The sequence below is a fragment of the bacterium genome, from assembly GCA_029210965.1.
In the GTDB taxonomy this organism is placed as follows: Bacteria; BMS3Abin14; BMS3Abin14; order BMS3Abin14; family BMS3Abin14; genus JALHUC01.
The window spans coordinates 1-57061 of record JARGFZ010000016.1 but is presented as its reverse complement, the minus strand read 5'-3'; the positions used below and the strand labels follow the sequence as shown (position 1 = coordinate 57061).

Annotated in this window: 62 protein-coding genes (1 of these 62 cut by a window edge); 49 read left to right on the top strand and 13 right to left on the bottom strand. The window is 53.8% G+C overall.

Annotation, left to right across the window (positions count from 1 at the left end; genetic code table 11):
- The 19 genes from bamA to P1S59_08155 all read left to right on the top strand — a co-directional run.
- Nucleotides 1–1948: the 3' portion of an outer membrane protein assembly factor BamA gene (gene bamA / locus P1S59_08245; protein MDF1526241.1), read on the top strand. The gene continues 308 nt to the left of window position 1, outside the view; 1948 of the gene's 2256 nt are visible here — the last part of the coding sequence; the start codon falls outside the window, past its left edge; its stop codon occupies nt 1946–1948.
- Nucleotides 1949–2080: 132 nt separating this feature from the next.
- Nucleotides 2081–2623: an OmpH family outer membrane protein gene (locus tag P1S59_08240; GenBank protein ID MDF1526240.1), complete on the top strand. Its 543-nt coding sequence runs from the start codon at nt 2081–2083 to the stop codon at nt 2621–2623.
- Nucleotides 2620–3666: a UDP-3-O-(3-hydroxymyristoyl)glucosamine N-acyltransferase gene (gene lpxD / locus P1S59_08235; GenBank protein MDF1526239.1), complete on the top strand. Its 1047-nt coding sequence runs from the start codon at nt 2620–2622 to the stop codon at nt 3664–3666. Before P1S59_08240 ends, lpxD begins: the two co-directional genes overlap by 4 nt.
- Nucleotides 3666–4130: a 3-hydroxyacyl-ACP dehydratase FabZ gene (fabZ, locus tag P1S59_08230; protein ID MDF1526238.1), complete on the top strand. Its 465-nt coding sequence runs from the start codon at nt 3666–3668 to the stop codon at nt 4128–4130. Before lpxD ends, fabZ begins: the two co-directional genes overlap by 1 nt.
- A complete protein-coding gene (gene lpxA / locus P1S59_08225) occupies nt 4131–4922 on the top strand; it encodes an acyl-ACP--UDP-N-acetylglucosamine O-acyltransferase (GenBank protein ID MDF1526237.1) in 792 nt (263 codons plus the stop codon). It abuts the gene before it with no gap.
- Complete coding sequence (lpxI, locus tag P1S59_08220; protein MDF1526236.1) at nt 4919–5770, top strand: UDP-2,3-diacylglucosamine diphosphatase LpxI; 852 nt, start codon at nt 4919–4921, stop codon at nt 5768–5770. The genes lpxA and lpxI overlap by 4 nt, the downstream gene beginning before the upstream one ends.
- The gene (lpxB, locus tag P1S59_08215) at nt 5755–6894 is read left to right on the top strand and encodes a lipid-A-disaccharide synthase (GenBank protein ID MDF1526235.1); all 1140 of its coding nucleotides are present in this window, start codon (nt 5755–5757) and stop codon (nt 6892–6894) included. Before lpxI ends, lpxB begins: the two co-directional genes overlap by 16 nt.
- A complete protein-coding gene (gene msbA / locus P1S59_08210; GenBank protein MDF1526234.1) occupies nt 6891–8654 on the top strand; it encodes a lipid A export permease/ATP-binding protein MsbA in 1764 nt (587 codons plus the stop codon). The genes lpxB and msbA overlap by 4 nt, the downstream gene beginning before the upstream one ends.
- Nucleotides 8629–9339, top strand: a complete 711-nt coding sequence (locus P1S59_08205) for a lysophospholipid acyltransferase family protein (GenBank protein MDF1526233.1) — start codon at nt 8629–8631, stop codon at nt 9337–9339. Before msbA ends, P1S59_08205 begins: the two co-directional genes overlap by 26 nt.
- Entirely contained in the window at nt 9311–10024 is a 714-nt protein-coding gene (locus P1S59_08200) for a lysophospholipid acyltransferase family protein (protein ID MDF1526232.1), read from the top strand. Before P1S59_08205 ends, P1S59_08200 begins: the two co-directional genes overlap by 29 nt.
- A gap of 181 nt (nt 10025–10205) precedes the next feature.
- Nucleotides 10206–10373 (top strand): Trm112 family protein, encoded by a 168-nt coding sequence (locus P1S59_08195; protein ID MDF1526231.1) that lies wholly within the window; start codon nt 10206–10208, stop codon nt 10371–10373.
- Between the two features lie 5 nt (nt 10374–10378).
- Nucleotides 10379–11443, top strand: a complete 1065-nt coding sequence (gene lpxK / locus P1S59_08190; GenBank protein ID MDF1526230.1) for a tetraacyldisaccharide 4'-kinase — start codon at nt 10379–10381, stop codon at nt 11441–11443.
- A 1-nt stretch (nt 11444) separates the two neighbouring features.
- Nucleotides 11445–12326: a lysophospholipid acyltransferase family protein gene (locus P1S59_08185; GenBank protein MDF1526229.1), complete on the top strand. Its 882-nt coding sequence runs from the start codon at nt 11445–11447 to the stop codon at nt 12324–12326.
- A 149-nt stretch (nt 12327–12475) separates the two neighbouring features.
- Entirely contained in the window at nt 12476–13039 is a 564-nt protein-coding gene (locus P1S59_08180; GenBank protein ID MDF1526228.1) for an HAD family hydrolase, read from the top strand.
- A 26-nt stretch (nt 13040–13065) separates the two neighbouring features.
- Complete coding sequence (locus P1S59_08175) at nt 13066–13884, top strand: DUF3108 domain-containing protein (GenBank protein ID MDF1526227.1); 819 nt, start codon at nt 13066–13068, stop codon at nt 13882–13884.
- 4 nt (nt 13885–13888) lie between these two features.
- Nucleotides 13889–15166, top strand: a complete 1278-nt coding sequence (locus P1S59_08170; GenBank protein MDF1526226.1) for a 3-deoxy-D-manno-octulosonic acid transferase — start codon at nt 13889–13891, stop codon at nt 15164–15166.
- 7 nt (nt 15167–15173) lie between these two features.
- Entirely contained in the window at nt 15174–16574 is a 1401-nt protein-coding gene (locus tag P1S59_08165; protein ID MDF1526225.1) for a glycosyltransferase family 39 protein, read from the top strand.
- On the top strand, nt 16553–16744 hold the full coding sequence (locus P1S59_08160; GenBank protein ID MDF1526224.1) for a hypothetical protein: 192 nt from the start codon (nt 16553–16555) through the stop codon (nt 16742–16744). Before P1S59_08165 ends, P1S59_08160 begins: the two co-directional genes overlap by 22 nt.
- A complete protein-coding gene (locus P1S59_08155; protein MDF1526223.1) occupies nt 16734–18002 on the top strand; it encodes an O-antigen ligase family protein in 1269 nt (422 codons plus the stop codon). The genes P1S59_08160 and P1S59_08155 overlap by 11 nt, the downstream gene beginning before the upstream one ends.
- Nucleotides 18003–18061: 59 nt before the next feature.
- On the opposite strand, the gene P1S59_08150 is transcribed toward P1S59_08155, so the two are convergent.
- Nucleotides 18062–19174, bottom strand: a complete 1113-nt coding sequence (locus P1S59_08150; protein MDF1526222.1) for a glycosyltransferase — start codon at nt 19172–19174, stop codon at nt 18062–18064.
- A 179-nt stretch (nt 19175–19353) separates the two neighbouring features.
- Here P1S59_08150 and P1S59_08145 point away from each other — a divergent pair, with 179 nt between their 5' ends.
- The 4 genes from P1S59_08145 to P1S59_08130 are packed head-to-tail and all read left to right on the top strand — an operon-like array spanning nt 19354 to nt 21665.
- Entirely contained in the window at nt 19354–20043 is a 690-nt protein-coding gene (locus tag P1S59_08145) for an SGNH/GDSL hydrolase family protein (GenBank protein MDF1526221.1), read from the top strand.
- The gene (locus P1S59_08140; protein ID MDF1526220.1) at nt 19950–20483 is read left to right on the top strand and encodes an SGNH/GDSL hydrolase family protein; all 534 of its coding nucleotides are present in this window, start codon (nt 19950–19952) and stop codon (nt 20481–20483) included. The genes P1S59_08145 and P1S59_08140 overlap by 94 nt, the downstream gene beginning before the upstream one ends.
- Nucleotides 20484–20527: 44 nt before the next feature.
- Nucleotides 20528–21403 (top strand): SGNH/GDSL hydrolase family protein, encoded by an 876-nt coding sequence (locus P1S59_08135; protein MDF1526219.1) that lies wholly within the window; start codon nt 20528–20530, stop codon nt 21401–21403.
- Nucleotides 21381–21665 carry a hypothetical protein gene (locus tag P1S59_08130; protein ID MDF1526218.1) on the top strand — a complete coding sequence of 95 codons (285 nt, stop codon included), beginning with the start codon at nt 21381–21383 and terminating at the stop codon, nt 21663–21665. The genes P1S59_08135 and P1S59_08130 overlap by 23 nt, the downstream gene beginning before the upstream one ends.
- Before the next feature lie 160 nt (nt 21666–21825).
- Here P1S59_08130 and P1S59_08125 read toward each other — a convergent pair whose 3' ends face one another.
- The 3 genes from P1S59_08125 to P1S59_08115 are packed head-to-tail and all read right to left on the bottom strand — an operon-like array spanning nt 21826 to nt 23848.
- Nucleotides 21826–21978 (bottom strand): DUF5989 family protein, encoded by a 153-nt coding sequence (locus P1S59_08125; protein MDF1526217.1) that lies wholly within the window; start codon nt 21976–21978, stop codon nt 21826–21828.
- Entirely contained in the window at nt 21978–22430 is a 453-nt protein-coding gene (locus P1S59_08120; GenBank protein ID MDF1526216.1) for an SxtJ family membrane protein, read from the bottom strand. Before P1S59_08120 ends, P1S59_08125 begins: the two co-directional genes overlap by 1 nt.
- Nucleotides 22385–23848, bottom strand: a complete 1464-nt coding sequence (locus P1S59_08115) for a carbamoyltransferase C-terminal domain-containing protein (protein ID MDF1526215.1) — start codon at nt 23846–23848, stop codon at nt 22385–22387. Before P1S59_08115 ends, P1S59_08120 begins: the two co-directional genes overlap by 46 nt.
- Between P1S59_08115 and P1S59_08110 the strand changes: the two genes are divergently transcribed.
- The 3 genes from P1S59_08110 to P1S59_08100 all read left to right on the top strand — a co-directional run bounded on the left by P1S59_08110 (nt 23819) and on the right by P1S59_08100 (nt 26230).
- The gene (locus P1S59_08110) at nt 23819–24406 is read left to right on the top strand and encodes a hypothetical protein (GenBank protein MDF1526214.1); all 588 of its coding nucleotides are present in this window, start codon (nt 23819–23821) and stop codon (nt 24404–24406) included. The genes P1S59_08115 and P1S59_08110 overlap by 30 nt on opposite strands.
- Before the next feature lie 225 nt (nt 24407–24631).
- Entirely contained in the window at nt 24632–25501 is an 870-nt protein-coding gene (locus P1S59_08105; protein MDF1526213.1) for a DUF6492 family protein, read from the top strand.
- A 78-nt stretch (nt 25502–25579) separates the two neighbouring features.
- Nucleotides 25580–26230 (top strand): class I SAM-dependent methyltransferase, encoded by a 651-nt coding sequence (locus P1S59_08100; protein ID MDF1526212.1) that lies wholly within the window; start codon nt 25580–25582, stop codon nt 26228–26230.
- 105 nt (nt 26231–26335) lie between these two features.
- Here the strand turns inward: P1S59_08100 and P1S59_08095 are convergent, their stop codons facing one another.
- The 6 genes from P1S59_08095 to P1S59_08070 form a co-directional block, all read right to left on the bottom strand.
- Nucleotides 26336–27451 (bottom strand): glycosyltransferase, encoded by a 1116-nt coding sequence (locus P1S59_08095; protein MDF1526211.1) that lies wholly within the window; start codon nt 27449–27451, stop codon nt 26336–26338.
- 47 nt (nt 27452–27498) lie between these two features.
- Entirely contained in the window at nt 27499–29316 is a 1818-nt protein-coding gene (asnB, locus tag P1S59_08090) for an asparagine synthase (glutamine-hydrolyzing) (GenBank protein MDF1526210.1), read from the bottom strand.
- 111 nt (nt 29317–29427) lie between these two features.
- A complete protein-coding gene (locus P1S59_08085) occupies nt 29428–30135 on the bottom strand; it encodes a sulfotransferase family 2 domain-containing protein (protein MDF1526209.1) in 708 nt (235 codons plus the stop codon).
- A gap of 73 nt (nt 30136–30208) precedes the next feature.
- Nucleotides 30209–31393 carry a glycosyltransferase gene (locus tag P1S59_08080; protein MDF1526208.1) on the bottom strand — a complete coding sequence of 395 codons (1185 nt, stop codon included), beginning with the start codon at nt 31391–31393 and terminating at the stop codon, nt 30209–30211.
- The gene (locus P1S59_08075) at nt 31383–32495 is read right to left on the bottom strand and encodes a glycosyltransferase (GenBank protein ID MDF1526207.1); all 1113 of its coding nucleotides are present in this window, start codon (nt 32493–32495) and stop codon (nt 31383–31385) included. Before P1S59_08075 ends, P1S59_08080 begins: the two co-directional genes overlap by 11 nt.
- 141 nt (nt 32496–32636) lie before the next feature.
- Entirely contained in the window at nt 32637–33287 is a 651-nt protein-coding gene (locus P1S59_08070) for a sulfotransferase family 2 domain-containing protein (protein ID MDF1526206.1), read from the bottom strand.
- Between the two features lie 233 nt (nt 33288–33520).
- On the opposite strand from P1S59_08070, the gene P1S59_08065 reads away from it, so the two are divergent.
- Nucleotides 33521–34081 (top strand): methyltransferase domain-containing protein, encoded by a 561-nt coding sequence (locus P1S59_08065; protein MDF1526205.1) that lies wholly within the window; start codon nt 33521–33523, stop codon nt 34079–34081.
- Between the two features lie 58 nt (nt 34082–34139).
- On the opposite strand, the gene P1S59_08060 is transcribed toward P1S59_08065, so the two are convergent.
- Genes P1S59_08060 through P1S59_08050 form a run of 3 tightly spaced genes read right to left on the bottom strand, consistent with a single transcriptional unit; the run spans nt 34140 to nt 37365 of the window.
- A complete protein-coding gene (locus P1S59_08060) occupies nt 34140–35255 on the bottom strand; it encodes a glycosyltransferase (GenBank protein ID MDF1526204.1) in 1116 nt (371 codons plus the stop codon).
- On the bottom strand, nt 35252–36292 hold the full coding sequence (gene waaF / locus P1S59_08055) for a lipopolysaccharide heptosyltransferase II (protein ID MDF1526203.1): 1041 nt from the start codon (nt 36290–36292) through the stop codon (nt 35252–35254). The genes P1S59_08060 and waaF overlap by 4 nt, the downstream gene beginning before the upstream one ends.
- Nucleotides 36289–37365: a glycosyltransferase family 4 protein gene (locus P1S59_08050; protein ID MDF1526202.1), complete on the bottom strand. Its 1077-nt coding sequence runs from the start codon at nt 37363–37365 to the stop codon at nt 36289–36291. Before P1S59_08050 ends, waaF begins: the two co-directional genes overlap by 4 nt.
- 476 nt (nt 37366–37841) lie before the next feature.
- On the opposite strand from P1S59_08050, the gene P1S59_08045 reads away from it, so the two are divergent.
- The 22 genes from P1S59_08045 to ahcY all read left to right on the top strand — a co-directional run bounded on the left by P1S59_08045 (nt 37842) and on the right by ahcY (nt 56702).
- Complete coding sequence (locus P1S59_08045) at nt 37842–38387, top strand: isoprenylcysteine carboxylmethyltransferase family protein (protein MDF1526201.1); 546 nt, start codon at nt 37842–37844, stop codon at nt 38385–38387.
- Nucleotides 38388–38426: 39 nt separating this feature from the next.
- Nucleotides 38427–39428, top strand: a complete 1002-nt coding sequence (gene rfaE1 / locus P1S59_08040) for a D-glycero-beta-D-manno-heptose-7-phosphate kinase (protein MDF1526200.1) — start codon at nt 38427–38429, stop codon at nt 39426–39428.
- Between the two features lie 8 nt (nt 39429–39436).
- Complete coding sequence (kdsB, locus tag P1S59_08035) at nt 39437–40213, top strand: 3-deoxy-manno-octulosonate cytidylyltransferase (protein MDF1526199.1); 777 nt, start codon at nt 39437–39439, stop codon at nt 40211–40213.
- Nucleotides 40210–41817 carry a CTP synthase gene (locus P1S59_08030; protein MDF1526198.1) on the top strand — a complete coding sequence of 536 codons (1608 nt, stop codon included), beginning with the start codon at nt 40210–40212 and terminating at the stop codon, nt 41815–41817. Before kdsB ends, P1S59_08030 begins: the two co-directional genes overlap by 4 nt.
- A gap of 243 nt (nt 41818–42060) precedes the next feature.
- Entirely contained in the window at nt 42061–42879 is an 819-nt protein-coding gene (gene kdsA / locus P1S59_08025; GenBank protein MDF1526197.1) for a 3-deoxy-8-phosphooctulonate synthase, read from the top strand.
- Nucleotides 42879–43859: a KpsF/GutQ family sugar-phosphate isomerase gene (locus P1S59_08020; protein MDF1526196.1), complete on the top strand. Its 981-nt coding sequence runs from the start codon at nt 42879–42881 to the stop codon at nt 43857–43859. The genes kdsA and P1S59_08020 overlap by 1 nt, the downstream gene beginning before the upstream one ends.
- Nucleotides 43860–44135: 276 nt before the next feature.
- A complete protein-coding gene (locus tag P1S59_08015) occupies nt 44136–44672 on the top strand; it encodes an HAD hydrolase family protein (protein ID MDF1526195.1) in 537 nt (178 codons plus the stop codon).
- Between the two features lie 400 nt (nt 44673–45072).
- Complete coding sequence (gene lptC, locus P1S59_08010) at nt 45073–45597, top strand: LPS export ABC transporter periplasmic protein LptC (GenBank protein ID MDF1526194.1); 525 nt, start codon at nt 45073–45075, stop codon at nt 45595–45597.
- Nucleotides 45594–46061 carry an LptA/OstA family protein gene (locus tag P1S59_08005; protein MDF1526193.1) on the top strand — a complete coding sequence of 156 codons (468 nt, stop codon included), beginning with the start codon at nt 45594–45596 and terminating at the stop codon, nt 46059–46061. The genes lptC and P1S59_08005 overlap by 4 nt, the downstream gene beginning before the upstream one ends.
- Nucleotides 46062–46066: 5 nt before the next feature.
- Entirely contained in the window at nt 46067–46792 is a 726-nt protein-coding gene (gene lptB / locus P1S59_08000; protein MDF1526192.1) for an LPS export ABC transporter ATP-binding protein, read from the top strand.
- A gap of 112 nt (nt 46793–46904) precedes the next feature.
- Nucleotides 46905–48353, top strand: coding sequence for an RNA polymerase factor sigma-54 (gene rpoN, locus P1S59_07995; protein MDF1526191.1), 1449 nt, complete (start codon nt 46905–46907; stop codon nt 48351–48353).
- A 276-nt stretch (nt 48354–48629) separates the two neighbouring features.
- Nucleotides 48630–49175: a ribosome-associated translation inhibitor RaiA gene (gene raiA, locus P1S59_07990; GenBank protein MDF1526190.1), complete on the top strand. Its 546-nt coding sequence runs from the start codon at nt 48630–48632 to the stop codon at nt 49173–49175.
- Between the two features lie 14 nt (nt 49176–49189).
- On the top strand, nt 49190–49651 hold the full coding sequence (locus tag P1S59_07985; protein ID MDF1526189.1) for a PTS sugar transporter subunit IIA: 462 nt from the start codon (nt 49190–49192) through the stop codon (nt 49649–49651).
- A gap of 16 nt (nt 49652–49667) precedes the next feature.
- Nucleotides 49668–50639, top strand: a complete 972-nt coding sequence (gene hprK / locus P1S59_07980; GenBank protein ID MDF1526188.1) for an HPr(Ser) kinase/phosphatase — start codon at nt 49668–49670, stop codon at nt 50637–50639.
- A complete protein-coding gene (rapZ, locus tag P1S59_07975) occupies nt 50636–51505 on the top strand; it encodes an RNase adapter RapZ (protein MDF1526187.1) in 870 nt (289 codons plus the stop codon). Before hprK ends, rapZ begins: the two co-directional genes overlap by 4 nt.
- 5 nt (nt 51506–51510) lie before the next feature.
- Nucleotides 51511–51921 (top strand): hypothetical protein, encoded by a 411-nt coding sequence (locus tag P1S59_07970; protein ID MDF1526186.1) that lies wholly within the window; start codon nt 51511–51513, stop codon nt 51919–51921.
- A gap of 3 nt (nt 51922–51924) precedes the next feature.
- The gene (locus P1S59_07965; GenBank protein MDF1526185.1) at nt 51925–52413 is read left to right on the top strand and encodes a PTS sugar transporter subunit IIB; all 489 of its coding nucleotides are present in this window, start codon (nt 51925–51927) and stop codon (nt 52411–52413) included.
- Nucleotides 52410–53108, top strand: a complete 699-nt coding sequence (locus tag P1S59_07960) for a PTS sugar transporter subunit IIC (GenBank protein MDF1526184.1) — start codon at nt 52410–52412, stop codon at nt 53106–53108. Before P1S59_07965 ends, P1S59_07960 begins: the two co-directional genes overlap by 4 nt.
- Nucleotides 53042–53833, top strand: a complete 792-nt coding sequence (locus P1S59_07955; protein MDF1526183.1) for a PTS system mannose/fructose/sorbose family transporter subunit IID — start codon at nt 53042–53044, stop codon at nt 53831–53833. Before P1S59_07960 ends, P1S59_07955 begins: the two co-directional genes overlap by 67 nt.
- On the top strand, nt 53821–54090 hold the full coding sequence (locus P1S59_07950) for an HPr family phosphocarrier protein (GenBank protein ID MDF1526182.1): 270 nt from the start codon (nt 53821–53823) through the stop codon (nt 54088–54090). The genes P1S59_07955 and P1S59_07950 overlap by 13 nt, the downstream gene beginning before the upstream one ends.
- A gap of 199 nt (nt 54091–54289) precedes the next feature.
- Nucleotides 54290–55438, top strand: coding sequence for a methionine adenosyltransferase (gene metK, locus P1S59_07945; protein MDF1526181.1), 1149 nt, complete (start codon nt 54290–54292; stop codon nt 55436–55438).
- 7 nt (nt 55439–55445) lie between these two features.
- Nucleotides 55446–56702, top strand: a complete 1257-nt coding sequence (gene ahcY, locus P1S59_07940) for an adenosylhomocysteinase (GenBank protein MDF1526180.1) — start codon at nt 55446–55448, stop codon at nt 56700–56702.
- Nucleotides 56703–57061 lie beyond the last annotated feature (359 nt).

Here is a 57061-nt window from a genome sequence, read left to right as displayed (position 1 = left end):
CCGCCGGATCGAATTTATCGGGAGGAAATCGGTGGAGGATATCGAACTGAAGAAGGTCCTCAAGGTAAAGGCTTTTTCCTTTGCGGACCCCGGTAAACTGCCCGCTGAGATCAAGGCTCTCGAAGGTGTATACAGTGCGGCCGGGTACCACGGCACAGGTATAACTTCCGACATTCAGGAAACCGAAAAGGGTGTCGTGATCACTTATACTGTAAAAGAGTCTGAAAAGTTCCTGATCCGCGAAGTAGACATCATAGGCAACAGAAATATTGAAGATAGCAAGCTCCAGAAGGTAATGATGACCAAAGAGACCGGTCCGCTGTCTTTTATTTCATCATCAGGAGGTTACGATGCAAAGGCTGCGGCCGACGATCTGCAGAGAATCCAGTACCTCTACATGGAGGATGGGTTCCTGGATATCAAGGTCCAGGAGCCTGAGGTGGAGCTGCATCCGGATGGTGAGGGGTTGTACGTCTCCCTCAAGGTGGATGAGGGATCACAATACACCCTTGGAGAGATCCGCTATTCCGGGGACTGGGAGGAACTTCCGGATCATATAAGGAGAGAGCCGAGCGTCAATATTGGCGATATCTTTGTCAGAAGCAAGGTCATGAACGACCTTCGAATGTATGAGGACAGCTACCGCGATAAGGGGTATGCCTGGTGCCGCATCGAGCCTCTTTTCAATAAGGATCAGGACAAGAAGGAGGTTGCCCTTAACCTGGTGCTCACAAAGGGTCCTCCCGTGCATATCCGGTGGATACACGTATCCGGAAACAGCAAAACCAGGGATTATGTCGTCAGGCGGGAAATGCGTCTCATGGAAGGGGATCTTTTCGATCAGAAGAAACTTGATGATTCAAAGCGCTTTATCAGGAGAATGGGTTTCTTCTCCACGGTGGATGTAAGAACCGTCAAGGTTGGAGACAACATTGCGGATATCCACGTCAAAGTTGAAGAGGGAGCGGCCGGTTCCCTTTCAGCCGGGGCATCCTTTTCGAGTCAGTCAGGCCTCGTTGGAACTCTGCAACTTTCCCTTGGGAACTTTTCGGGGAGGGGGCAGAAACTGAACCTGAACCTCGAGGCGGGTAGTGAAACCTCCACTTACAGCATCAGTTTCACTGAACCGAGGCTGTTTTCCGGGCCTTTTTCTTTCGGGATGGACCTGTTCAACAAAAGCAATGTTTATTCCGAATACACACAGGACAGTGACGGCGCCAGCGTGAGGCTGGGTTACATGCTCAGCGATTCATCGAGCCTGTCAGGCCGTTATCGCTATGTGAACTTCGATGTGTACGACATTGATTTAAATGCCAGTGATCTTATCAAGGAACAGGAAGGGGTCTCCGCCACATCGTCAATACGTCTCGGATATAATTATGATACGCGGGATTTCCCCCGGGATCCCAGAGAGGGAGTTACCCTTCTCCTTTCGTCGGAATTAGCGGGCGGTGTGCTTGGTGGGACCAACGATTTCGTTCGTTATCAGGTCGAAGGCAGCTTTTTTACACCTCTCGCCGGGGATCTGGTCGGGCTTGTCCATCTGGAGTTAGGTGTCGTCTCACCCTTTGGAGGAGATGAAGTCCCGGTTACCGAAAGATATTTCATGGGTGGGCTTTACACTCTCCGGGGTTTTGAATACAGAAAGGTCGGGCCCCTTGCGGATGGTGAGCCTGTTGGAGGGACCAAATCTTTCCTGATGAACCTTGAGGCAACTTATCCCCTGATACGTGATGCCAACATCAAAGGTGTGCTTTTCCTTGATGGTGGAAACGTATGGGCTGAGGATGAGGATGTCAAGGCAGTAGACCTCAGGTATGGCGCAGGTTTCGGATTCCGGTGGGCAGCGCCCATCGGTCTCCTCAGACTGGAATGGGGCTTCAACCTCGATCCGAAACCCGATGAGTTGCAACCGGGATGGGAGTTTTCCATCGGGACGATGTTTTAGAAACTGGAATGGGGAATAAGGAAGAGGGAATAGTGTAGATTAAAAGGTGAACAGTGAATGGTGAATAGTAATGTCAGTGTGATCATCCGCTGGCCGCAAGTCACCAATCATAAAAGATTTAGGAGGATCAAAATGACATTCAAACACTTAGCACTAATAATTGCTGTGGCCGGGATCTCGCTGACCTTGTTTACCGGAAACATTATGGCTGCGTCCATGCTCAAGATCGCGGTGGTGGATCTGCAGGGCGCACTCAACTCAACTTCTGAAGGGCTTGCAGCTAAAGAGACCCTGAAGAAAAAGCACATGGCGAAACAGGAACAGGTTGATAAAATGAAAGCGGAACTCGATACCATGGAGGAAAAGATAAAAAGTCCAGTCCTCAGCCAGGAGGCCCAGACAGAGCTGAAGGAAAAATACCGCGTGACCAAGGCTCAGCTTATCGAATACGTGACCCTGGCCAAAGAGGAAGAGGAAAGAGAAAATCAACAGCTTTCTTCAAGGATACTTGAAGGTCTCATCAAGATCGCCCGTGAGATCGCCGAGGCAGAGAATTTTACCATCGTTCTTGAAAAAAGCGGAAGCGCAGTGGTCTATTTCGAGGACAATATGGATATCACGGATAGAGTCGTGAAACTCTACAATGAGCGTTATATGGCGGGAGAAGGGCAGTGAAAAAGATCACCCTGGCCGAGTTGGCTGGGAAACTCGGCGGAGATCTGGTTGGTGATCCTGACGTCATCGTGTCGAGCGTAGCACCCCTGACCACAGCAGGTCCGGATCAGATCTCGTTTCTTTCGGACGCAAAATATCTGTCTTCAATGCAGAACACTTCGGCCGGTGGAGTCATCGTGTCCAGGGAGACCGAGGTCAGCGGGTTAAACCTCATCCGTGTTGAAAATCCCTATCTGGGGTTCGCCATGGCGATGGAACTGTTTTACTTGAGGCCCTACGAGGCTGCGGGCATCAGCAGTGTTTCATTTATCCATGAAAAAGCCAGTATAGGTAAAGAGCCCAGTATCCACCCTTACGCGGTGATCTGCCAGGACGCCAGGATCGGGGACAGGGTCACACTGATGTCGGGAGCCTATGTAGGCCCTGGAGCTACGATCGGTGACGATACCACGATCCACCCCAACGTTGTCCTGGAAGGCGGTGTCTGTGTCGGCAGCAAGGTGATCATCCATGCAGGTACAGTCGTGGGCAGCGATGGTTTCGGATTCGCAGCGGTCGGTGAGCGCCACAGAAAGATCCTGCATACGGGGATCGTAAGGATCGAGGACGAGGTGGAGATCGGCGCGGGGTGTACCATCGACAGGGCAGTTTTTGGTGAAACGGTGATCGGTCACGGGAGTAAACTGGATAACCTGGTCCATATTGCCCATAATGCCCGTACAGGGACCAATTGTCTGCTCACCGGGCAGACGGGATTAGCCGGCAGTGTTGTGCTCGGGGACAATGTCATCATGGCAGGGCAATCCGGAGTGAGTGGACACCTGAAAATCGGCAGCGGCACCATCATCATGGCCAGGACTGGAGTTACCAGGGATGCTCCCCCGGGAGCCCGTCTTGCCGGTTTCCCTGCCACTGATGACAAAACATGGAGAAGATCATCAGCCGTTTTTAACAGGCTCGATGAAATGAGAAAAAGACTTGCCAGGCTGGAGAGAGAAATGTCGAAAATCAGCGGAGTGAATGAAGAGGAGGAAGACAGCTAATGGACATTGCCCATATAATGAAGATCCTGCCGCACAGGTATCCTTTTCTGCTCGTGGACAGGATACTGGAACTGGTTCCCCGGGAGAAGATCGTGGGCTTAAAGAACGTCACAATAAACGAGCATTTCTTCCAGGGGCACTTCCCCGGGCACCCTGTAATGCCGGGAGTGCTCATTCTGGAATCTATGGCTCAAGTGGCTGGGATCCTGGCTTTTTCTGGCGAAGGAACCGTTGAAGAAATCGAGAACAATATGAAAGACAAGGTTATCTACTTCATGTCTATCGACAAGGTGAAATTCAGACGACCGGTCGTTCCCGGGGATCAGCTGCGCCAGGAGATCGTACAGACCAGGCACAGGGGGACGATCGCCAGCTTCGAAGGTAAGGCTTATGTTGGAGAAGACCTTGTTGCCGAGGCCCAGATGAAGGCTATCCTGGTGGACAGGGAAACCGAAAGGGATTAGATGCCGGCCCTCAAAGAAACAAGGATCGATACCCATGCGGTTGTGAGCGACGGAGCTGAGCTTGATGCCGGAGTCGTGGTAGGACCTTTTTCAATCATTGGAAAGGGTGTTCGCATCGGAGCTGATACGGTCATCGGACCCCACGTCGTTCTTGAAGGCAGGACCACCATCGGTTCGGGAAACCGGATATTCCAGTTCGCGTCAGTAGGGGCGATGCCGCAGGACCTCAAATACGCGGGTGAAGACAGCGAACTCGTCATCGGGGACCGGAATCAGATCCGGGAGTGTGCCACCATCCACCGTGGAACCGAGGGTGGCGGCATGGTGACAAGCATCGGGGATGATGGTCTTTTCATGGCCTATTCTCATGTGGCTCACGACTGCCGCATCGGTAACAGAGTCATCCTCGGTAACGCTTCGACTTTGGCCGGCCACGTGATCATCGAGGATGGGGCCATTCTTAGCGGCCTGACAGGTGTACACCAGTTTTGCAGGTTAGGCCAGTTGTCCTATATTGGTGCCGCCTCAGTAGTGGTCAAGGACGTTCCCCCATTTACGACCGTTCAGGGCGACAGGGCAAGGCTGGTGGGCCTGAACCTCGAGGGACTCAGAAGAAAGGGGCTTTCTGACAATGAGATCTCCAATTTAAAAAAGGCATACAGAGTCCTGTTCAGAAGCGGATTGGTCCTGGGCGAAGCTGTGGCAAAAGTCCGGACGGAAATCTCTCAGGATCCTGCTGTCGAGCTTCTCATTGAATTCGTGCTGGCATCTGAAAGGGGCGTTACGAGATGATCTCGGCAGGGGATCGGATCGGTGTTATTGCCGGTTCAGGCCACCTTCCCCTTCACATAGCACAATACCTGTCAGGGGCTGGTAATAATGTATATGTGGCCGGTTTGAAACGCGCAGCTGACCCGGCCCTCGACTGTCCGGAGTGGGAAACCGGGTGGTACAATTCATACGAGCTCCAGGAGCTACTGGACGGCCTGGGACAGGCCAGAGTTGCGAAAGTTGTTCTCGCCGGGAGGGTCGGCCACGAGGAGATCTTCAGCACCGGAAAATTTGACGGCCTTCTGGCAGCTTTCCTGGGCAACCTTAAGGACCATTGTCCCTCAACGATCCTGGGGGGTCTGGTCGATCTTCTTTCAGGGAACGGTTTTGAAGTTCTTCCCCTCACTGAAGTGGCGCCCGATCTTCTCCCGGAAGCTGGATGGTTAGCCGGACCGCCTGTGCAGCTCCGGCAGGTTCCGGATATCGAAGCCGGGTGGCGGATTGCCAGGGCCATTGCGAACCTCGATATTGGCCAGACGGCCATCATAAAGGGGGGGGCTGTGGTGGCGGTAGAGGCTATGGAAGGAACGGACAGGGCTATCAAAAGAGCTGGAATGATCTCGGGTGGTGGGGTAACCGTAGTTAAACTTGCAGCCGGAGATCATGACCTCAGATACGATATACCTACTGTCGGATCGGAAACCGTTGCGCGCCTGGCTGAAGCGGGCGGGAACCTTCTTGTTGTAGAGGCTGGGCGATGTTTCCTCCTCGATCTCGGTAGGATCTCCGCCATGTGCGAAGAAAAGGGTATAACCCTTCTTGCGGGCACTGAAACCGGGGATGGGGGAGTCAATTGGCCCGAAGCCTGATGATCGTAGCGGGGGAAGTGTCAGGCGACATGTACGGCGGTCGACTGGCAAAGGCGCTTCAGGCATTGGAACCCGGAATTAAGCTGGCCGGCATTGGCGGTGATAGGATGGCCGAGGCAGGCGTTGACCTGCAGGTTCACATCAGTGATCTCTCGGTCATGGGGATCTGGGAAGTCGTGCGCGACATGGGCCGACTGAGGAAGATCCTCGACGAGGCCAAAGAGTCCATGCGCAAGTCCAGACCGGATGGGCTTGTTCTGATTGATTTTTACAGGTTTAATATCGAGCTTGCCAAAGAGGCTAAACGCCTCGGCATCCCGGTGGTTTACTACGTGGCTCCCAAACTGTGGGTGTGGGGCAAAGGTCGCATTAAGTACCTGAGAAAATATGTGGATCATATCCTTGCCATTTTTCCCTTCGAGGAAGAGTTCTTTCGTTCTCTGGGGATGCCGGTGTCATATGTGGGGAACCCTCTTGCTGAGATCCTGGGAGATTCGACTGCAGAAGCCCCTTTGTTGAAAAAGATTGAGGGGGAAACGGTGGTCAGCCTGCTGCCGGGAAGCAGGACCTCAGAGGTCCGACAACTGCTTCCTCATTTTCTCAAAGCTGCTCAACTGATATCCCGCGAACTTGAAGGAAAAGTTAGATTTTACCTTCCTTTGCCTCAGACCATCTCAATTACATTTGTCGAGAGTATGCTCGCCCAGGCCAGTATCGAGGTTACGGTAATAGCTGGCCGGTCCAGAGAGGTTCTTCGTATCTCTGACATTTCCCTTGTTTCTTCGGGTACGGCCACCCTGGAGGCTTTCCTCCTCGGAATTCCTCAGGTCGTAGCTTACCGGACTTCCTGGCTGACCTATTTTCTTGGCAAACGGATAGTCAAGATCGATCGTTTCAGCCTCCCGAACATTCTTGCTGGAAGAGATGTGGTTGAGGAGCTGCTCCAGGAGGAAGTAATTCCCGAAAGGCTTGCCAGAGCAGGTTTGAGGATTTTAGAAGAGGGGCCCGCCAGGGCAGAGTATCTGCGTGCGGGACGAGAAGTGCTGGGAACCCTTCAGGGCGATCAGGCTTCCCGGCTGGCGGCTCAAAAAACCCTGGAAATCGTTTCAGGGGCAATGAAATGAGCCACTCCTTTTGGATGTATCTCAGGCTTCTTCGCTATGCCCGCCCCTATAAAGGCAAGCTGGTCATCTCGACCCTCGCTATGATCGGCGTGGCTGCCATGACGGCGCTGTCTGCGCTGATCATCAAGAACGTTCTTGACGACGTATTCATAGCTGGCGATCGCCAGCTGCTTCTTCTAATCCCCGTGGTCATAATTGCCATCTACATACTCAAGGGCATATTCCGGTATGTCCGGACCTATGTAATGAGCTGGGCAGGACTCCGTATGGTCCAGGACATCAGGAACGAACTCTACGAACATATGCACCGCATGTCCCTGTCATTTTTCACTGAAACACCTACCGGAGTGCTCATGTCCCGCGTCACTTACGATGTGAACATGATGCAGAATGCTGTCACTGAGGCCTTTGTGGGTGCCTTTAGGGACGTCTTCACAATCCTGGGCCTGGCGATTGTCGTTTTCTACCGTAACGCTCAACTGGGTATGATCGCTCTTGTGGGGTTCCCACTGGCTTTCTATCCTCTTGTTCGCTTTGGCAGGAAAATGAAAAAGGCCAGCAGGCGCAGCCAGGAGCAGGTGGGGAGCCTGAACAAACTCATGCAGGAGAAGATCTCCGGGGCAGGGCTGATCAAGGCCTCCGGAACCGAAGCCGTAGAGCTTGACGAGTTCAAGCATCAGAACGAGAAGCTGGTGAAGTCCTTCCTGAAAATAGAAAGGGTGAAAGCTCTTTCTAACCCGGTGATGGAGTTTATCGGAGCACTGTCGGTATCTTTCATCATCTGGATCGGAGGGCTTACGGTAATTAACGGGAAAATGACGGTGGGTGAGTTCTTTTCCTTTCTTGCTGCAATCATGATGCTTTATGAACCGGTTAAGCACATAACCTCGGTTAACAACATCATTCAGCAGGGACTGGCCGCGGCCGAGCGTGTCTTCGAGATCCTGGACATTTCCCCCGGGATCGACGATGCTCCGGACGCCGTGGACATACCGCGCAGCTCCGGTCACATAACCTTCAAAGGTGTCAGCTTCCGCTATGGGGATGAGTACGTTTTAAAAGATATCGATCTGGATATCCCCTCGGGAACAAAGCTGGCTATAGTCGGGACCAGCGGAGGCGGCAAGACAACCCTTGTGAACCTGATTCCCCGGTTTTACGATGTGACGGAGGGGAAGATCACCGTTGATGGATATGATATCAAACAGGTGACCCAGAAAAGCCTCAGAGAGCAGATCTCCATCGTTTCCCAGGAAGTTGTCCTGTTTAACGACACAATTGGCAGCAACATCTGCTACGGCATGACCGATGTTTCGGAGGCAGATCTGGAAGAGGCTTTAAAAACAGCCTATGCCCTGGATTTTGTAAAATCACTATCCGAAGGGTACAACACGATCATTGGCGAACGCGGCGCCCGTCTTTCGGGCGGGCAGCGGCAGAGAATCTCCATAGCGCGGGCCCTTCTGAAAAACTCCCCGATCCTAATCCTGGACGAAGCGACCAGCGCTCTGGACACCGAATCAGAGCATCTGGTACAAAAAGCCCTCGAAAATCTGGTAAAGGGGAGAACGACCCTGACCATTGCTCACCGTATCTCCACGGTGAAGGATGCCGACCGTATCATCGTTATCTCCCAGGGCCGGATCGTTGAATCTGGGCACCACGAGGAGCTTATCGATCTGGGTGGTGAATACTCCCGACTTTATTCCCTTCTGGTGGAGGAGAACCCTTCCGATGACCCCGAGGCCAAAGAGGACTAGTTCCTTCCGGGAATGGAGGAGGAAGCAGGCATACAATCTTCTGCCGCTGCTTTCTTATCTGGCGAGTGCTCTTGTCAAGGGGCTCGGGGCTACCCTTAAAACCCGGTTTACAGGGCATCTTCCGGTTCTGGACATGGTGGAATCAGGTGAACCCTTCATCCTTGTATTTTTTCACGGCCGGTTGTTCATCCTGATCTACTACCTCCGGAACTGGCCGATCGTTGTTATGCTCAGTATCAGCTACCTGGGTGAGCTCCAGACACGCATTTTACACAACTTCGGGTATACCACCATCAGAGGTTCCAGGAGCCGGGGGGGGCCAAGAGCTCTGGCGCAAATAGTCAGTGTGGTACGAAATGGCAAGATAGGGGTCTTTGCCGTGGACGGTCCCAGAGGACCCTACAGGGAAGTGAAACCGGGTGCTGTTTTTGTGGCTAAAAAGCTGGGTGTCCCTATCGTTCCGGTGACCACTTCCGCATGGCCTTCGGTGACCCTGGGGTGGGTGTGGGATCGTTTCTTTCTTCCCATGCCCTTTGGCCGCACTAATGTGCATCTGGGTGAGCCGATACTCCTTGACGCAGACCTTTCGGAGGAGTCCGTCAGTTCGGACTGCCAGCGGATCGAAGAGGTACTGTCTAAGCTGGAGATTGAAGCGGATGTTCTTACCGGCCGGATCAGAAAATAGTATCGGCAGTGCCGGACGGCTGATCCCGCTACTCGCAAGGGTTTTGATCAGGTCCGTGACATGGACTGTCCGCATACGCTGCGAGGGGGCGCAGATCCTGGATGAACTTGAATTGTCAGGTCGGACCTGTGTTGTGGCCTTCTTTCACGGAAGACAGTTCCTTCCCACAGGTTTTCTCGCGGGGCGGAAGATGGGGATAATGTCCAGCCTGAGCAGGGATGGTGAGCTGCAGACTCGCGTAATGACAGGTCTGGGATATGCTGTTGTGAGGGGCTCGGCATCCAGGAGCGGGGCACGGGGCCTTATCGGATTGAAAAAACTTATGGAAAAGGGGTATCACGCAACCTTTGCTGTGGACGGGCCCAGAGGGCCCATCCATGAGGTAAAACCGGGAGCTATCTATTTGGCCAAGAAAACCGGTGCCCCCGTTATCGGGATGGCAGCATCCGCGAGGCCTGCCCACATCTTTTCCCGCGCCTGGGATCTTTACCTGCTCCCGTGGCCCTTCAGCAAGGGGGCTGTGATCTTCAGTGATCCAATTTATTTTGATGATGACATGAGTGAAGAAGCAATGGCCCGGGACAGCCGCTTCCTGAAAAAAGAGTTGTTGAGGCTGCAGGAGAGGGCTGATGGGATAACGGGGTTGAAGAGCAGGAGCCAGGAGCCAGGAGCCAGAAGCCAGTAGATTGTTTCCTGTTAACATCGTCATATCGAAAATATAAAATAGATGTTCTCTGACTACTGAATTATTGAGGATGCCGTTTGAGGATTGATGTTTGTGGTTTGAAGTTGAAGCTCTCAGCTGCTTTGAATAAAACCTCAAACTTCAAACACCAAACGCCAAACTGATTTCCGGAGGAAATCCTATGCCTATCGATCAGGAACTGCTGGACATTCTGGCCTGCCCCAAATGTAAAGGGGAGGTAAAACTGGAGAACGAGGGGAGTTCACTCGTCTGCCACACCTGCCGACTCAAATACAGAATAGAGGATGATATACCTGTGATGCTCATCGATGAGGCAGAAAAGATCTGAATGTGATGCGCAGCCGTTTTGAGGCGGTTCTTTCCGATCCGCCGGTCTATTTACTGCCGTTTCTGATTCCCCTGTCCGCGATCTACAGGGGGATCTCATCGTTTCACCGCTATCTTTACAGGTCAAGTGTTCTAACCTGCCACCGTTTGCCGAGGCCCGTGGTAAGTGTGGGTAACCTGACCATCGGGGGAGGCGGTAAAACGCCCTTGACAATGTGGCTTGCCGAAAATTTGATGGCTTCAGGCGTTAAAGTCGCTGTTCTAACCAGGGGATACGGGCGGATCCATGGTGGTCTCCGGATCGTGGAGGAAAGAGACACCTGGGAAGATGTCGGGGACGAACCTGTTCTCATGGCGTCTAAAATAAGGGGAGCTACGGTAGTTGTGTCCAGGGATCGATTTGCCGCAGGCAGGAAGGTGCTTGAAACCAGGGATGTGGATCTGTTTCTTCTCGATGACGGTTTCCAGCACTTTGCCCTGGATCGCGATCTTGATATCGTGGTTGTAGACGGGCACAGGCGGTTTGGTAACGGTAGACTGCTGCCTGCAGGAATCCTCAGGGAACCGGTGTCGAGGCTCAACGACGCGGACCTTGTTGTCGTGACCAAGGCAAAGCAGGCGGATCCGGAGTTCGAGGGGTTTCTCAACCGTCACAGCAAGGCATCGGTATTCTGGGCAGATTATCGGCCATTGGGCCTGTCACTGGTGAGCCCTGGCGAGCCCACCGTCACAGGGGACCGGCCAGATGGGCTTTTTGTGGCTTTTTGTGGTATCGCGGGACCTGAAGGTTTTAGAGAGACCCTGACAAGAGCCGGTATTGAGGTTGTGGAACTTTTGACATTTCCGGATCATCACCCGTACAGCGCTTCTGACATCAACATGATCCAGGAAACCGCTCTTCGAAAGGAAGCTGTCGGACTTGTGACCACTGAAAAGGACGCAGCTCGGTGGAACCACCCAAACCTTTCCCTGCCCCTGTACTCTCTGTCTATCCATCCGGTTATCGAGGCGGAGGATGATCTGCTGAATACAGTTCTGGCTCTGGTGAGCAAAGGGGGGGGAGCAGCCTGAAATGAGATATCAGCTGGAAACAGTATTACTGTGGATACTGGGAACGGTTTTTCGAATACTTCCCCGGCGCACCGGCCTGTTCCTGGGGAGAGTTGTCGGGAGTATGGCGTATTACCTGGCACCAAGACGCAGAAATCTGGCTCTTGAAAACCTCACCATGGCTCTGGGTGAGAGCCTGAGTGAAAAAGAGATCAGAACCACTGCCCTGGCCTCCTTCCGTTTCCTGGGGATGAATATCCTGGAGTTTTTCAACCTTTCCAGGGCGACACCTGAGGAAATGAAGCGCCTTACCTCCGTGGAAGGGGAGGAGCACCTGATTGAGGCACTGGCTTCAGGCAAAGGGGCGCTTATCCTCACAGCTCATCTGGGGAGTTGGGACATGCTTGGCGCGGGTCTGGCTGCTCGCGGCTATCCTGTGGCCCTCATAACAAAGGTATCCAGGAGCGAGGCGGTAAACCGTATCTGGATGGGATACCGTGAAAAGGCTGGGATCAAACTGTTCATGGGCCGCGGTACCATGAAGGAAAGTCTCCGTCACCTGAAGAACGGGGGCATGGTGGGTCTTGTGCAGGACCAGAACGCGCGCCGCAGGGAGGGGGTTTTTGTTCCCTTTTTCGGCCGTGAGGCCTGCACCATCACCAGCCTTGCTTTATTGGCGCGCCGAACGGGTGCCCCGGTTGTGCCCCTTTACTCCTACCGGGATGGGAATATCCATCGCATCGTTATCGAAAAGATCATGCTCCATGATAATATTGCGGATACCGACACAGATCTTCTTGAGAGAACCAGGAGCTACACGCAGTGGACCGAGAAGATCGTCAGGCTTCACCCTCAGCAGTGGACCTGGCTGCATGACAGATGGAAGACGAGGCCGCGGCCCTGAAGGGGCCATCGGTAAGGGAGTAACGGAGTAAGGGAGTAAGGGAGTGAAGATGCGGAATTCCCCCCTCATACCCCCAAACACCCATACCCCCATACTCGAGGCCTGGGACGAGGAGGAGAGGGTGCTATTGTACGAGCAAAGAGGAATAGATGAACAACCAATCCCTTAAAGACACCCCAAGTTCCAGGCCCGCTGTATTCCTCGATCGTGACGGGACGATCATCGATGATATCGGTTACCTGGCTGACCCCGCTGGCATCACCTTTTATCCTGGTGTTCCGGAGGCTTTAAAAAGACTCCAGGACAGGGGATACCTCCTCGTGGTGATCACGAACCAGTCCGGGATAGGCAGGGGGTATTTCAATGAGGAGACTGCCCTTTCGGTGAACCTCACCATGGTGGGGTTATTGAAGGAAAAGGGTGTTGCCCTTGCTGCGATCTACTACTGTCCACACCATCCTGAGGACAACTGTCGCTGCAGAAAACCGGAGTTGCTCATGGTTCAGAGGGCTCAACGCGACCTGGGTGTCGACCCGAGCCGTTCCTGGGTAGTGGGGGACATCGACAAGGATGTTAAGACAGGGTTAAAAACAGGTTTACGGCCGATCCTGGTGGAAACCGGGAAGGCCGAAAAGGGTGATATACCTGCAGATGTCAAACGCTGTGAAACGGTTGTTGAGGCTGCCAGGTTTATTCTAAACGAGGGGTTGTGATGGGGGTGGAGATTCGCAGAGTTTTTTTGATCTGGGCTCTTTTGTCCATGGTTCTGCCGTCCCCGGCATCAGCCCAGGAGGTGACAGCCTACGAGCCCGGGGAGCGGCTGGAATATGTTCTGAAGTGGGCAGGTATAGCGGCAGGGGACTCGGTGATGGAGATCGTTGAGGGGGATTTTGTTGAAGGGGCATTCCTCTACAGGGTCGTATCTACAGCGAGATCAAGGAGCCTTGTGGATCTGGTCTACAAGGTCAGGGACCGGTACGAGACTCACATCCACCCCTCTGACAGTTTGACCCGCAAATATGTTTTCGACATGAAAGAAGGCGGCAAACGGGAGAAAAGGGTCCTCATCTTCGACCAGGAAGCTCTGTCGGTGACTCGGGTAATCCAGAAAAAAGGCAATACCCAGAGCCAGGATTACGAGATCCCTCCCCAGACCCATGACAACCTGTCGGCCCTGTACGCACTGAGAAACGAATCACTTCAGGTGGGTGATTCAATAATATATCGTGTGTTCGAGAGCCGAAAGAACTGGGAGCTGGTCATTGATGTCATCGCGGCTGAGGAGGTCAAGGTAAGCGCAGGAAGGTTCAGGACCGTTGTTGTCCATCCCAAACTGAAATTCGAGGGTATCTTCAGACGCAAGGGGGAACTGCACGTCTACATGACCGACGACCAGTGGCATATCCCGGTGCTCATGAAGAGCAAGGTCAGTATCGGAAGCATCGACGCGGAACTGGTGCGGTTTACCCTGGGCGGTGAGGAAAAGGAAATCTTTTCCCTGCTGCCTCCTGAGGAAAGGAAGCAGCCTTCCCAGGACCATTCAGACAGGGGAGATTGACCCGGTGTCGGCCCGATCACTCCTGTACAATGCTATCATCCTTGCCTTTGGGATCCTGGCCCTTCCGTGGGTCATCTATCAGCTGGTTTTTGTTAAAAAAAGAAGGCAGGGGCTGGCACAGAGGTTCGGCCGTTCACCGGTCATGGTGAAAAAGACGGTCTGGTGCCATGCCGTATCGGTCGGCGAGGTGAGAGCTGTGGCCCCCATGCTCAAGCTCTTGGATGAGGACGAGATTGCCAGGGGCCGCATCGCTCTTTCCACCGTGACGGTCACAGGTCAGGAGACAGCAAAAAGAGAGTGTAGCTTCGTAAAGTTCATCTTTTATTTTTCCCTGGATCTGCCTTTTGTTGTTGGTCGAGCGATCCGGCGTATCAACCCTGAGATCTTCATTACTGCCGAAACGGAGATCTGGCCGAACTTCTTCGCAGCCTGTTTTAAGCGGGATATTCCCGTCATTGTGGTCAATGGCCGGATATCGGACAGTTCGTTATCCCGGTATCTGAGGTTCCGCTGGTTCTTCAGGCCCATCCTTGAGAAGGTGACCATGTTCCTCATGCAGAGCGAGGAGGATGCCCGGCGGATCAAGGAGATGGGCGCCCGCCCTGAGTCGGTCAAGGTTACCGGCAACATGAAGTACGACCGTGTTTTGGAACCGGTGGCCTTACCGGATGAGGTCGGACGATGGGCTGAAAGAGGTTTTGTCCTGGTGGCCGGCAGCACCCACGCCGGAGAGGAGGAGGTCGTCCTGGAAGCGATAAGGAGACTTGAAGGGAAAGACCTCCTTCTCGCCCTTGTTCCCCGACACCCGGAACGGTTCGACGAGGTGTCCTGGCTTCTGAAAAAGGAAGGTGTACTTTTCACCAGGTACTCAGATATCCTTAAGGGTAATGCTGTTGATGGGGATGTTGTGCTCGTTGACGCCATGGGGGTACTGGACGGGTTCTACGCTCGGGCTGACGTGGCTTTCGTGGGAGGAAGTCTGGTACCGGTTGGTGGGCATAACCTTCTGGAACCGGCCATGCACGGTGTCCCCGTTCTAAGTGGGCCTCATACATTCAATTTCAGGGATATCGCCGAAACTCTGACATCATCCGGGGGGTGCCTTGAGGTGAATAATGTTGAGGAGTTGACCCGAGCGGTGGAAACGCTGGCGAGGGAGCAGGGAACACGGGACGAGATGGGCCGGATGGCCGCGGCGGTGTCAAAAGGGACAAAGGGCGCATCCTCCGAAAACGTGGAAGAGCTCAAATCCCTTATGAAAATCCGGACCTCTGATGGATAGACCTGACATGCCAATTCTGATCGGGGAAAAGGGGAAGAAAGTCGGTTATGTCATTTTCCTCTTTCTGATCCTGGTTTTCCTTGGGTTGAGGTTCTTTTACATTGAAGCGGATTTTCCCCAGGACATCACCCGATCAGGGGCTCTGTACACAGACGAAGGATGGTATTCCAACGGAGCGGTGGCCTTCGCCTTGTCGGGGAATTGGTACATACCGGGTGATTTCAACCCTTCCGTCAACCTGCCCGTGGTTTCCCTGATCCAGACAGCGGTTTTCTCGGTTTTCGGTGCGAGTCTTGACACCGCCCGGATGACAGTCGCAGTCAGCTTCTGCCTTCCTGTTTTCCTTGTTTATTTCCTGGTAAGGCACTTTTCCGACAGGGTTACGGCCGGTCTTGTGGCAGGCCTTCTTTCGACCAACTACATCCTTTTTTCCTTCAGCCGGTTGGCCATCCTGGATATCCCGGCTCTGACCATCGCCCTGAGCGCCATCACCGTGACCGCCATTAATCCCAAGGGTAAGTCTCGCACGTTTTTCGCCCTGTCCACCCTTTTATTCGCGGTGGCCCTCCTGGCCAAGAGCGCCGTGCTCATCCTCTTTCCCGTCTACCTCCTTACGCTGGTCACGGGAAAAGGATGGTCATTAAAGGAAAAATTGATCTATGGCTTCACCGCTCTCATTATCGTAGGTGTATTGGTCGGTGGTTACAATTACTATGCACGGTCAATTTTCCCCGAAGACTACAGGCTTTTTACCCAATTGAATTTTTCCGGTCGTATATCCAGGGACCTTTCAACCATTGCGGGAGATCTTGTGGGTGGGGCCAAAAGAGTGCTTCGCCTTGAACCGGCCCTGGTTTTATTATCGTTTATATTCTCCTGGCGGCAGTGGAGACGGTCTCCGGATTTCAGAAGGGATCCTCTCGTGAGGATTTCCGTTCTCTGGGTTGTTGGCCACCTCATCGTCATGAGCATGACTTCATACCATCCGCCGAGATATTTCATCGCTCTCTCCATCCCCATGACTATCCTTCTGGTTCAGGTGGGTATGGATCTGAGAAAAAAAGCTTCCGGTTCGGTCAGGACCCTGCTGCCTCTGATAATGATCTTCCTGTTGGTCGGCTGGAATGGATATCGGGTTGTGGATTACATGGTCAAACCCTTCTATTCGCTCCATTTCATGTGTGAGGATGTGAACAGGATCATTTCAGAGGACCGCACCGCTGGAGGGAGCAGTGTGCTCATTGGTCACATGGCCAATACTGTGGGTCTGGCCACAGGGCTGCCCACGATCAATTCGCTGTACGGGACGCAGTCGCTCTCCTGGAAAATGGCCGAGTACGCTCCACAGCATTACATCTCCCTGGGTGAGGAGGAGGCAAAAAAAATATGGAAAAGGACTTTGGGCTGACCAAAGTGAAGCCATGGGATGTTTTGGGCAACTATTATCATGGCCGTAAGATCGAACTTTATCGTATCGGGAAATGGGTTCCAGGTAAAAAAGGGAACCACGTTCTCCCCCCGGCATCGATCCGGGCCTTTTCGCCCTGGGGAACAAGGGGGCTTCGGGATGACGACTAGACCCCAGGCGCTTCTTTACATCCTTCTTTCCGTTTACATGTTCGCCTTCTTTTTTCTCAGCATACGGAGCGGCTGGGAAATTCCTCTTTACATCGCCTTCATCCCCGCTGTCTGGATGGAGTTTCGATCCCCCCTGCCGGCAGGTTCGAGACGATATTTTTACCGGGTCCTGGCCCTCATGGTCATTTTCGTGAGCCTCAACCTGCTCTCTGCCTATTTCGCCTACGATGCTCCCGGAATGGAGTTTTCCCATAGACAGAGTTCCTACTTCAAGGGAGTCGTCCTCGCTTTTGTGGTCGGGCTCGGGATCAGAGACCGGAGATCCCTGAACCGGTTCATTACGGCGCTGTTGGCATCCTTCGGGATATGGATGTCCCTGGAACTTGTCAACTATGTATTTCTTTTTGTTGATCCCGTGGATGGCGGCAAACGCCTGGTCGGCTTCAGGAACTACAATCCCAACATCCTGGCATTTCAGCTGGTCATCTTCCTGTCGTTCTATCTGACATACGCCTTCGACAATCGGAGAAAACTGATTACCCTTTTCACTGGTGGCGGGGCCGCCCTGGCCCTGTTTCTGCTTTTTCTCACGGGGTCCAGGAACGGTTGGGTAACGGTACTGGTCGTGACAATGCCTGCCTCGCTAGTATTCTCCGGTCCCAAGGGGAACCTCAAGAAAAGGGCCATAGCGGCCCTGATGGTCTTTCTTCTTACCGCTTCAGTCGGCTACTTTTACTGGTTCAAGTACGCTAGGCCGGAAAGAAGGTCTTTTTCCTCAATTAATTCCAGGGTGATCCACTGGCAGGCAGCCGCCGAGGTCATCAAGGAGGGGCCGTGGTACAGGGTCGTTATCGGTCAGGGCAGCATCAAGAAGGTTCTGAAAAAGATGCATGCCAAATGGCCCCTTGACGGGAAGGTACATAATATCATCAGGCACGCTCACAATACATCTCTCCAGGTCCTTCTGGAGACGGGGTTTTTGGGGTGGCTGAATCTTGCTGCTGTATGGTTACTGTTGTTTATGAAAACCCTCTCCAACTGGTTGAAAAACACGGCCGGCGGAGACCTGGAGCCTGCCCTCCTGGTTGCCCTGCTCTCGATACCGGTCCTGAGCCTGGTGGATCACGTTCTCTGGCATGTTGTGGGGATGAACTGCTGGCTGGTTGTCGGGCTGGCGCTGGCCCGGGTCAGGGTAAATGAACTGGAAAGGGTGGAAAACGGCTCTCATTTAACCAGCAGGGTCACTTTTACCGGGTAAGGCATCCGGCAGTCCGGATCGTCTGGGGCCTTTCCCGTTTCCGCCGACTTCAAGGCTGTTTATTGCGGCCGAATACCAAGAGCATCGAGATACCCCATGGTGCTCTTTTCAACGGAATAATCTTCGGCGGCCTCCTTCAGCCGCCCGGGCGGCAGGGGGTTGTCCAACACCTGCTCCATGGCCAGGGCGAGGGCGATGTGGTCTCCCACAGACACCAGGGGGCCGAATTTGCCGCCCGCAAGAACCTCCCTGGGCCCGCTGGGACAGTCGGTGGAAACGGAAGGTACTCCCAGAGCGAGAGCTTCTGTGAGCACGTTGGGCGATCCCTCCCCTCTGGACGACAGGACGAAAAAAGACGATCTGGACATCCACGCATGGGGGTTGGACATGAATCCGGGGAGATCGACATCCGCCCCGAGACCGAGGGACAAAATGATTTCCCGGAGCGGGTTCCGCTGACGTCCTTCGCCCAGGATGATGAGTTTGCACGGCCTTTCCTCTTTGACCAGACCGAAAGCCTTGACCAGGGTGCCGAAATCCTTTTGTTCCGTCAGGCGGCCCATCCCAAGGATGACCGGAACCTCCTTGCAGATGAACCAGGGATGCTCGACCGGTTCAGCGGCCGCTTCCAGTATTTTTGCTGACACAACGGGGTTGCGGACGGCTGTTATCCTTGTCGGGGCAATGCCGGTGATGGACCTCAGGTCCCGGGCAACGCCCTCTGAAACCGCCACGATGTGGTCTGCAGAGGGGTAGAAAAGGCGCATTCCAGTGTACCAGAGCCACCTTCGAATGGGGTTTTTACCGGAGATGGCTTCCGAGACAGTGGTGCCTATTCTGCCGACCAGGCGGACCCGGCTCCCGGAAAGCCACCTGGCCAGGATGGCCACCTTTATGGCGCGATCCTTTGCTGCCAGGAGGGCGGAAGGGTTCTCCCGGCGAAGGTGCCGGGCAAGCCCCGGCAGGGTTGAAAATGTGTGTTTGGTGCCAAGCCGGATCTGGCGGACCCCCTCCGGGATGGAATCCAGATGTTCGGCCCTCGTACGCGCCTGAACCATGTCCACACCAAATCCGGTATCGAGGAAGCCCTGGGCCAGATTGGTGATCATACGTTCCACCCCCCCCTGTCCGGAAAAGAAGATAAAAACAGCTATGCGGGGGGGCGCCTTCATGTCCATGGGAATGATCCTCTAGGATGTTATTAGCCGTTCGCAGGGCGATGTTAAAATTATTTAATGTTGAACACAGAAATTTAGTCGCTACTCTAAAAATGACGGCGCTTCCCTTACATTCCGCAACGCTTTGGACGGATCAGGTCGGTCGCCCACTCAAACTTCCGTAAAGGATTATCATGAAAAGACGATTTGTGAGAAGAATGGTACTGGCAGCGATCTGGCTCCTGTTTGTCTTTCTTTTATTGGAAGTGTCCGGGTTCATACTGTTTAACTTTACCGCTGTCAGACCGGTTGGTTGCTACGGGTATCCCCTGGGGCTTTATGTCTGGCACCCCACACTGGATTACCTTTACAAGCCGGGATTTACAGGACACTTCTCCGGCGGACCCTATCGGGAGATATCTCTAACGATCAACGGGGACGGTTTCCGGGACGATCCCTTCGGACCCCCCTCGTCGGGGACCAGGCGTGTCGTGGTCATAGGTGATTCCGTGGTGTTCGGGTCCGGTGTCAGGCAAGCAGATCGTTTCACGGAAAAGCTGCTGGCCGACCCGGCAGTCAAGGACGCCGGAGTGGAGATCCTGAACCTGGGTGTCAACTCCTACAATTTCGGCCATTACCTCGAGCTGGCCAAACTCCGGTACATGGAACTTGAGCCCAATATGGTGGTCGTTGGTTTTACCCTCAACGATATCCAGAAAATGGATCGGGTGTGGCCCAATAAACAGGTCAAGGCGCCGGAGGGTTATGGAGAACCGGCAAGAGTTAAAAAGTGGTACCAAAAGCCTTTGTGGGTGGCCGCATCCAGAAATACATGGGGCTTACCTATGCGGGGAGGTTTGTTGAATATGCCGAGCAGACCCTGAAGCCTCTACTGATGACCAGGGAAAAGACCGAGGAGTACCACACCAAGTGGATGCGTACCGCTGTCCGATACTGGAAGGACGACGCCAACCGGGAGAGCCTCATGAGGCAGCTTGGCCAGTTCAAGGAGGAAATGTCCAACCAGCGGATCCCCTTCACCTTCCTGATCTTCCCGGAGAGGAATGACCTTCAGCATCCGGATGCGTATTCCCTCCCCAGGGAGGCCATCACGGATATGCTGAGGCAGCTTGATATAAACTATTGCGACGCCTACGGCGCCTTTGCCGCTGAGAAGGATGTGGATTCCCTCTTTTTGGCGGGCGACAGTGTCCATTACACACCTGAGGGGCACTCGGTGATCAAGGATGTTCTGCTTTCGTGCGGCCAAGCGGGTATCGTCCAGGTTTCCCCGGTTTTTCATGCGGAGTCTTCACAACCCTGATCCCTTGATCCGTTTGCGACAATGACTTTTTCAAAGGACCGGTAATGAAAAATATTCTTGTGCGCAGGACCTTTCTGGCGATCCTCTGGCTGCTGTTTCTGTTCATCCTTTTGCAGGCGGCCGGTTTTGTCCTGTTCACCTTCACGGATGCCAGGTTCATCGGTAGTTACGGATATCCGGCGGGACTTTATGTTCATCATCCTTCGCTGGGTTATCTTTATACGCCCGGTTTTCAAGGCCGCTTCGTTGGGGGATCCTACAACGACATCGAGCTGAGGATCAACGAAACGGGGTTCCGGGACGGTCCGTTCCTGACCGGATCCGGAGCCCGGCGCAGGATCGCAGTTGTTGGTGATTCCGTTGTTTTTGGCGCCGGGGTGCGGGAGGAGGATCGCTTCACAGACCTGCTTGGTGAAGATGACCGGGTAAAAGATGCCGGGATCGAGTTCCTCAACATGGGTGTGAACTTTTATACTTTCGGCCACTATCTTGCCCTGGCCAAGCTCGGGTTCATGGGGATCGAACCGGATCTGGTCTTCGTGGGTTTTACCCTCAACGACATCAGAACGAAAGGGGGAGAGCCGCCGGAGCGGCGGCTGGTGAAAGGCGGAAGTGTTGAAAACAGCAAGGGAACCAAAGGCTGGTTTTTCAAGCCTCAGTGGCTCAGCAAGATCCAGCAGGCCCTGGACCGCACCTACGCGGGAAAGCTGGTGGAATACGTCAGGGATCTGGTCAAGGTGCTCGGTACAAGCGAAGAGGAAATGAAGAACTATCACACCAGGTGGATGCGGTCCGTCGTGGAGTACTGGAGCATCACCCCCAACCGTGAACGACTGCGCGGGGAGATCAGGGCCTTCAAGGTCGATGATGGACCGGCGTGGGATCTACTTTGTCTTTGTGATCTTTCCAGAGCGCAATGATCTGAGAGATCCCGAGGAATTTTCCCTGCCCAGAAGATCCCTGTTAAGGATCCTCGGAGACCTCGAGATCGCCTACTGCGATCCCTACGACGCTTTCGCGGCAAGGGAGGATATGGAGGAGCTGTTCCTTGCGCGGGACAGTGTCCACTTTACGCTCGAAGGACATGAAGTCGTGCGGGATGCGCTCCTTGCCTGCTCGGAAAAAGGGGTTGTGCCCCTCATTCCCGGCCGACGGCACCCATTAAACCCGCCCCGTCCCTAGGAGCCTGTCGGAGAACCCCATTCAGGCTCCTAGCTGGAGTTTGCCGGAAAATAGCGTTCTTAAAAGACCAGGTAAATTAAGCAGTTAGAATCGCCTTTATTAAAGGACACGCCTTCCGGCGAACATATCTAGCAGCGTGGGACGGTTTCCCGACACGCTGCTAGAAAAGGGTGTAAATGAATGAGGCTATGGCTGAACCCTGAGTGAGGACGATGAGCACCCCCAGAAGCAGCAGTACCAGGATGATGGGCAGAAGCCAGAACTTCTTGCGCTCCTTGAGGAACGCCCAGAGGTCTTTTATCAGATCAAACATCAGAAGGGTCTCTCCAGTTTCTTTGTGTTGGAGGGTTGGCTGGCAACCCTGTAGCTGTCCGTCTCCTTGTCGAACTTCCGATTCAGTATGTCCCGGTTCAGGATCCTCATGATGAGCCCGACCGGAGTGAAGACGACGAAGAATACGACGGTCAGTATAATGGTAGAATTTACGCGGCCCATGATGTGGCCGAACTTCATCCACACCCTGTAAACCGGACCCAGGGCCGCAGGAGCTGCAAGTCCTGCTACCCCGAGGGCGCCGCTCAGGTACCACGGCCAGCGGGGCCACCCGTGGCCTCGCAGCCAGGGCAGACCCAATCCGAACAGCAGGACCACGATGATGGCAGAGGTAAGGCCGAAGTTTCTCAGCTCCTTGTTGTCTGGCCGGTCGTTCACTTCCATTGTCAATCCAGTTCCAGGTTTTCCCGCCAGTCCCGTTCTTCCTTCCATACCGGCTGGTCTTCCTTCATCAATAAAAAGTTCTCCACCACAAGGCAGTCCATGTCGGTTCGTATGAAACACGTGTAGGCATCCGCCGGGGACCCCACGATCGGTTCACCACGAACGTTGAAAGAGGTGTTAACAAGTACCGGGCAGCCTGTCCTTTCCTCGAAGGCCCAAAGAATGTCGTGGTAGCGCGGATTCGTGTCTTCGTGCACCGTTTGAATGCGCGCTGAATAGTCCACATGGGTAACGGCGGGGATCTGGGAACGGGGGACATTGAGTTTTTCGATGCCGAAAAGCCGGTTCTGCTCCCCGGTCATAGGCAGGCGTCTGTCTTCACGGACTGGAGCGACAAGCAGCATGTAAGGGCTCGGTCTGTCTATGTCGAAATAATCGGAGACCCTTTCAGCCATTACCGAGGGGGCGAAGGGGCGGAAAGATTCCCTGAACTTGATCTTCAGGTTCATGACTGACTGCATGGCCTTGTTGCGGGGATCCCCCAGGATGGAACGGCTTCCCAGAGCTCTGGGGCCGAACTCCATGCGGCCCTGAAACCACCCGATGATCTTGCCATCTTCCAGAATCCCGGCAAGGCGATCCATGAGCTCCGGATCATCCAATCTTGAGAATACGGCCCCCAAGGGGTCAAGCTGCCCGGTTATTGCCGTGTCCGTAAAACGCGGCCCCAGGTACGACCCGAACATGGAATCATGTGTTCCATCACACTGTCTGGGGTTGTTGTGGTACTGGTGCCAGATGGCAAGGCAGGCTCCAAGGGCGCCCCCAGCATCGCCAGCGGCGGGTTGGATCCAGATGTCCTCAAAGGGGCCCTCTCTGAGCAGTCGTCCGTTCGCCACGCAGTTCAAAGCGACACCGCCGCCCATGCACAGGTACCTCTCCCCTGTTTCCCTGAAAACAGTTTTGCCGAGGAGCAGGACGATCTCCTCAATGACCTCCTGGATGGAGCGGGCAACATCCATGTGGAACTGGCTCAATAAAGATTCCGGTTTACGAGGCGGTTCGCCCAGAAGGCGGTGGAACTTTTCGCTGGTCATGGTCAGGCCGGTGATGTAGTTGAAGTATTTCATGTCCAGCCGAAAGGTCCCGTCCGGCTTGATGTCGACCATGTGGGTGCGTATTGTATCGACAAAACGCGGTTCTCCATAGGGGGCCAGGCCCATGACCTTGTATTCCCCCGAATTAACCCTGAAACCGAGGTAGTAGGTGAACGCTGAATAGAGAAGTCCCAGGGAGTGCGGAAAACCGATCTCCCAAAGCGGTTCGATCCAATTCCCTTCACCTTTCCAGACGGTGGTTGTCGCCCCTTCGCCAACGCCGTCCAGACACAGGACCGCGGCCCTGGCAAAGGGGCTCGGGTAAAAAGCGGATGCGGCGTGGGACTGGTGGTGGCCGGCAGCACTCACGCCGGAGAGGAGGAGGTCGTCCTGGAAGCGATAAGGAGACTTAAAGGGAAAGACCTCCTTCTCGCCCTTGTTCCCCGACACCCGGAACGGTTCGACGAGGTGTCCTGGCTTCTGAAAAAGGAAGGTGTACTTTTCACCAGGTACTCAGATATCCTTAAGGGTAATGCTGTTGATGGGGATGTTGTGCTCGTTGACGCCATGGGGGTACTGGACGGGTTCTACGCTCGGGCTGACGTGGCTTTCGTGGGAGGAAGTCTGGTACCGGTTGGTGGGCACAACCTTCTGGAACCGGCCATGCACGGTGTTCCTGTCCTGACGGGTCCTCATGTTCACAACTTCAGGGATATCGCCGCGTCTCTCGCGGAAAAGGGGGGATGTCGTGTGTGCGATGACGGGAAAGCTCTGTCTTCAGAGATCAGAAAGCTTTTCCTGAACCGGGCAGAGCGTCTCGCCGCGGGAAGGACGGCAAAACTGGTCCACGAGGGCTCCAGGGGTACGGCCCTGGCCAACGCGGCGGAAGTCCTGGACTATCTGGATAATTACCGGGTCCACAAGTAGACGTGAAACTTGACGGGAATCGCATATTCATGCAGATGACCATGCGCTGGACGCTCGGCAGATCCGGAAGATGGCCGGGGCCCTGATCTTCAACCGGATATTTGTCATCAGGAAAGCCGCCGGCATCAAAACGCGTTCAGCCATTTTTTTTACTTCAGCAAAGGTTTCTATATGATATTCGACGCTGTCGTTTGCGCAGGACCTCACCACCAGAAAGTCGCCACGATGGCTATCAGGTCACTGCAGACCTTTTCCAGACCCGAAAAAATCTATGTGATCACAGCATCCCGGAACTTTGAATACTTCGGGATGCTGAAAGGAAAAGGGCCGCCCCTCGTGATGATCGATGAGGATAAACTCATCGAGGGGATCGATATCGGTACCCTCAGGGAATATTTTACCCGCAGGGGAGCGGATCCCGCCAGGGCGGGCTGGTACTTCCAGCAATTCCTCAAAATGTCCATGTGTCATCTCCCGGAGGTGTCCAATCATTACCTCATCTGGGACAGCGATACGATCATGCTTCAGCCTTTATCCTTTTTCAACCCTGACGGGACACCCCTCATGAACCCCGCCGACAGGTACCACCAACCCTATTTTGACACCATCAGGAAACTTCTGCTTATCGATCGGCTGGTTGATTTTTCCTTTATTTCAGAGCACCTGATGGTCAGAAAAGAGTACATGCAGCAATTGATAGATGTGATCAGCCAAAAGGGGGGCACCGGCAGCTGGCCCATGACCATCCTCGACCTGGTGGAGGATGAACACCTCAGTGCAATGGGTTTCAGCGAATTCGAGATCTATGGCAACTTTGTCCAACGGCGTTATCCCGGCAGCTACGCAATAAGGAAACTCAGGTCATTGAGGTCCGGCGCCAAGAGGACCGGTCCAGTGCCGGGCCCGAAAGACCTGTACCTTTTTTCGAGAAAATACGATTATGTCAGCTTCGAGGTGTGGACAAGGCCGTTGAAGTGGAAGTTTCTGAGTTGGAAGGTGGAAACCGTCTTTCGCTATGCTGTCGCCTCCCTCACCGGGCTTTTCTCCAGGCGGGTCGCCGGCAGATTGAAGATGATCTCCAACATGTTAGAGTGAGTATGGCGCGGCCGGGATCATCCACCAGGAGTGTCATTCGGAATTAAGCCCTGCCTCGGGCCCGTAAAGGGGGAGATTATGAAGAAGTGGTTAGCCAGGCTCTGGTATAAAAGAACGATCGGAAGGCTGAAAAACAGCCGGTACAAGCACCTGCTGCTTGAGGTCGATTCAATAAAAGCAAGGCGTATCCTGGAGGTGGGGGTCTACAACGGCAGGAACTCAAAAAGGATGATCCGGACAGCGATGATGCATCATGCTTCCAGCAGAATAGAATATTTTGGTTTTGATATTTTCGACCAAGTCACCCTCGAAGTTGCTGAAAAAGAAAAGACTGCCGACAAAATGCCCCTCCCGATGGAGCAGGTCCGCCTTCAGTTGACATCTACCGGTGCCAACATCTACCTGTTCCAGGGGTGTTCCCATGAAAGCATTCCCAATTTCTCGAAAACGGAACATGCCTTGATCCCTATGGACTTTATTTTTATCGATGGCGGACACTCCGAAGAAACGATAATGGCGGACTGGAAGAACCTGCAGTCGGTCATCGGTGAAAAGACAGTTGTTGTCTTCGATGATTATTATCAGGAATCAGCGCAAGATGGCTGCCGCAGCCTGATCTCCTCCCTTGACCCTGAGGAGTACTGCACCACTATACTAGAACCTTCTCAAATCTTTCAGAAGGATACAGGCCCACTTGTGATCAGTTTTGCGAAAGTGACCAGAGTATAGTGCTGCAGTGAACCTTCAGGCCTTCACCTGCATGAGCATGGTTCCGCATGGTGACGGGACGGCACGGTTGGCGTCATACTGGAAAAAAGTAAATTTCAAATGGACTCAATTAAGGCCCATGGCCTTGAGATAGGAAGCAGTACTTTTCTGAACCGAATATTCCTCGACGGCCCCTCTTAAATATTCGCTTTCCGGCGGTGAATCGAGGGTCAGGGACATGGCTGCGGCCATGGAACAGACATCGCCCACAGGAACCAGTTTGCCGTATTTACCGTCCTGCAGAATCTCACTGGGCCCGCTCGGACAATCTGTAGATACCACAGGCCGGCCCAATGCCAGGGCTTCAGTCAGGGCGTTGGGAGACCCCTCCCACCTGGAGGAAAGTACAAAAAGTGAACTCTTGGCAAGATAGGCGTATGGGTTACTCTTAAAGCCCGGCAAGTTGACGTCATCACATATTTTCAGTTCTATTGCCAAAGTTTCGATATCTTTCCTGTCCGCCCCTTCTCCCAGGATCAGGAGGCGGCATTTTCTCGTTTCTCTTACTATGGCAAATGCCTTTATAAGGGTGGTAAAGTCCTTTTGCCGGGTTAAGCGTCCCATACCCATGATAATCGGTATTGTCAGGTCCTCGAACCATGGATATGACACTGGTTCTTCGGCCAACTGTTGAAGCACAGGTGTTATAACGGGGTTGCTGATCACGGTAACCTGGCTAGCCGGTAGAGAAGTGATCTGTATGACATCTTTTGCAACCCCTTCCGACACGGCTACAATAAGGTCCGTAAACCTGTAAAAGAATTTCATACCCAGGTGCCAGAATATTCGTTTCAACAGGTTGCGTCCTTCGAGGGCCGCCGAAACAGTGGTGCCGATGCGCCCGGCTAGAAATACATCGGACCGGGCGAAAAAACGCGCCAGTATGGCGACTCTGATAGCCCGGTCCTTGGCTGCCAGCAGAGCTGAAGGTTTTTCTCTCCTGAGGTAGGCGGTCAAGCCTGGCAAAGCCCCAAGCGTGTGCCGTTTATCGAGCTTAATGAGGCGGACGCCGTCGGGAATGGAAGCAAGGTGTCTGCCCTGTGCCCTGGCCAGGACGAAGTCTACCTGGTATCCGGCGTCGAGCATGCCCTGGGCCAGGTTGGACACCATCCTCTCAACCCCGCCCTCACCTGAAAAAGACATGAAGATGCCTATGCGTTTACCAGGATCAGTTGTCGACATTTGTCACGATCGTTTTGTGAAAAGAATATTCCATTGGAGAGTACCAGTCAGTTTAATATATCCATCGGGTTTATAGATTCGGGTGGGCGCTCGCCTGATCCCTCGATGAAGATCCTGTGCCAGAGAGCGAACTGAATGATTGACCAGAGCACCCGGCCCGATACCGGCGAACTTCCGCAATGGTTTATAAGCTCAAGGATTCCCTCAGGTTTGAACCACCGGGTGACCCCGGCATCGCGGGGCAGTGTTTTTCGGAGCCCATCCAGGAAACTTGTATTCAGCCACTCACCCACAGGAACATGAAACCCTTTCTTGGGGGTATCGAGGTGCTCCGGCGGCAGATATTGCAGTGCCCATTTCCTCAGAAACAATTTGCCATTCCCGCGCTCGACCTTCAAGTGGTCGGGCAGGGAAAGACCGAACTCGACAACCCGGTGATCCAGAAAGGGGACCCGGCCTTCAAGACCGAAAGCCATCATCATGCGGTCCGCCTTGACGAGAAGGTTGTCCGGAAGGGCCGTGACAAGGTCAACGTATTGCATCCTTTCAAGATCGCTCCAGGAGCGGGGAGTTTCAGACCAGGCCTTCACGAAGGGACTTCTGGCAGACTGAACCGAGTCCAAAAAAGGTTTCTGAAGCAGTTTTCGGGGCCAGCGGCGGCGCAGATCCCCACGGGTCCGAAACCCGCCTGAGCCAGGGAAGATAAGATTTTTAACAAAACGTTCTGATGGAGACGATCTGTACCGCCCATACCCGGCAAAGACTTCGTCCCCGCCTTCGCCGGAGAAAACGACCTTCAGTTCCTGGGCTGCGGTGGCTGAAAGAATGGCCGTTGGCATGTTCGCATAATCCCGCATAAGGTCGTCAGCCGCCCATACAGTAAGGGGGAGAATATTGAAAATATCTTTTTCAGAAGGTGTGATCTGGGTGTGGATGCTTGAAAACCGGCGGGCCATCCGTCCGGCGGCCGGCAGTTCACTGGTCAGCCGCGTTCCCGGGAACCCTACCGAAAAGGTCCTGATCGGCTCGCCCTTGAAGTGGCTCAGCAGGGCCAGCAGGATCGCCGAATCCGCACCTCCGGACAGGAAAAGGCCAAAGGGCACATCCGAGCGCATGTGCTGCACCATAGCCGTTTCCATGATGGCGTCGAACCTTTCCTGAGCTTCCATCTGATCCATTTCTTCCGGTTTTACGTCCAGCGCCGACCAGTAACGCCATCGGCGGTTTATCCGGCCGCGCTCGATGCGGACAGCCTCACCCGGGAGCACTCGCTCCACACCTTTCAGGATCGTGGTGGACCCTGATGAAAACTGGTTCTGGATGTACTGGAGAAGGCCATCCGGATCGATTTCGGGGGCATTGCCCAGGAGCGGGATGAGGGACTTTAGCTCGGACGAAAATGCCACTCCGTCAGGCAGCCCGGCCAGGAACATTGGTTTGATCCCTATCCGATCCCTTGCCAGGAGCAACCTCTGCAGGCGCTTATCGAAGAGCGCAAAGGCGAACATCCCCCGAAGGCGGGGGAGGAAGTCTTCCCCGTATTCCTCATAGGCGTGCAGGATCACCTCAGAATCCGATTGCGTTAGGAACTCATGTCCGAGTTTTTTCAGATTCCGGCGGAGTTCAATGTAGTTGTAGATCTCACCATTGGCTATCAGGACCAGACTTTCATTACCGGCGTAAAGGGGTTGTCGGCCTCCCTCCAGGTCGATAATGGAAAGCCTCGTATGACCCATTCCCAGCGAACCATGGAGGTAGTACCCTCTGTCATCAGGGCCACGGTGGGACAGTTTCCCGACAGAGGCCTCCAGGTGCCCTGACGGGCCCCCCTCTGACCTTCTGAAAATACCAGTTATCCCGCACACGAAGGACTATCCTGATGGGTGAACCGGTTAAATCGTGTTCCGGTGAGGAAATTTGAGGAGAGCTTGCTCATAAACCTCCATGTCTGGTTCGCAAAGCCTTTCCACAGAATTTCAAAATTCCCTGGATTCCTTGATTTTTTTCTTGACCAGCGGGTCGGCAGGGGAACGGCGTTTATGTTCCGATCGCAGTTTGAAACCTGTGCTTTTCTGGACCTGTAAGCGGAAATCGTCCAGACGGTCGAGAAACCCCACAATGTCGAACATGTCGAGATTGGCAATGGCGCCCTCCACAGCCGACCTGGTCGTATAATCCCTGTCCGGCCTGGTCCCGCCGAAATACCTCACATATGTCGTGGCAAAGGCGGTGGCCTGTTGACTTTCAAGAAATTCTTCAACGTCCTGTTCGATCCGTCCATAGGACCCTTCCTTGTAGCGGCTGTAAAGGAAATGAGAGAGCCACCTGTCAACGGGGTTGCGAAGGCAGGTGATGATACTGTAACCAAGCGGCTTGAGGATTCCCAGGTTTTCGTTCGCCCAGAAATGGCCTGTTATGAACCGTTTTCCAATCTGGGCTTCATGGAAAATCAGCGAAAGCCTGAATTCCTGAAGGGTTTCATCGTAATCCTGGTCCACGCTGGTGATCCCGTACCTTTTCTGTACTGCCAGGGAGGTGGCTTCCGATTTGATGTTGAATTTTGAAAGGCGGTAGTGTTTACGAAGAGCAGTTGAAATGCTGCTGCCGCCGGTCTTGGGGATGTGTACGAAAATGATCCCCGGTTTTTGCACACCCAGCAGCCTGTCTTGAAGGTTCTTAAGCATTGTCACACTCACTTGTTAAAGGCAGGTCAAAATCCAACCGGTTTGTTTCAAGCCCCGGCTTTTTCAAACGGCTTTATCCAAAACTGCCGTCGGACATGAGAATATTCACATAGGCTCTGGCAGCGCTCACGATATTATATTCCGTCACCGCTTCCTTGAGTGTCGCAGGTTCCAGCGGGTTGGAAAGGGTACAGATCATGGCATCGGCCAGTTTTTCAATATCATTGACCGGGACCAACCTGCCGTATCTGCCCTCCTGAAGGATCTCATGGGGGCCGCTGTCGCAGTCAGTGGATACAACCGGGATTCCCAGGGCCAGGGCCTCTGCCAGGACATTAGGGGAACCTTCCCACAGAGATGAAAGTACAAAAAGGTCTGATCTGGCTAAATAGGCGAAAGGGTTGACCACAAATCCCGGAAGTTCAACATATTCATTAAGCCCCAGTCGACTGACAAGTTTTTCGAGACTGGATCGTCGTCGGCCTTCACCGAGGATGATAAGACGACAGTCTATCCTGCTCCTCATTTCATTGAAAGCTTTAACGAGAAACTCAAAATTTTTCTGGCGCCCCAAACGCCCGATCCCCAGCAGAACAGGAGTGTTCTTTTGTAATAACCATTCGTGATCGACGGGAGCCGTTGCCAGGTCTTTCAGCTCCGGTGTGATGACCGGGTTGCGGATCACCCTGATCTTTTCCAACGGGATCCCAGTGATGCCGGATATGTCTTGGGCGACACCTTGAGAAACGGCAACAAGAGAATCGGCTTTGCTCAGAATCTTTTTAAGCTTCGTGTATGTGATCCAGGTTTTGACCGGCCCTCGCCGCTTGAACTTGAGCCTGCTGGTCACGTGAACCGGCAGCCTCATGACAATGCGCGTCCTGGCTCCCGATCTCTCTTTTGCCCTGACGGCAATCTCGTCGTTCTCCTCCTTGGATGTGAGTATCGCGTGGGGAGCGGCGTGATCCAGATAAAGAGCCGCAGCTGCCACTGAATCACGGTGTAAATTATCGAGTTCGATCAAATTCACCTCGTCCGGGAGATCCGCGAGATACGGGCTGCCAGCGTTTTTAACGACGAAATCGGGGTAATGCCCGATGGAGGCGAACCCCCTGGCCAGGTTTACCATCATGCGCTCAACCCCACCCATTTCGAAGGAAGGGAGAAATATGGCCAGTTTTCTTACATCGAAAGCCCTGGCCGGGGCTGCAGCATGTTTATGAACTGCAGCGGGGTTTTCAGGTGCTTCAGGATCCATCGGTCAGCCCGAAAAGCCTCAGGTAATTAGCGACTGAAGAGTCAATGTCAAAATTTAAGGCCCTTTTTTTCAGCACTTTAGAAGAAAGGGGACTACCCAATGTTTGGATCATGGCATCGGCGAGTTTCTCCGGCTTATTCACAGATACTATTTGTCCATATTTGCCGTCTTTGAGTATCTCCCTCGGTCCGTTCGGGCAGTCCGTGGACACCACGGGGGTGCCGCTTGCCAGGGCTTCAATGAGCACGGTAGGAAGCCCCTCATAATTGGATGATAGCGTTAACAGAGCCGATCTCCTGATGAACTGGTAGGGATTGGGAACACGGCCCGGCATACTGATATCACCTGAAAAAGGTGAAGCCTGTATCCTGCGTTCAAGCTTTTGCCTGTGCGGCCCATCACCCAGTATCATTAGGCGGGAAGCAATCCGGGAGCGGACTATTTCGAAGGCTTCTATGAGCATCTGAAAATTCTTCTCCCAAACCAGCCGACCGATGCCGAGGACGACAGGCGGCTGTCCATTATTAAACCAGGGGTGGTGCAGCGGCTGGGCTGCCCTGGACAGGATCTCACTGGTGTTGACAGGGTTGTAAACGACTGAAACTGCGCTTTCGGAGATCCCGGTCATCCTGGTAAAATCCCCGGCCGCACCGGCTGATACGGCGATTATGCCATCGCACTTCTTGTAATGGTATCGTAATCGAAGGAGTCTGAAGAACCTCTTTGACACTGGAAGGTGCCTGAACTCCTCACTGTAGGTGGAATGGATAACAGGATAAATCCTGGTTCCCGGGTTGAATGCGGCCCTGGCGCGAAGAGCAATGATGGTCGGACGGAGTTGAGGTGTGATGAGCACTTTCGGTTGCGCAGCCTCAAGGTACCTGCCCATACAGGAAACGCCTTTCCGATAATCCGGGGACGAAGTGATAAGGATATCCGATTCCGGAAGGCGATTTTCCAGGTATTGCAGGTCGCGCTCGAGGCAGACAAGGTGCACCCGGTACCCTTTCTTACTCAGACCTTTATACATGTTGAGTGTGTAGGTACCGATGCCTCCGTCCATCCCGCGGCACACCAGGCTGACGTCTGCTTTTCTGATCATGCTCATAGGTGACATTCCGGGTGTTCCTTCAAACAGTTGTCATGGCTTCGGCTTTGCAGCCCCGGCATCTTACAACGTGGTTTGGTTTCAGGATCCTCCGGCCTCCCTCCCTGCTGCTGGCTGCGGCTGAGGCCGAAGTGCTTAGAACGTATATCCGAAGGCGTTGATATCCGGTTTGAAAAATTCAGCCACAAGGCGGGCTGTGTCCTCGTCGTAGTATTCGTGGTAGTCGGACCGGCCCTTTGCCTGTCTTTTATGGGGCAGGGGAGGCGGCTTGATACCGATCTGCCTGCAGGCTTCTTCATAGTCGGCCAGCAGATTTTCATACTTTCCTATGAAATCCACCAGGATCGTGCCGTCCAGATCCTTGAGGTAGTCCACCTGGAGTTCTATTGATGTGTCCACGTGGTATTGGTAGGGCCTGTCAGGATCCAGTTTCCAACGGATGAACTCCGAAAAATCCGGGATCTTCTCCACGAGGTGCGGCCGTTCCCGCTTCAAGTGATGCCAGGAACTCACCTGCAGGTCCCAGGGGTTGCGTACGAAGGCGAATTTGAAGAGCTTGTCGAAAAGCTCCCTGGGAAGCATCTCCTTTGCGGCGATGATCCTGGCGTGGCGCGGTAGCTTGCTTGCGATGCGATGCCCGGTGAGGTGGCTCAGGCGGCTTGCCAGGAACTGCGGTATGTAAAGCGGATCTTTCCAGCGCAGCGGCTCCAGGGCCGCTCTTACGCTGGTCCCCCCGGTTTTTGCGATGTGGACAAAAAGAAAATTGTATTTGACGGAAAGGAGCATTTCCCGGGCACCTTTTGCGCTTTGCGGCCTCAGTGGGCGTTGAAGGTAAACTTTTAGACGTAAAAGGGGTGTTCTGTCAACGAGGGGGGTTACCTGGCCTTTGCCGTGACGGAACGTGCACCGGCCACCGCACCGTTAAATAAAATATTTTTCCTTGGTCCTTTTCAATGCCAGATGGTAAAAGAACACCGGTGGTCAACCTCAATGTTTTGCCTGACTGAAAGAGAAAACAGTTGAAGCAATATGCCTGGTACTATTCATTGCGCAGTGCCCTGAAGGGGTCTCCTACCCGCACGCGTTTTCAAAGCAATAGATGGCTGCGTATTCACTGCCGCGACATCGCGGGTGACGTTCTGTCCATCGGAGCGGGGCACGATTCAGACCGCCAGGGGGGGGTCTACAGGGACTATTTTCCCGACGCCGCGTCCTACACGACATCTGAAGTAAGTGATGAGTTCGGCAGTGACCTTGTGCTGGATGTCCGCTCCATGCCTCAGATCGAGGACGCAACCTACGATTGCGTATACTGCAGCGGGGTGTTGGAGCATGTCGACGACTACCGCAGTGGCCTGGCCGAGATGACCAGGATACTCAAGCCGGGGGGGATTTTTCTCCTGGGCCTGCCTTTCAGACAGGCACCCCATCTCGCTCCTCACGACTACTGGCGCTTTACCGAATATGGTATCCGCTATCTCCTGGGCGACTCCTTTGACATCCTCGATCTGACCGCAGTGGACGTTGACAGATCGGGGATGCCCGCCACCTACTGGGTCAAATCACGCAAGAAACGCTAGGCAAATATCCATTGTTGTCAATTCCGGGGAGATCCGTCAGCAGCGGCTGGTCCGGACCTTACGCCTGGTGCCGGGGTTCTCCAGCCATTTCGTAATATACCCGCAGGTTGCCTTCCACCATGGACTCAATGGAAAAATGTTCCTCGATGACCTTACGTCCGCCTTTTCCCAGCCTCTGCGCGAGTTCCCTGTCCATAAGGACCCGTACCGCCGCCTCCACCAGGGAAGGGACATCTCCGGGGGGGATCAGGCAGCCGTTTACGCCGTCGTGGACGATCTCTGGAATTCCACCGACCCGGGTGCTCAATATCGGTACACCGGCTGCCGCCGCCTGGAGCAGCGAAACTCCCAGCCCCTCCATGAGGGCGGGATGGATCACAAGATCAAGGCATCCGAAGACCCGCTCCAGGTCATTCCTGAACCCGGTGAAAAGAACCTGATTTTCGATACCCAGATCCCGGCAAAGGGACCGTAACGGCCTTTCCAAAGGGCCCTTTCCAAAGAACAGGAACCGGGCCTTCGGAACTTTCTTCAGGATCTCCGGAACGGCAGCGAGCAGGAAACGGTGTCCCTTCCTCTCGATGAACTGGGCAACCGTTCCGCAGACGCGGGATCCTTTCTTCAGCCCGAACTCTCTGTAAAACCACTCCCTGTCGCAGTCCTGGTTGTAAAGGCCGGCATCGACGGCGCTGTGGACGCAGGTGATCTTCTCCGGTGGGACCCCTTCACTGATGAGGACGTCGCGGATCCCCTCGGAGATGGTGACCACGTGGTGGTAGAGTCGGTATTTCACGCTGGCCCACAACCGGTTCTCCGGGTTGTCCACCCTTCGCGTGATGATGCACCGTGTGCCCGAAAGCCTTGCCGCGATCCCGCCCAGGACGTCCGCGCCGCGGCGGCTGTGGAGATGGATGATGTCCGGGCTCTCCTTCCTGATGATGGTCCTTAACCTGGGGATGAAGAGGAGGTCCAGATCACCTTTCATGGGGACCGTATAAAGCTCATCGACGTATTCCCTGGCCGCTTCGGCTATGGCGCTGCCCTCGGGACAGACCAGGGTGCTCTCGACATTTTTACGATTTGCCAACCCTCGAAGAAGGTAGTGGACCTGAAGAGCGCCCCCGTAGAGGTTCCTGCCTGTTTCGACATGGAGGATTCGTATTGGACGTTTCACGGCGACTCCAGGAGGCTTCGTGCGGTCCGCACGACCTCATCGGTAGATATCGCCTTCATGCAGGTATAATCACCTTCACAGGTAGGATTTCTCCGGCAGGGGGAACATTCCATGGGGTGGTAAAGAACGGTACCCGATGTGCCCTCCGTGTTCAGATAGGGCGCCGTCGCGCCGAAGAGGGCTATTGTGGGGGCGTCGAGGGCGAACCCCATGTGAGTAAGACCCGTGTCCACGCCTATGAGAAGAGAGGAACTTTTGATCAGAGCGGCTGCCTGCTGAATGGTGGTTTTCCCGGCCATGTTCAGGATGCGGGGGTGTACGGGTTTCGCGATGAGGTCGCCGGCCTCCTTGTCATCCGGTCCTCCGAGCAGAACCACTGTCAGCTCGAACCTGTCGATGATACGGTCGGCCAACTCACGCCACCGTTCCTCGATCCAGTGTTTCTGGGGCCTGGTGGTGAAGGGGCAGAAAACAGCATAGCCTGAGGATAACCCACTGGAGAACTGCTCGGCGTACTTTTTTGCTTCCGGACTCAGGGAGACTGTCATCTGGAATTCCCCGATGTCCAGTCCCATGTTCTCGGCAAGAAGTCGGTATTGGGAACTGATCCGGTTGTCGGCGTCTTTCCTGTCGACCACCCGGGTCATGAGATAGCGGCTTCCCTCCCTCGATCCTATGCCGATCCTTGAGGCCGCACCGGACAGATAGACCCAGATACCGCTTTTCAAGAGCCCCTGGGCATCCACCGCCAGGTCAAACTTTTTTCTTCTCAGATCGCGTACAAAAGACCAAAACTGCCGGATAAAATATAGGTAGTGCCTGTTTTTAAGGGCCTGGCTCCATTGCCCCCTCGGCCAGACGATCACCTCGTCAAGGTCCGTGTTTGCTTCGAGGACCGGCTTTGAGCCGCCCTCGACCAGCCATGAAACCCGAGCGTCGGGGTAGGTGCGTTTGAACGCTTCGACCAGCGGAGAGGCCATGACGACATCGCCTATGGCGCTGAGACGAACGATGAGTATGTTGCGGGGTGTGCTCATGGCAGTGGGGTCTTGGGATTTTCCGACCCCTTGGTCATGTCGGCCGCCAGGGAGGAGTAGTAGTCCATGAAGACGGGCAATATCTTTTCAAGGGTGTAGTTCGACTTGAAAAGGTCAAGGGCGCGCTGCGCTTTCAGAGCCCGACCGGTGTCATCCTCTGCCGCCGTACGCATGGTCTCATAAAGATCCTGAGAATCGCCCGGCCGGGCAAAGTAGGCAGTCGAATCGTCCAGTATTTCGGCGGGTCCGCTGGTGACGGTGGACACGATCGGTTTTCCCCTCGCCATCGCCTCGAGGACCACGATGCCGAACGGTTCATCCAGGGAGGGCAGCACGAAAATATCCCCCCTCTGGAGAAACTCCTCGGCATCTTCCACCCACCCGGTAAACTCAACGTTATCTCCCAGGCCAAGATCCATGACGAGACCGGTGAGGGTGCCTTCCAGCGGACCACTCCCTCCGATGAGCAGTTTTGAAGAGGCCCATTCGGAAGAGAACCTGGCGAAGGCTTCGATCAGATACCGGTAACCCTTCTTCTGAACAAACCTGCCAAAGCTTATAAATACAGGGGGTTCCCTGACTATGGCAGGGGGGGCGGCGACCGGGGTAAAGCGAGAAAAATTGGGTATCGTTTTTACCCTGTCCTCATCGACTCCGAAACCGACCAGATAACGCTTGAGATCTTCAGTTATCGTCGAAAAGTAATCGACATTTTTAAAGTATTTGGGCTTTATGCGATTATGGGTGGTTGTGACAACGGGGATGTTAAGCTTTTTGCCCGCTCTGCCGGCCATCCAGGTGGCTCTGGAGAGGTGGGAATGGATAATCTCTGGGGAGAAGGACCTTATGGAATTTTCTATTTGTCTGGCTGACAGAAGGTCCCAGTTCCCCCTCGCCGGCACATTTACCAATGCGATCCCGGGAATGCCGGTGAGCATGTCTCCCCTGGTAAAGGAGGATCTGCAGATGGCCTGAATATCATGACCGTACCGGGCAAGGCCGGTGCACAGTTCGACAAAGAGCCTCTCAGCGCCTCCCCATCCCTCTGAAAGCATAACCTGGGTAATTTTCATAATAATGACTCGCTGTTGATGAAAATCTGGATCGCAAATGTAATTTGCACTTTAACTGTGCCGTTTCTCAAACGCAGGAAACTAAACTTTAACACCAGAGAGTAAACTTATAACAACTTCATTCCCCCGGAGCAACTTGTCGGAATTTTAGTGGACTCAGACTGTAACTTTAAACCCGGGATTTCCTGGACAAGCAGCACCCCGATATTTAACGCGAAAAGATGTAAAGCAAAGGACGTACGCTGTATTCTTTTACATCACCGTATTGTTGAGATATAGTATTAAGTTGTTCTAGAAATCGGCATCATGCGGGTCTGACAGGTTTCTTTGAAGCTTTTGGGTACAGTATGACCTGTCTCTGTTCACGGTTGGCCGGGGAGGTGTGTTTAAGTAGTTTGCACGCCGCGGTCTTTGGTAAGAAATCCGAGGTAAAGGCTTTCAGGCGTGGTGTGTAAAACCCAGATTGGAGAATGAACTTGTCAAAGTTTCATCATTGGGTGAAAAAACACCGCACAAAACTCTCGGGAATTCTGGGGGTCTCTTTCCTGATCTTCGCGAAACCCGCCGCGGCTAGCCTGTTCATGGGTGCTTCCCTCATCATGGTCGGCGAGGCTATACGGATCTGGTCATCGGGGTACATTCACAAGAACCAGAACCTCAGCGTAACAGGCCCTTACAGCTTGACACGCAATCCACTCTATGTAGGCAGCTTCCTTCTCGGAGCCGGGTTTGCGATCACGACCAATGTATTATGGCTGATCTTCCTGTACCTCTTGTTTTTCGGGGGCATATACTGGTTCACTATCAGGTGGGAAGAGGAGAAGCTCAAAGGCATATTCCCCGGGGAGTGGGAGGAATATAGCCAGGGGGTGCCCCGGTTCTTCCCGCTGCTACGGATCCCGCGTTACAGGAAAGGGACGTTCCACTGGTCCCAGGTTTTCAGGAACAAGGAACTTTTGAACGCATCGGTTGTGGTGGTCGTTTACGCGATTTTATGGGGCAAGGCCCTGTTTATGGGTTAATCGTAACCTGGACCCGTAGCAGATAAAGGATGACGATAAATGACAAATATTTTTGAAAGAGGCGACGAACTTTTAGCAAAGCTGAAAGGTAACAAGGTCCTCGTCATAGGCGACCTGATGATCGACGAATACATCTGGGGGGGAGTGACCAGAGTCTCCCCTGAAGCTCCTGTGCCCATCGTCGGGGTCACCAGCGAGACACTGCGCCTCGGGGGAGCTGCCAACGTGGCTCACAATATCCTCGGCCTCGGAGGTCAGGTTGAGGTGTGCGGTGTGCTGGGTGATGACCAGATGGGGAGATGGATGAGAAGCGATCTGAAGAAAAAAAATATCGGCGTCCGCGGTATCGTCACCTGCACCGGGCGCCCCACCACAGTGAAGACGCGGGTCATCGCTCACGACCAGCAGGTGGTGCGGGTGGACAAGGAGGTCACAACGCCCCTGGAACGATCCGACGAGGAGATGATCCTCGGCTCGGCCGAATCGTTCCTCGGCGAGTGCGGGTGCGTCGTTGTCAGCGACTACGCCAAGGGCGTGATAACCCCCACACTCATGCGCGAGCTGGTGGATCTGGCAAAAAAATATTCAGTCCCTGTAGCAGTCGACCCCAAGATCAACCAGTTCTCCATCTACAAGGGTGTGACCGTTCTGACACCGAACCTCTTTGAGGCTGCGGCGGGAGCAGGGCTGGTCATTGACAGTATGCAAGCCCTTGTGGAGGCAGGGCACCGCATTATCAGGAAGCTGGCATGTGAATACCTGATCATAACAAGGGGTGATCAGGGAATGACTCTTTTTTCAGGCAAGAAGGATTATTCACATATTGAAGCCTACAGCCGGCCGGTGTACGATGTTACCGGTGCTGGCGATACTGTTATTTCAACCCTTTCCCTCGCCCTGGCTTCAGGTCTGTCCATGGAAGAGGGAGCCTGTCTCGCTAATGTGGCGGCGGGGGTGGTTGTGGGTGAGGTCGGGACCGTTTCCATATCGAGGGAGCAGATGCGCCTTCGATTCAGGGACCTGGCCAGGCTGTCCTCCTGAGTGTCGTTTTGAAAGCAGTTGTTGTTATACCTGCACGGTACGCTTCGACGAGGTTTCCGGGGAAACCTTTGGCCCAGCTGTTGGGGAAACCGCTGATCGAACACGTTTATTCAAGAGCATGTGAAGCCAGGACCGTTGACAGGGTGGTTGTCGCCACCGACGACAGGCGCATACTTGATGCTGTCATGGGGTTCGGAGGCGATTGTGTCATGACCGGGACCGGTCACAGGAGCGGTTCGGACAGGCTGGGAGAGGTGGCAGGCAGCCTGGATGCCGATGTCATTGTCAATGTCCAGGGGGACGAACCGCTCATCGATCCGGCAGTGATCGATGGAGTGATCCAGGTCCATGGAAGGATACATCCTCCCGATATTGCAACGGTGGCCGTGTCTCTGGACGCGGAATCGGATTATACCGACAGAAATGTCGTCAAAGTTGTGACGGGTAAAGATGGATATGCGCTGTACTTTTCCCGATCGGCTATTCCCCACGGGTGGCAAGTGGGTTCGGATGAAGCCTTGAGACATATAGGTATTTATGCATACAACAGGGCGGCCCTTCTGGACTTCGTGTCCTTACCAGCGGGGAAACTGGAGCAGATGGAGGATCTGGAACAGTTGAGGGCCCTTGAGAACGGGATGAGCATTCTCGTTGTGAAGGTCAATGAGTTCAATGGGATAGGAGTGGACACCCCCGAGGACCTGTTGAAAGTGGAGGATATGATGAAGAAGATGAAAGCGAAGGCGGAGGATCCCGCTCCCGGTGCAGGTGAGGGTGCCCCATGAAGCCCAAATATATCTTCGTGACGGGTGGTGTTGTGTCTTCTCTGGGAAAAGGGCTGGCCTCAGCCGCCATTGGCGCTCTCATGGAATCGCGAGGGTTGACCGTTACACTTCAGAAAATGGATCCGTACATCAACGTTGATCCGGGGACCATGAGCCCATATCAGCATGGTGAGGTCTTCGTCACCGATGATGGCGCGGAAACCGACCTGGATCTCGGGCACTATGAACGGTTCACCCATGCCCCCATGTCCAGGAGAAGCAACTTTACCACCGGAAGGGTGTACGATTCGGTCATCAACAAGGAGAGACAGGGGGAGTACCTCGGGGGGACTGTCCAGGTTATCCCACATATCACGGACGAGATAAAAGCGAGGATATGCCAGGCTGCAGGTGATGTGGACCTCCTCATCTGTGAGGTAGGGGGAACGGTTGGTGACATCGAAAGTCTTCCGTTTTTAGAGGCCATCCGGCAGTTCAAGACCGATGTGGGAAGGGATAACGTGATCTACATCCACCTTACACTGGTGCCTTATATAAAAACTGCGGGAGAACTCAAGACAAAACCTACCCAGCACTCTGTGCAGAAACTGCGGGAGATCGGCATCCAGCCTGACATACTGTTGTGTCGTACGGACAGAGCACTGGACCAGGATATCAAGAACAAAATATCCCTTTTTTGTAACGTGACGCCTGAAGCGGTGATCACTGCCAGGGATGTGGACAGCATCTACGAGGTCCCTCTTGCTTATCACGAGGAAGGGCTGGACCAGCAGATCATAGAGCACCTTCGCATGTGGACGCGTACGCCGGACCTTGCTGTCTGGAATAATATCGTCGAGAAAGCGCGAAACCCGAAGGGTGAGGTCGTCATCGCCGTTGTTGGCAAGTACGTGAGTCTGGTCGAATCCTACAAGAGCCTGAACGAAGCCCTGATCCATGGTGGTATGGCCAACAGAGCCAGCGTTGTCCTGAGGTTCGTCGATAGCGAGGAGCTGGAAAAAAGGGAGCCTTCAGAGCTTCTCGGCGATGTGGATGGTATCCTCGTTCCCGGAGGATTCGGTCACCGGGGGACGGAGGGAAAGATCAGCGCCGCCCGCTATGCCCGGGAGAACAAAATCCCCTATTTCGGGATCTGTCTGGGAATGCAGTTGGCAGTGGTAGAGTTCGCGCGGTCCGTGGCCGGGCTGGAAAAGGCCAATAGTTCCGAATTTGACGAAAATACCCCACATCCTGTCATCGACCTTCTGCCGGAGCAGAGAGATGTTGTCGACAAGGGTGGAACCATGCGGCTGGGGGCCTACCCGTGCAATCTTGAGGAGGGCACCCGGGCGTATGATGAATACGGATGCTCGGAAATATCGGAAAGGCACCGCCACAGGTATGAGTTCAACCCTGCATATAAAGAAACCCTGGAAGAGAAGGGGTTGAAGATCTCGGGCACCTCTCCCGACGGGCGCCTGGTAGAGATGGTGGAGCATCCGGACCACCCATGGTTCGTTGGGTGCCAGTTCCACCCCGAATTCAAATCCAGGCCCTGGCAGCCTCACCCCCTGTTCGCAGGGTTCATAGCCATAAGCTTGAGCAAAAGGGGAGGCAGCAGATGATGATGGACTCGCAAAAAGTCCATCTGACAGGGTGAACCCTTAGCGTGCGACTTAGGGATGGAATGGGAGTGGGGGCACGCCTGCGGTAGGGGCGGATTCATTTAGCTCCTTCGATCCCGCATATGGCGGGACTGGCGGGGGAGTCAGGCCAAGCACGCCAAGCACGCCCCAGGCGTGATGACCGCCCATAATAAAATGGCTCGAAGAGAGTTTTTGCGAGGTTGTCAAATGACGGACGGCGTTATGGCAAAAGTGAAAGTTGGAAATGTGGAGATAGGCGGGGGAGCTCCGCCGGTTTTCATCGCCGGTCCCTGTGTGATCGAAGACAGGGACAGTACCGTCAGGGCTGCCGAAGACCTCGCCAGGATCTGCTCGAAGCTGGATATCCCCTTCATTTTTAAAGCCTCATTCGACAAGGCCAACCGAACATCTTTAGAGGCTTTCCGGGGGCCAGGTCTGGAAGAGGGCCTTGACGTGCTTGCGGCGGTAAGCAAGGAGGTCGGAGTTCCTGTCACCTCTGACGTTCACAGCGCTGAACAAATGGCCGGGGTGGCCCAGGTCCTGGACCTTGTTCAGATCCCTGCATTTTTGTGCAGGCAGACTGATCTGTTAATTGCGGCGGCGGACACAGGCAAGCCGGTCAACATAAAGAAGGGGCAGTTCCTGGCACCCTGGGATGTGAAGGGGATCGCCGGCAAGGTAAACAGGGGTAACAACCTCTTGATCACGGAACGCGGCACCACCTTCGGATATAATAACCTCGTGGTGGATTTCAGAACCTTCCCCATGATCAGGGAACTGGGTATCCCGGTTATCTACGATGCCACTCACAGCCTCCAGCTTCCAGGAGGCCTCGGAACGTCCTCGGGGGGGCTGAGACAATATGTGCCGCACCTGTGCCGGGCTGCCGTTGCATGTGGTGTGGACGGCATATTTATGGAGGTTCACCCGGATCCCGATCGGGCACCTTGCGATGGTCCGAACATGTGGCCCCTTGATCAGTTGGAGGGGCTATTGAGACAGGTCATGACGATCCATCGGGACTTGTTCGGAGAAGGTTAATGAGCTGTAATGTGGACCATGAAAAGGTTCTCGAAAGCGCGAGGAGGGTGCTGCGAATCGAGGAGGCTTCCCTTGAAGCCCTGCGCCTGAGATTGGGCGCAGAATTCGGGGTGGCGGTGGATCTCCTCTGCACCTGCAGGGGCAGGGTTGTCTTCGCCGGAATGGGGAAGTCTGGTCTTGTCTGCAGGAAGATAGCAGCCACTTTTGCCAGCACAGGGACGCCCTCCCTGTTTCTGCACCCCGCTGAAGGGGGACACGGTGATCTGGGCATGCTGGCAAGGGGGGATGTTCTGGTCGCCGTTTCCAACAGCGGGGAGACCCAGGAACTCATCCGGCTTCTTCCGGCTGTAAAAAGGCTGGGCATTCCTGTTATCAGCATGACGGGGGGCGCCTCATCCACCCTGGCTGCCAGGGCGGATGTTGTTCTGGATATTTCTGTGATAGAGGAGGCGTGTCCTTTAAACCTTGCCCCTACAGCCAGTACAACGGTGACTATGGCTCTGGGCGACGCACTGGCCGTTGCTTTGCTGGAGGCACGCGGATTCACTGAGGACGACTTTGCTTTCTTTCACCCGATAGGAGCCCTGGGCAGGCGTCTGCTGACTGTATCCGAGATCATGCATGTGGGTGACGAGATCCCCAGGGTGGATCCTGGAACGATCATGCGGGAGGCTCTTTTCGAGATCACCTCGAAGCAACTCGGTTTTACAACTGTTCTGGACGGCGACGACAGGCTTCTTGGTATTATCACCGACGGAGATCTCAGGCGGTGCCTTGAAAATCGGTCTGATCCACTTTCCCTCACTGCCGGCCAGGTCATGACACCCTCCCCCAAAGTAATTCACGCCGATGCCCTGGCCGCCAAAGCTCTTCAGATGATGGAGAGCAACAAGATCATGAGCCTGGTCATCGTGGACAGTGAGAACGTTGTTGTGGGAGTCATCCATATGCACGACATGCTTAAGGCGGGCATTGCATAGGGCGAAGGGCGGAGGGCGGTTGGAACAGTCCAGGGTCCAAAGTCCAGTGTCCAAAGGAAGGGCAGGGCGGAGAGCGAGGAAGCAAAGATAAACCGCCTGACGCGGGGACGCGGCGAACAACCTGGAACCTGAAACCCGAAACCTGGAACTTTCCTTCTGCAGGCTCAAAACCGTGAGTTTGTCGAACGGCAACCGCAGGTTGGGGTCATTCCGGTTCTCTGCACTTTACACACTGCACTTTACACTGCATTATGCAATGGAGAAGGCCACAACTCAATGAAAGAACAATCCCCATCCATTATTGAAGCGGCAAAAAAAATAAAACTTATCGTCTTTGATGTTGACGGTGTGCTTACCGACGGAAAGATCAGCTACACTTCGTCAGGTGAGGAACTCAAATCCTTCAACGTCAGGGATGGGCATGCCACTAAAATGGCATTCAGGGCTGGACTTACCGTAGCCATCATCACCGGCCGCAAGAGTCCTATGGTTCAAAGACGCTGTGAGGAGCTCGGTATTGAACTGCTTTTTCAGGGGATAAAGAACAAACATCTGGCCCTTGATGAACTTATGGAGAGTACAGGCTTTGGGGCCTCCCACATCGCTTATATGGGGGATGATGTTGTAGATCTGCCAGTCATGATGTCGGTGGGTCTTGGCTGTTCTCCATCGGATGCTGCTGAGGAAGTGCGCCAGCGGTCTGACCTGGTGACAGGGGCTCCCGGTGGAAATGGGGCGGCCCGGGAACTTATATTTTTTATCCTTCAGGCAAAGGGTCTTTTGGAAGGGCTCATAGCCCGCTACATTCCCTAGGGAAGAACCGAATCGGGGTATGGGAGTATCGGTGTATCGGGGAAAGAACTAACCTCATTGGCCCTGAAACGGAGAAATCACGCCGTTGGCGTGACAGGCTGGGAAACGGCGCTCCGGGGGAAAAGTACGGTTCCTGTAAAAGCGATAGAAGCTATAAAGTAGAGTTTCGCAGTGATTCGTTACAAAAAATACTTTCAAAATTGGATTTTAACAGAGGCCCTTTGAGGCAGCGCATGGGAGAAGCGCTACCTGCCCGCCCTGAGTCCCGCCGCAGGCGGGATCGAAGGGCGGCCCCCTGCTTTAAGGATCTTATTTCTCTTTCAAGGCCAGCAATCGCTTCCCATGCAACAATCAAGCCATTTTCTTTTCATTCTATTTGTACATGTGTTAATCTAATCCAATGATACCCCGGAGGAAAAGCTGTTTCGAGGGTGATCTGCCGGCAGCGATTCTCTGTCTGTTCCTGCTTATTCCGCAGCTGGCCGGAGCCGTTTCAGATGTGGAGATGACTGGATTCAAGGTCCTCCAGGAAACAGACAACGGCCGGTGGGAGATCCAGGGTGGTAAAGCCTTCTACGACGGGCAAGGTGACGTGATCCTTGAGAAAGTATCTGCCAAAATGATCTCAGACGGCAGGGAGAGTGTCAATGTTGTGAGCGACAAAGGCCGATATGAACCTGAAAGGTTGATCCTTCATCTTGAGGGGCATGTGGTCGTGACAAGCGGCTTGGGGTCCCGGTTCAAAACACCGAAATTGAGGTGGGATGGTAGGAGTGCCTTGATGCTGGCTGACAACGGGGTTCAGCTTGAGCGCGGACCGCTGAAAGTTCTGGGGGATACGGTAAGGTATACAGTGAAATCCGGGACGGTGATAGTTGCTGGTGGTGTACGGACTACCTGGGATGAAAGGAGTGACAGGCCTTGAGGTCTCTGAGATATACGGCGGGGTGTGCGGTTGCGGTCCTGATCATGTGTCTGGCGACGGGGGCATGGGGTGCATCGGCCGAGGGTGTGACTGTTCGTTCCAATAGCCTGCAGATACAGGAAAAAACGGGGGATATCCTGTTCGAAGGTGAAGTCGAGGTTCGCATGGCCGAAATGGTTCTGACCTGTGATCTTCTCAACGTTAAGGCTGATGCAGCCGACCCTTCAAAGATCCTGTCCGGAGAGGCATCCGGCAGGGTTGTCATGACAAGGGGGAACGACATGGCAGAGTCTCAGATGGCTGTGTTCGATCTTGAGACGGGGAATTTAGTGCTGACAGGTCTTCCTCGTCTTACCAGGGAGGAAACCACGATCGAAGCGGAAAAGATCGTCTATTCCATTGCAAAAGGGACAGCCTCTTTTTCCGGTCCTGTCAGGGCCTTTTTCAAGGCATACGGGGATTGACCCTGATGACCTCCTCTTTGGCCGCCAGGAATCTGGAAAAATCCTACCGCAGCAAAACGGTGGTCAAGGATGTCTCTATCAGCCTGTCCCCTGGTGAAGTTGTCGGATTGCTCGGCCCTAACGGAGCAGGAAAGACAACCACTTTCTATATGATCTCCGGTCTTATCCGGCCCAGTGGAGGCTCGGTCCTGCTCAATGAGAAGGATATAACCGGATGGCCGATCCACCGCAGGGCCCGGGCTGGAATCGGCTACCTACCCCAGGAGCCATCAATTTTCAGAGGTCTGTCGGTGGACGACAACCTCCTTGCAGTAATGGAAGCTGTGGGTATCACAAAAACTGACAGGGCGGCGCGGTTGCTGGAACTGAAAGAGTCCATGGGTATCACCCACCTCGGCGGCACGCTGGGCGGTTCCCTGTCGGGTGGCGAACGACGGAGGGCCGAGATAGCCAGAGCTCTTATCCCCGAACCGGCCTACCTGTTGCTGGACGAACCTTTCGCCGGAATTGATCCTATTACGGTCCTCGAACTTCAGAAGCTCATAAGGGATCTTAGGGAGAGGGGGCTGGGAATCTTGATAACGGACCACAACGTTCGTGAGACATTGGGGATCACCGACAGGGCCTATATACTGGCTGCCGGGATGATCCTTGAGGAGGGACCTCCCGAAGCGATAATAAGCAGCGAGAGAGCCCGGAAGGTGTACCTCGGGGAGGGGTTCAGTCTGTAAGAGCAGAATGTAGAACGCACAACGCAGGAGAAAATCGGAAAATATTCATCAGATGACGATTATCTGTTCATCGTTCACTGTTCACGAATAACGGCAGTCATGAGGTATCGCGTTGGATCTTAAAGCCCAACTACAGATGAAACAACAACAGCAGTTGGTGATGACTCCCCAACTGCAGCAGGCGATTCGGCTGCTCCAGTTGTCGAGGATGGAGTTGACAGAGATCGTGCGCCAGGAAATTCTTGAAAACCCGGTGCTTGACGAATATGGGCCCCCGGAGAACGAGTCCGAGTTTTCCATAGACCAACCTGAGGATCCGAACACTCCTGCTGACAATAAGAGCGACAGGGAAGATGAAATAAACACCCTTACCATTCCAAAGGATATTGGTGAGTGGGAATCCTACATGGAATCCAGCCAGAGTCTCCCATACCAGGCTCGAGAGGATCAGGAACATCCGTCCTTCGAGGCGATGGTCACGAGTCCTGACACACTTCAGGAGCATCTTCTGTGGCAGCTCCGAATGACGCGGCTCACTGAGATGGAAACAAGGGCTGCCGAGGTCATCATCGGGAACCTCGATGACAACGGCTATCTTGAAACACCTCTTGATGAAATTCTGGGCCCCCGTGGTCCCGAAATCGAGGCTGTGGGTCTCAAAGCTCTTGGTGTTGTCCAGGAGTTCGATCCCCCGGGAGTGGGTGCAAGAGATCTCGTTGAGTGCCTGCTCATCCAGATAAAGATGCTCGATTTTGAAGGTCCCTTTGTGGAGGAAATCATCAGGGAACATCTGGAGGATGTTGCAAAGGGGGATGTGGACGCGATCGTTCACCAGATGGGAATAGCGCGATCGGAAGTTCTACAGGCCATGGATCTTCTCAGGGAGCTGGAACCCAAGCCGGGAAGACCTTTCGGTGGAACGGAGTCCGTTTACGTGACTCCCGATGTCTTCCTGTTCAAGATGGGAGATGAGTGGACCATCACGCTGAACGATGATGGATTGCCCAAGCTGAGGATAAACGGTTTTTACAGGGAGCTTTTAAAACATGGTTCATCCATGAAGGCTGAGGACAAGGAGTTCCTGTTGGAAAAAATACGCTCGGCAGCGTGGCTGATCAAGAGCATAGATCAGCGTCAGCGTACGATATACCGTGTTACCAAAAGTATCCTCGAAAAGCAGCTGGACTTTTTTGAACGAGACATTCGATACCTGAAACCCATGGTACTGCGTGATGTCGCTGATGACATCGGGGTCCATGAATCCACAGTCAGCCGGGTTACGACCCAGAAATATGTTCACTGCCCCCACGGCCTGTTCGAGCTCAAGTTCTTTTTTAACCCTGGTATTCAGACGCTTTCGGGGGAGATGATGGCTTCCGAAAGTGTGAGGGCCAAGATCCGGGATATAATTGGAGCTGAGGACACGGGGAAACCTCTCAGTGATCAGGCCATCTCACAGATGCTGAAACTTGAGGGGATCGACATTGCAAGGAGAACAGTAGCCAAATACAGGGAGGCAATGAAAATTCTGCCGTCTTCCAGGAGAAAAAAGATCACCTGATCCAGGATCCTGTCAAAGAACCTTGTTAGGATCCTGGATGCGGTTTTTAACACCCTCGTCCGGAATCGTGATAAAATAATGTAGTATTGATAGTGTAGCCATCGCTTTGACGAGATATTGCTGAAATTAATAATTTAACGGTGTTTTTCCCCAGATTTATTCTCTGTCCGTAAATTATGCTGCGGAGGCGACAAGGTTACCTGGCGGTTCCGCCGGGTTGACTTAGAGTTTTTAATGTGATTACGTTAATAGCTTTTGGAGGGAGGTTCAATAGCCATGCAAATAGAGGTTTCATTCAAACACATGGAGCAAAGTGATCCCCTGAGAGATTACGCCACCGAAAAACTTGAAAAGGTACTTAAACCGCTTATGGAGCCGGTAAACGCTCAAGTTGTTCTCCATGTGGAAAAATACAGACATATCGCAAAGGTTACAGTCCATGCCAACGGGATCGTCATCAAGGGCAAAGAAGAGACCAACGACATGTATTCTTCTATCGATCTGGTCCTCGATAAACTGGATCGTCAGGTCAAAAAGTACAGGGAGAAGATCGGCCGCCACGGTGACAGAGAAGCCGTGCGTGAGTTCCGGGCCAGCCATTCAGTGTTCCCGGAGAGTGATGTCGAGACCCCCAAGTCAGACGTAATAAAGCGCAAGGAGATCATTTTGAAGCCTATCAGCGTTGATGAGGCTATCATGCAGATGGAGCTCATGAACAAGAATTTTCTCCTTTTCAACAATTCGCAGACGAATCAGCTCAACGTTATTTATGTTCGAGACGATGGTCTTTTTGGTTTGATAGAGCCCCAGGTTCAGGAGTAGTGTGGTAGCATAATATGAAATTACTAGATTATCTTGCAGAAAGTGATGTGCTTTCACGGCTTCATGCCTCCACCAGAGAGGGTGTCATCAAAGAGATGGTCGCCCATCTCAAGGAGTCCGGGAAAATCGACGATCCTGAGGCGCTCGTAAGTATTCTCCTGGATCGAGAGATGTTGGGCAGCACAGGTATAGGTCACGGTGTGGCAATACCCCACGGGCGACTCAGCGGGCTTAACGAGATTCTCCTTGTCTTCGGTCGTTCGCCGGAGGGGGTCGATTTCGATTCTTACGATGGTGGCCCGGTTAACCTGATTTTCCTTCTTGTTGCGCCGGAGGACTCTGCCGGGCTTCACCTCAAAACACTGGCCAGGATCTCGCGCCTCGTCAAAAGCCCCGAATGCCGGGAATCCCTTCTCGAGTCAGATGACAGGGTCACTCTCTACCATGCCATAGAAGAGGAGGACCAGCGGCACTGATCGCCCGCCGGGACAGATGATCAATATTCCTGTCCGCTACCTTTACGAACACTTGCATGAGGATCTTGATCTTGAGATCCTTGCCGGTGAAGAGGGCATGGACAGGGCTATCCGGGTTTCGCGTATTCAGAAACCCGGCTTGGCCCTTGCGGGTTACCTTGACCAGCTGCACAGGGATAGAGTCCAGATCCTGGGGGCAACCGAACTTTCCTATCTTAAAATCCTCGACAAAAATCTGGCTGACGAGCGTCTGGACCAGCTATGCTCTGCCGGCGTATCCTGCCTTATTATCGCTAAAAACCTTGAAGCGCCCCTATCATTATCAGGCTTGTGCGATCTCCATAAAGTACCCCTTCTCCGGAGTCCTGAGGTCACTTCGTCCCTTATCCGCCGGGTTTCAACATACCTGGAAGATGTCCTGGCACCGGAAACCTCCGTGCACGGTTGTCTTGTAGATGTTTATGGTGTGGGTCTTCTTCTCCTAGGGAAGAGCGGAATAGGGAAAAGTGAGTGCGCTCTCGGACTCGTTGAACGTGGTCACAGACTCGTGGGTGACGATGTTGTCGTCATCAGACGAAAAGTTCAAGACGCAATATTCGGCAGCGCCGCCGATCTTATCAAATACCACATGGAAATTCGCGGACTCGGGATCATAAATATCAAGGATCTTTTCGGTGTGTCTTCCATTCGTCAAAACAAGAAAATCGAGCTTGTGGTTGAGCTTGTTGACTGGCTGGAGGGCCTCAATGTGGAGCGTCTCGGCCTCGATGAACTCACCTACTCCATACTCGGTCTGGAGATCCCGTACCTGAAAGTTCCGGTCAGGCCCGCACGTGACATCACAATGATCATAGAGGTTGCTGCCCGCAATCACCTCCTGCAGCGCATGGGTTTTAATGCTGCCCGGGAGTTTGATAGTACCCTCCATAAGAGGCTGTCCGAGAGACCCCGGGATATAGGAAAGCCAGATTTGGAGTCCATGGAGTGACTGGATCGGGACTGTTGATCATATCCGGCTATTCAGGTTCCGGGAAAACCACCGTGCTCAGGGCTCTGGAGGATATTGGATATTACACAGTGGACAACCTGCCTGTAGATCTTCTGCCCTCTTTTGTTCATCTCATTGCATCCAGCGGGTCCTCTATTGGCAAAGCTGCCATGGTGATGGATATCAGGGGCGGCGACTCGGTTGCCAGTTACCCTCATGCAATCCGAAACCTCAAGGATTCCGGTTATAATATTCAAGTGGTTTTCCTGGAGGCTTCTCTGGATGCTCTGCAAAAAAGGTTTAGTGAGACCCGGCGCGTGCACCCATTAGCCCCTTCCCTTCCTCTCGTTGAGGCCCTTTTAAGAGAGAGACAGCTTTTAGAACCTCTCAGGGAGATAGCCGACATCCACCTGGACACCTCTGACCTGGGTTATCATGATCTCCGCAAGTTCGCGGCTGACCGATTCGGTATCTCCGGCAGCAGAGAAAAGATGCTCCTGTCTTTCGTCTCCTTTGGTTTCAAAAACGGTCTTCCCAAAGAAGCCGACATTGTTCTTGACGTGAGGTTCCTGGTCAACCCGTTTTTTGTGGAGGAGCTCAGATACCGGGATGGCAGGGATCCGGAGGTGAGCTCTTTTGTGGAGCATGCGGAAGGCACTGGCGAGTTCCTTGAACACCTGAAATCTTTTCTGGAATACCTTCTTCCAAGATACCTGAGCGAGGGGAGGGGATATCTGACTGTAGCCATCGGATGCACGGGGGGAAGACACAGGTCCGTTGCAATTGTTGAAAGAATGTCGCAATATTTTAAAGATAGTGGCCCCTTATGGGTCCAGGTTCGGCATCGTGACCTACCGGAGGGATGAAAAACATGAAAAGCCAAATCGGGATCGTGATCGTTACACACGGCAGTCTGGGAGAAGCTTTGCTTGATACCTGCAGCATGATCACTGGTGAAGCCAGAGAGATAACATCGATATCAGTGCAGGCAGGGGATGATGTGGAGGAGACAAGAGGCCGGATCGCGGGTGCCATAGAGGCGGTGAAGGGGGACAAGGGAGTTATCCTTCTGGTCGACATGTTTGGCGGCACACCGTCGAACATAAGTCTGTCCTTCCTGGGCCCAAAGGATATCGAGGTTGTAACGGGTGTGAACCTGCCGATGCTGACCAAGCTCCGCAGCCTGGGGGCTGATCTTACCCTTCGTGAAGCTGCTTTGGCCCTCGGGGATTACGGCCGGGAGTATATCAAGGTGGCCACCGAGTACCTGGAGGGAAACTGACTGGTGCCTGTCGTACTGGCCAGGGTAGATGACAGGTTGCTGCACGGTCAGGTTGTTGAGGGCTGGACACCTCATGTTAAGGCCGACTTGATCGTTGTTGTGAGCGATACCGTATGCCTGGAGAAGGACAGGTGCCGGTTGATGCAGCTCATAGTCCCTGATCATATAGATCTTAAGGTCGTTCCCCCGGGAGAACTTGGTTCTCTGCTGAAGAGCTCAGACGATTCCAATATACTGCTTCTCTTTGCTGGTCTTGATGATGTCCTTTCGGTTCTTGAGGGTGGGGTGGACCTTGACAGTATTAACATCGGCAACCTCCATAACATAAAAGGCGGGACCGAGGTCACCCCTTCCGTATACCTTAACAACAAGGATCTGGAAGCGGTTAAGCGCCTTGTTCGTAAAGGGATCGCTGTTGAGGCCAGGGAGGTTCCTGATGGAATTCGCTTTGATCTTGCCTGCTGCCTTGAAGGGCCAGACGGTTCCGAATGACGGGAGTCCTGGCAAAGATCATCCTTTCGGCGTTTATAGCTGGTATTCTCAGTGTTGACCGCAACGCCTTTGGTCAGTTCCAGCTGTCTCGCCCCATGGTGTCTGCGTTGATTATGGGTGTGGCCCTCGGGTGCCCTGTGGAAGGTGCCGTTGTGGGGTTGATCTACGAACTCCTTTTCCTTGATTCCCTCCCGGCTGGATCCTTCATTCCTTACCACCCCCTTTTCCCCTCACTCATAAGTGTGCTTCTTATCGGCATATATGAAGGACCTCGTGGCTCGATGGAAGTTGTCGGTATAGCTGTCCTTTTGGGAATGCCGACAGTATTTCTGGACCGTGCTGTAAATATCCGGTGGCGGCGCAGCAATGAGAGGGCTTTTCACAGGGCCATGGTGTACCTCAGGCTAGGCCACACGGATTTCGTACAGCTCCAGCACGTTCTGTCGGCTCTCAGGGCCGGCTTGTTTCATGGTGTTTCATTTCTCCTGACGGGGGCAATCCTGGTTCCTTTTTTCAACGCGCTTTTAAAAAGCGTTGAGTACCTGCCGGAAAGGTTGAGCATCGTGGCCATGGTTCCGTTTTTCATAGGTCTTGCCGGTCTTGGATCAGATCGGACAGCGCGTAAGGGGTGGAAAGGTTTCACCCTGGGACTTGCTCTGGGTGCAGGCATCGGTCTCTGGAAGGCCATGCCTTGAATTTCACCTTTCATTCTCGTCTTAGTCTGTTCATTCGTTCCCTGTCCATACAGGGATCGTGGAATTTCCCTCGTATGCAGGGTCTGGGATTCTTCTACACTCTCCTCCCATGGCTCAGAAAAGTGTCCGGGGATGGTTTCAAGGATGCATGTCATCGTCACCTGGGCTATTTCAACACCAACCCCTATATGTCACCTTACGTCCTGGGTGTGGTTTCAAGGCTCGAGGAGGAGGGGAAGGGTGAGGAAAGCGTAAAGGCACGAAACAGCCTGATGGGGCCACTGGGAGCGATGGGCGACAGTTACTACTGGGCCACGCTGCTGCCGGTTACCGTGCTGCTCTGTGTCGCTCTATCCTTTTTCTGGATGGCTGCGGCCCCTGTCGTGTTTATTCTGATCTACAACACCGTTCACCTTAGAAACAGGTGGACTTATCTGAACCGCGGTTATCTGAACGCCCACTCTCCCCTTGAGGGGGCTTCGGCTCTAAACGGTAAAGTGTTTTCCAGGAACATGGAGCGCATGGCTACGCCCCTCCTCGGTTTTGTTCTGGGAATGGCGGCCTTCGGTACCCGGACACCTGGTATCTCGTTTATTATCTTCGGCGTAGCTTTCATCATGTTTCGCAGGCAGTGGCGGGCACCTGCGATCTTCGCTTTACTGGTCACCCTCGGAACCCTTCTGGGCTTCCTGGGCACGAATATGAGGATTCCATGGTCAGGATAGAGCTGGTTATAAACAACAAACTGGGCCTTCACGCAAGAGCAGCCGGCAAGTTTGTGGAGGTGGCTTCCCGATTTGCCAGTGAGGTCTGGCTCGGCAAAGGAAAAAACAGGGTCAACGGCAAGAGCATCATGGGCATTTTGACCTTGGCCGCCGCAAAAGGTGAAACTGTCGTTATAGAGATCGAAGGCTCCGATGAGGAAAATGCGATCAAAGCTCTTAAAGATCTTGTACTGAGCGGATTTGGGGAAAATGGTTAGAACTGAAGGAGGAAGGACGAAGGTGGTAGGAGGAATGAAGGGAAAATAACGCATACTTCATCCTCCATCCTTCTTTATTTACCCTTCAAATAACTGTATTACCCGACAAACCTTCCCTCTTGAAGTCTACAAACGATTCTGTTACACATTAAGGTTAATGTTAACGTTACGCAATTATACTTCTGAAGGGAGTTAAACCATGAGTATGACCGATTTTCTGTTCACCTCCGAGTCGGTGACAGAGGGGCACCCGGATAAGGTCTGCGACCAGATCTCCGATGCCATTCTCGATGCTATCATCAAGGACGATCCCGGATGCCGGGTAGCCTGTGAAACCATGGCCACCACCGGACTTGTAGTCATCGCCGGTGAGATCACAACGAACGTCTATGTGGAAATTCCGGAAGTGGCCCGCGCGGTGATAAAGGATATTGGCTACGACAGTTCGGACATGGGGTTCGATTGGGAGTCGTGCGGGGTACTGACTTCCATTCACAAGCAGTCCCCGGATATCGCAATGGGTGTCGATCCCGGAGGAGCTGGTGACCAGGGGCTTATGTTCGGTTATGCCTGTACCGATACCGACGTCCTGATGCCTATGCCTATCGTGCACGCCCACATGTTGACAAAGAAGCTTACCCAGGTCCGCAAGGATAAGACCCTGGATTTTCTCAGACCCGACGGTAAATCCCAAGTCTCCGTCGAGTATAGGGATGATACCCCCATTCGCATCGATACGGTGGTTATCGCATCCCAGCATACGCCTGAAGCGACACAACAGCAGATTCAGGAAGGGATTATCGAGGAGGTTGTCAGGACAACACTGCCAGCCGAAATGCTCGATGACAAAACCAGATATCTCATCAATCCCACTGGCAGGTTCGTGACGGGCGGTCCCTTGGGTGATACCGGCCTTACTGGCCGCAAGATCATTGTTGACACCTACGGTGGTCAGGGAAGCCACGGCGGCGGTTGTTTCTCCGGCAAGGACCCCTCCAAGGTAGACCGGTCCGCTTCCTACATGGCCAGGTACATTGCCAAGAATATCGTTGCGGCTGGACTTGCTGAAAAGTGTGAAGTGCAGTTGGCCTATGCTATCGGGGTGGCCGATCCGGTGTCGGTGATGATCAACTCCTTCAAGACCGCGAAGGTCTCACCGGATCGCATTGCCAAGGCTGTCCGCGAGGTGTTCCCCCTTCAGCCCAGACAAATTATTGAAGCTCTCGACCTTCTCCGGCCCATCTACACCAAGACCGCTGCTTATGGCCACTTCGGGCGGGAGGAACCTGAGTTCACCTGGGAGCGGACCGACAGGGTTGAGGATCTCAAGTCAGCGGTGGAGGCATAGAAATATTATGAAATATGATATCAAGGACCTGAGTCTGGCGAACAGCGGAAAACTGAGGATCGAATGGGCAGCCCAGAATATGCCTGTTCTGGCTCAAATAGAAGAACGCTTCAAAAAAGAGCGCCCTCTTGAGGGAGTCAGGATCGCTGCCTGTCTTCATGTGACAACCGAAACGGCACAGCTGATGAAAACCCTCAAGGCTGGCGGGGCCGAGGTGTGCCTTTGCGCATCCAACCCGCTGAGTACACAGGACGACGTTGCCGCCTCCCTGGTCCAGCACGATAAGATCCCTGTTTTTGCCATCAAGGGTGAGGACAACGAGACATACTACTCCCACATAGAGGCTGTTCTGGATACAAAGCCTCAACTCACCATGGACGATGGGGCGGACCTTGTCTCAGTGATCCATTCGGAGCGCACCGACCTCCTTGAACACATCATTGGGGGGACCGAGGAAACGACAACCGGGGTTATCAGACTTCAGGCCATGGCCAAGGACGGCGTACTTAAGTACCCCATCGTTGCCGTGAACGACGCCGACACCAAGCATCTTTTTGACAACAGGTACGGCACTGGTCAGAGCACTATTGACGGCATTATCAGAGCTACAAACCGGCTTGTAGCCGGATCAAACTTCGTTGTCGTCGGTTACGGCTGGTGCGGTCGAGGCCTTGCCATGCGTGCTCAGGGAATGGGGGCCCGGGTGATCGTAACCGAGATCGACCCGGTGCGCGCCCTCGAGGCCCTCATGGACGGTTTTGCCGTTATGCCTATGGAGCAGGCCGCCCCGCTAGGCGATTTTTTCTGTACCGTTACGGGGAATATTCATGTCATTCGCAAGGAACACTTCGCCGCGATGAACGACGGGGCCATCGTGTCCAACTCCGGACACTTCAACGTGGAGCTGGATCTGGAAGGTCTCGAGGAGATCACCCAGAGCAAGAGAGAGATCAGACCCTTTGTCGTGGAGCATGCCCTGGGCAGCGGTATAAGGGTTTACGTCCTTGCGGAGGGGAGGCTGATCAACCTGGCGGCCGCCGAGGGACACCCCTCAAGCGTCATGGACATGAGCTTTGCCAACCAGGCCCTCTCTGCCGAGCATATGGTGAAAGAGGCGAAGAACCTGGAGAAAAAGGTCTACCCCGTTCCCGTCGTTATGGATCATGAGATCGCCCGGCTCAAGCTTGCGTCCGAGGGAGCGACGATCGATGTTCTGACGGATGAGCAGGTGAAGTATCTGAATTCATGGGATATGGGGACCTGAAAAACAGGGCTCTCAATGGACCCCTGTTTTTCAGGAGTCCAAAGCCCAAAGCCCAATGTCTAAAGGAAGATCATGGGCCCGCGAAAGCGGGCCTTGTTTATTTTAGGAGCCAGAATCCAGGAGCCAGGAGCCAGAAAACCATGGGATACGGTGACGCGGCGACATCACGCCGCTGGCGTGACAGGCTTCTGACGGGGTGAAAATACAGAGGGGGCGATGAGGAGAGGGGGAGTGGGAGAAAAATCTGAAAATTGAAACCTGGGACCTCAGCCACAGGCGGGCGTCATTGCGAGCATAAAATAGTCATCTTCCTAATTCTTCCTCCCCCTATTGAGGGGGGAGGACCGAGGTGGGGGTGA

Coding starts and splice junctions, on each gene's coding strand:
- P1S59_08240 (MDF1526240.1), top strand. CDS start 2,081: ATGACATTCAAACACTTAGCACTAATAATTGCTGTGGCCGGGATCTCG.
- fabZ (MDF1526238.1), top strand. CDS start 3,666: ATGGACATTGCCCATATAATGAAGATCCTGCCGCACAGGTATCCTTTT.
- lpxA (MDF1526237.1), top strand. CDS start 4,131: ATGCCGGCCCTCAAAGAAACAAGGATCGATACCCATGCGGTTGTGAGC.
- lpxI (MDF1526236.1), top strand. CDS start 4,919: ATGATCTCGGCAGGGGATCGGATCGGTGTTATTGCCGGTTCAGGCCAC.
- msbA (MDF1526234.1), top strand. CDS start 6,891: ATGAGCCACTCCTTTTGGATGTATCTCAGGCTTCTTCGCTATGCCCGC.
- P1S59_08205 (MDF1526233.1), top strand. CDS start 8,629: ATGACCCCGAGGCCAAAGAGGACTAGTTCCTTCCGGGAATGGAGGAGG.
- P1S59_08200 (MDF1526232.1), top strand. CDS start 9,311: ATGTTCTTACCGGCCGGATCAGAAAATAGTATCGGCAGTGCCGGACGG.
- P1S59_08195 (MDF1526231.1), top strand. CDS start 10,206: ATGCCTATCGATCAGGAACTGCTGGACATTCTGGCCTGCCCCAAATGT.
- lpxK (MDF1526230.1), top strand. CDS start 10,379: ATGCGCAGCCGTTTTGAGGCGGTTCTTTCCGATCCGCCGGTCTATTTA.
- P1S59_08185 (MDF1526229.1), top strand. CDS start 11,445: ATGAGATATCAGCTGGAAACAGTATTACTGTGGATACTGGGAACGGTT.
- P1S59_08180 (MDF1526228.1), top strand. CDS start 12,476: ATGAACAACCAATCCCTTAAAGACACCCCAAGTTCCAGGCCCGCTGTA.
- P1S59_08165 (MDF1526225.1), top strand. CDS start 15,174: ATGCCAATTCTGATCGGGGAAAAGGGGAAGAAAGTCGGTTATGTCATT.
- P1S59_08160 (MDF1526224.1), top strand. CDS start 16,553: ATGGAAAAGGACTTTGGGCTGACCAAAGTGAAGCCATGGGATGTTTTG.
- P1S59_08155 (MDF1526223.1), top strand. CDS start 16,734: ATGACGACTAGACCCCAGGCGCTTCTTTACATCCTTCTTTCCGTTTAC.
- P1S59_08150 (MDF1526222.1), bottom strand. CDS start 19,174: ATGAAGGCGCCCCCCCGCATAGCTGTTTTTATCTTCTTTTCCGGACAG.
- P1S59_08145 (MDF1526221.1), top strand. CDS start 19,354: ATGAAAAGACGATTTGTGAGAAGAATGGTACTGGCAGCGATCTGGCTC.
- P1S59_08135 (MDF1526219.1), top strand. CDS start 20,528: ATGAAAAATATTCTTGTGCGCAGGACCTTTCTGGCGATCCTCTGGCTG.
- P1S59_08125 (MDF1526217.1), bottom strand. CDS start 21,978: ATGTTTGATCTGATAAAAGACCTCTGGGCGTTCCTCAAGGAGCGCAAG.
- P1S59_08120 (MDF1526216.1), bottom strand. CDS start 22,430: ATGGAAGGAAGAACGGGACTGGCGGGAAAACCTGGAACTGGATTGACA.
- P1S59_08105 (MDF1526213.1), top strand. CDS start 24,632: ATGGCTATCAGGTCACTGCAGACCTTTTCCAGACCCGAAAAAATCTAT.
- P1S59_08100 (MDF1526212.1), top strand. CDS start 25,580: ATGAAGAAGTGGTTAGCCAGGCTCTGGTATAAAAGAACGATCGGAAGG.
- P1S59_08095 (MDF1526211.1), bottom strand. CDS start 27,451: ATGTCGACAACTGATCCTGGTAAACGCATAGGCATCTTCATGTCTTTT.
- P1S59_08085 (MDF1526209.1), bottom strand. CDS start 30,135: ATGCTTAAGAACCTTCAAGACAGGCTGCTGGGTGTGCAAAAACCGGGG.
- P1S59_08080 (MDF1526208.1), bottom strand. CDS start 31,393: ATGGATCCTGAAGCACCTGAAAACCCCGCTGCAGTTCATAAACATGCT.
- P1S59_08075 (MDF1526207.1), bottom strand. CDS start 32,495: ATGATCAGAAAAGCAGACGTCAGCCTGGTGTGCCGCGGGATGGACGGA.
- P1S59_08070 (MDF1526206.1), bottom strand. CDS start 33,287: ATGCTCCTTTCCGTCAAATACAATTTTCTTTTTGTCCACATCGCAAAA.
- waaF (MDF1526203.1), bottom strand. CDS start 36,292: ATGAGCACACCCCGCAACATACTCATCGTTCGTCTCAGCGCCATAGGC.
- P1S59_08050 (MDF1526202.1), bottom strand. CDS start 37,365: ATGAAAATTACCCAGGTTATGCTTTCAGAGGGATGGGGAGGCGCTGAG.
- rfaE1 (MDF1526200.1), top strand. CDS start 38,427: ATGACAAATATTTTTGAAAGAGGCGACGAACTTTTAGCAAAGCTGAAA.
- P1S59_08030 (MDF1526198.1), top strand. CDS start 40,210: ATGAAGCCCAAATATATCTTCGTGACGGGTGGTGTTGTGTCTTCTCTG.
- kdsA (MDF1526197.1), top strand. CDS start 42,061: ATGGCAAAAGTGAAAGTTGGAAATGTGGAGATAGGCGGGGGAGCTCCG.
- P1S59_08020 (MDF1526196.1), top strand. CDS start 42,879: ATGAGCTGTAATGTGGACCATGAAAAGGTTCTCGAAAGCGCGAGGAGG.
- P1S59_08015 (MDF1526195.1), top strand. CDS start 44,136: ATGAAAGAACAATCCCCATCCATTATTGAAGCGGCAAAAAAAATAAAA.
- lptC (MDF1526194.1), top strand. CDS start 45,073: ATGATACCCCGGAGGAAAAGCTGTTTCGAGGGTGATCTGCCGGCAGCG.
- lptB (MDF1526192.1), top strand. CDS start 46,067: ATGACCTCCTCTTTGGCCGCCAGGAATCTGGAAAAATCCTACCGCAGC.
- raiA (MDF1526190.1), top strand. CDS start 48,630: ATGCAAATAGAGGTTTCATTCAAACACATGGAGCAAAGTGATCCCCTG.
- P1S59_07985 (MDF1526189.1), top strand. CDS start 49,190: ATGAAATTACTAGATTATCTTGCAGAAAGTGATGTGCTTTCACGGCTT.
- hprK (MDF1526188.1), top strand. CDS start 49,668: ATGATCAATATTCCTGTCCGCTACCTTTACGAACACTTGCATGAGGAT.
- P1S59_07970 (MDF1526186.1), top strand. CDS start 51,511: ATGAAAAGCCAAATCGGGATCGTGATCGTTACACACGGCAGTCTGGGA.
- P1S59_07960 (MDF1526184.1), top strand. CDS start 52,410: ATGACGGGAGTCCTGGCAAAGATCATCCTTTCGGCGTTTATAGCTGGT.
- P1S59_07950 (MDF1526182.1), top strand. CDS start 53,821: ATGGTCAGGATAGAGCTGGTTATAAACAACAAACTGGGCCTTCACGCA.
- metK (MDF1526181.1), top strand. CDS start 54,290: ATGAGTATGACCGATTTTCTGTTCACCTCCGAGTCGGTGACAGAGGGG.
- ahcY (MDF1526180.1), top strand. CDS start 55,446: ATGAAATATGATATCAAGGACCTGAGTCTGGCGAACAGCGGAAAACTG.